General features: G+C 35.5%; 59 protein-coding genes, 1 other RNA gene and 2 other annotated features (1 of these 62 running past the window's edge). Of the genes, 56 read left to right on the forward strand and 4 right to left on the reverse strand.

What is annotated here, in order from left to right:
* Positions 1–145 precede the first annotated feature (145 nt).
* Positions 146–706: a DNA-3-methyladenine glycosylase I gene (locus CD112_RS00005; protein WP_103363644.1), complete on the reverse strand. Its 561-nt coding sequence runs from the start codon at positions 704–706 to the stop codon at positions 146–148.
* Positions 707–768: 62 nt separating this feature from the next.
* Positions 769–982: a binding site (T-box leader), on the forward strand.
* 40 nt (positions 983–1022) lie between these two features.
* On the opposite strand from CD112_RS00005, the gene CD112_RS00010 reads away from it, so the two are divergent.
* The 4 genes from CD112_RS00010 to radC all read left to right on the forward strand — a co-directional run bounded on the left by CD112_RS00010 (position 1023) and on the right by radC (position 6558).
* The gene (locus CD112_RS00010; protein ID WP_060804786.1) at positions 1023–3653 is read left to right on the forward strand and encodes a valine--tRNA ligase; all 2631 of its coding nucleotides are present in this window, start codon (positions 1023–1025) and stop codon (positions 3651–3653) included.
* 11 nt (positions 3654–3664) lie between these two features.
* A complete protein-coding gene (locus CD112_RS00015) occupies positions 3665–4933 on the forward strand; it encodes a bifunctional folylpolyglutamate synthase/dihydrofolate synthase (RefSeq protein WP_103363645.1) in 1269 nt (422 codons plus the stop codon).
* Positions 4934–5185: 252 nt separating this feature from the next.
* A complete protein-coding gene (locus tag CD112_RS13915) occupies positions 5186–5863 on the forward strand; it encodes a prepilin peptidase (RefSeq protein WP_159081709.1) in 678 nt (225 codons plus the stop codon).
* A gap of 14 nt (positions 5864–5877) precedes the next feature.
* Positions 5878–6558, forward strand: a complete 681-nt coding sequence (gene radC, locus CD112_RS00025; RefSeq protein ID WP_002481136.1) for a RadC family protein — start codon at positions 5878–5880, stop codon at positions 6556–6558.
* 55 nt (positions 6559–6613) lie between these two features.
* Here the strand turns inward: radC and CD112_RS13545 are convergent, their stop codons facing one another.
* Positions 6614–6784 (reverse strand): hypothetical protein, encoded by a 171-nt coding sequence (locus tag CD112_RS13545; protein ID WP_002481135.1) that lies wholly within the window; start codon positions 6782–6784, stop codon positions 6614–6616.
* 147 nt (positions 6785–6931) lie between these two features.
* Here CD112_RS13545 and CD112_RS00030 point away from each other — a divergent pair, with 147 nt between their 5' ends.
* From CD112_RS00030 to CD112_RS00140, 24 genes are all read left to right on the forward strand, one after another.
* The gene (locus CD112_RS00030) at positions 6932–7399 is read left to right on the forward strand and encodes a DUF4930 family protein (RefSeq protein ID WP_002481134.1); all 468 of its coding nucleotides are present in this window, start codon (positions 6932–6934) and stop codon (positions 7397–7399) included.
* 94 nt (positions 7400–7493) lie between these two features.
* Entirely contained in the window at positions 7494–7619 is a 126-nt protein-coding gene (locus CD112_RS13710) for a hypothetical protein (RefSeq protein ID WP_002481133.1), read from the forward strand.
* A 216-nt stretch (positions 7620–7835) separates the two neighbouring features.
* Entirely contained in the window at positions 7836–8675 is an 840-nt protein-coding gene (mreC, locus tag CD112_RS00035) for a rod shape-determining protein MreC (RefSeq protein WP_002481132.1), read from the forward strand.
* Positions 8675–9196: a rod shape-determining protein MreD gene (gene mreD / locus CD112_RS00040; protein ID WP_060804784.1), complete on the forward strand. Its 522-nt coding sequence runs from the start codon at positions 8675–8677 to the stop codon at positions 9194–9196. The genes mreC and mreD overlap by 1 nt, the downstream gene beginning before the upstream one ends.
* Positions 9197–9228: 32 nt before the next feature.
* Positions 9229–9305, forward strand: a sequence feature (ribosomal protein L21 leader region).
* A 12-nt stretch (positions 9306–9317) separates the two neighbouring features.
* On the forward strand, positions 9318–9626 hold the full coding sequence (rplU, locus tag CD112_RS00045) for a 50S ribosomal protein L21 (RefSeq protein WP_002481130.1): 309 nt from the start codon (positions 9318–9320) through the stop codon (positions 9624–9626).
* Between the two features lie 2 nt (positions 9627–9628).
* Positions 9629–9949 carry a ribosomal-processing cysteine protease Prp gene (locus CD112_RS00050; protein WP_002481129.1) on the forward strand — a complete coding sequence of 107 codons (321 nt, stop codon included), beginning with the start codon at positions 9629–9631 and terminating at the stop codon, positions 9947–9949.
* A gap of 11 nt (positions 9950–9960) precedes the next feature.
* On the forward strand, positions 9961–10245 hold the full coding sequence (rpmA, locus tag CD112_RS00055; protein ID WP_103363647.1) for a 50S ribosomal protein L27: 285 nt from the start codon (positions 9961–9963) through the stop codon (positions 10243–10245).
* A 131-nt stretch (positions 10246–10376) separates the two neighbouring features.
* A complete protein-coding gene (gene obgE / locus CD112_RS00060) occupies positions 10377–11669 on the forward strand; it encodes a GTPase ObgE (RefSeq protein WP_023016071.1) in 1293 nt (430 codons plus the stop codon).
* 10 nt (positions 11670–11679) lie between these two features.
* Positions 11680–12135 (forward strand): ACT domain-containing protein, encoded by a 456-nt coding sequence (locus tag CD112_RS00065; RefSeq protein WP_002481126.1) that lies wholly within the window; start codon positions 11680–11682, stop codon positions 12133–12135.
* Positions 12136–12147: 12 nt separating this feature from the next.
* Positions 12148–12753 carry a Holliday junction branch migration protein RuvA gene (ruvA, locus tag CD112_RS00070; RefSeq protein ID WP_002481125.1) on the forward strand — a complete coding sequence of 202 codons (606 nt, stop codon included), beginning with the start codon at positions 12148–12150 and terminating at the stop codon, positions 12751–12753.
* 25 nt (positions 12754–12778) lie between these two features.
* Positions 12779–13795 (forward strand): Holliday junction branch migration DNA helicase RuvB, encoded by a 1017-nt coding sequence (gene ruvB / locus CD112_RS00075; RefSeq protein ID WP_023016070.1) that lies wholly within the window; start codon positions 12779–12781, stop codon positions 13793–13795.
* Positions 13785–14810 (forward strand): tRNA preQ1(34) S-adenosylmethionine ribosyltransferase-isomerase QueA, encoded by a 1026-nt coding sequence (queA, locus tag CD112_RS00080; RefSeq protein ID WP_002481123.1) that lies wholly within the window; start codon positions 13785–13787, stop codon positions 14808–14810. The genes ruvB and queA overlap by 11 nt, the downstream gene beginning before the upstream one ends.
* A gap of 18 nt (positions 14811–14828) precedes the next feature.
* Positions 14829–15968, forward strand: coding sequence for a tRNA guanosine(34) transglycosylase Tgt (tgt, locus tag CD112_RS00085; protein WP_002481122.1), 1140 nt, complete (start codon positions 14829–14831; stop codon positions 15966–15968).
* 17 nt (positions 15969–15985) lie between these two features.
* Entirely contained in the window at positions 15986–16246 is a 261-nt protein-coding gene (gene yajC / locus CD112_RS00090) for a preprotein translocase subunit YajC (protein ID WP_002481121.1), read from the forward strand.
* A gap of 432 nt (positions 16247–16678) precedes the next feature.
* Complete coding sequence (gene secDF, locus CD112_RS00095) at positions 16679–18955, forward strand: protein translocase subunit SecDF (protein ID WP_023016068.1); 2277 nt, start codon at positions 16679–16681, stop codon at positions 18953–18955.
* Positions 18956–19093: 138 nt separating this feature from the next.
* Positions 19094–21367, forward strand: a complete 2274-nt coding sequence (gene recJ, locus CD112_RS00100; RefSeq protein WP_103363648.1) for a single-stranded-DNA-specific exonuclease RecJ — start codon at positions 19094–19096, stop codon at positions 21365–21367.
* Between the two features lie 18 nt (positions 21368–21385).
* Positions 21386–21904, forward strand: a complete 519-nt coding sequence (locus tag CD112_RS00105; RefSeq protein WP_103363649.1) for an adenine phosphoribosyltransferase — start codon at positions 21386–21388, stop codon at positions 21902–21904.
* A gap of 350 nt (positions 21905–22254) precedes the next feature.
* Positions 22255–24444, forward strand: coding sequence for a RelA/SpoT family protein (locus CD112_RS00110; protein ID WP_103363650.1), 2190 nt, complete (start codon positions 22255–22257; stop codon positions 24442–24444).
* 15 nt (positions 24445–24459) lie between these two features.
* Positions 24460–24912 carry a D-aminoacyl-tRNA deacylase gene (dtd, locus tag CD112_RS00115; RefSeq protein WP_002481116.1) on the forward strand — a complete coding sequence of 151 codons (453 nt, stop codon included), beginning with the start codon at positions 24460–24462 and terminating at the stop codon, positions 24910–24912.
* Complete coding sequence (locus CD112_RS00120) at positions 24909–25784, forward strand: N-acetylmuramoyl-L-alanine amidase family protein (protein WP_002481115.1); 876 nt, start codon at positions 24909–24911, stop codon at positions 25782–25784. The genes dtd and CD112_RS00120 overlap by 4 nt, the downstream gene beginning before the upstream one ends.
* 325 nt (positions 25785–26109) lie before the next feature.
* Entirely contained in the window at positions 26110–27384 is a 1275-nt protein-coding gene (gene hisS / locus CD112_RS00125; RefSeq protein ID WP_002481114.1) for a histidine--tRNA ligase, read from the forward strand.
* Between the two features lie 15 nt (positions 27385–27399).
* Positions 27400–29166: an aspartate--tRNA ligase gene (gene aspS, locus CD112_RS00130; RefSeq protein WP_103363651.1), complete on the forward strand. Its 1767-nt coding sequence runs from the start codon at positions 27400–27402 to the stop codon at positions 29164–29166.
* A gap of 72 nt (positions 29167–29238) precedes the next feature.
* Positions 29239–29429, forward strand: a non-coding RNA gene (gene ssrS, locus CD112_RS00135) — 6S RNA.
* 134 nt (positions 29430–29563) lie between these two features.
* Complete coding sequence (locus tag CD112_RS00140; protein WP_023016063.1) at positions 29564–30340, forward strand: tRNA threonylcarbamoyladenosine dehydratase; 777 nt, start codon at positions 29564–29566, stop codon at positions 30338–30340.
* Positions 30341–30391: 51 nt separating this feature from the next.
* Here the strand turns inward: CD112_RS00140 and CD112_RS00145 are convergent, their stop codons facing one another.
* A complete protein-coding gene (locus CD112_RS00145; RefSeq protein ID WP_060804777.1) occupies positions 30392–31672 on the reverse strand; it encodes a replication-associated recombination protein A in 1281 nt (426 codons plus the stop codon).
* Positions 31673–31758: 86 nt separating this feature from the next.
* Here CD112_RS00145 and cymR point away from each other — a divergent pair, with 86 nt between their 5' ends.
* Both cymR and CD112_RS00155 read left to right on the forward strand, forming a co-directional pair.
* The gene (gene cymR, locus CD112_RS00150) at positions 31759–32178 is read left to right on the forward strand and encodes a cysteine metabolism transcriptional regulator CymR (protein WP_002481110.1); all 420 of its coding nucleotides are present in this window, start codon (positions 31759–31761) and stop codon (positions 32176–32178) included.
* Between the two features lie 129 nt (positions 32179–32307).
* Complete coding sequence (locus CD112_RS00155; RefSeq protein ID WP_002481109.1) at positions 32308–32514, forward strand: CsbD family protein; 207 nt, start codon at positions 32308–32310, stop codon at positions 32512–32514.
* Positions 32515–32611: 97 nt separating this feature from the next.
* On the opposite strand, the gene CD112_RS00160 is transcribed toward CD112_RS00155, so the two are convergent.
* Positions 32612–33616 carry an LLM class flavin-dependent oxidoreductase gene (locus tag CD112_RS00160; protein WP_002481108.1) on the reverse strand — a complete coding sequence of 335 codons (1005 nt, stop codon included), beginning with the start codon at positions 33614–33616 and terminating at the stop codon, positions 32612–32614.
* Between the two features lie 182 nt (positions 33617–33798).
* On the opposite strand from CD112_RS00160, the gene CD112_RS00165 reads away from it, so the two are divergent.
* The 26 genes from CD112_RS00165 to holA form a co-directional block, all read left to right on the forward strand.
* Positions 33799–34941, forward strand: a complete 1143-nt coding sequence (locus CD112_RS00165) for a cysteine desulfurase family protein (RefSeq protein WP_103363652.1) — start codon at positions 33799–33801, stop codon at positions 34939–34941.
* 2 nt (positions 34942–34943) lie between these two features.
* Positions 34944–36056, forward strand: coding sequence for a tRNA 2-thiouridine(34) synthase MnmA (gene mnmA / locus CD112_RS00170; protein ID WP_002481106.1), 1113 nt, complete (start codon positions 34944–34946; stop codon positions 36054–36056).
* A 101-nt stretch (positions 36057–36157) separates the two neighbouring features.
* Positions 36158–36826 carry a tetratricopeptide repeat protein gene (locus CD112_RS00175; protein ID WP_002481105.1) on the forward strand — a complete coding sequence of 223 codons (669 nt, stop codon included), beginning with the start codon at positions 36158–36160 and terminating at the stop codon, positions 36824–36826.
* Positions 36827–36828: 2 nt separating this feature from the next.
* Positions 36829–39243: an SF1B family DNA helicase RecD2 gene (gene recD2, locus CD112_RS00180; protein WP_103363653.1), complete on the forward strand. Its 2415-nt coding sequence runs from the start codon at positions 36829–36831 to the stop codon at positions 39241–39243.
* A 310-nt stretch (positions 39244–39553) separates the two neighbouring features.
* On the forward strand, positions 39554–42184 hold the full coding sequence (gene alaS, locus CD112_RS00185; protein WP_070626376.1) for an alanine--tRNA ligase: 2631 nt from the start codon (positions 39554–39556) through the stop codon (positions 42182–42184).
* A gap of 68 nt (positions 42185–42252) precedes the next feature.
* Positions 42253–42516: an IreB family regulatory phosphoprotein gene (locus CD112_RS00190; protein ID WP_103363654.1), complete on the forward strand. Its 264-nt coding sequence runs from the start codon at positions 42253–42255 to the stop codon at positions 42514–42516.
* A 3-nt stretch (positions 42517–42519) separates the two neighbouring features.
* Entirely contained in the window at positions 42520–42945 is a 426-nt protein-coding gene (gene ruvX / locus CD112_RS00195; protein WP_002481101.1) for a Holliday junction resolvase RuvX, read from the forward strand.
* Positions 42946–42969: 24 nt separating this feature from the next.
* Positions 42970–43281 carry a DUF1292 domain-containing protein gene (locus CD112_RS00200; protein ID WP_002481100.1) on the forward strand — a complete coding sequence of 104 codons (312 nt, stop codon included), beginning with the start codon at positions 42970–42972 and terminating at the stop codon, positions 43279–43281.
* 242 nt (positions 43282–43523) lie between these two features.
* The gene (locus CD112_RS00205; protein WP_103363655.1) at positions 43524–44165 is read left to right on the forward strand and encodes an O-methyltransferase; all 642 of its coding nucleotides are present in this window, start codon (positions 43524–43526) and stop codon (positions 44163–44165) included.
* Positions 44162–45085, forward strand: a complete 924-nt coding sequence (locus tag CD112_RS00210) for a peptidase U32 family protein (protein ID WP_103363656.1) — start codon at positions 44162–44164, stop codon at positions 45083–45085. Before CD112_RS00205 ends, CD112_RS00210 begins: the two co-directional genes overlap by 4 nt.
* Before the next feature lie 12 nt (positions 45086–45097).
* Positions 45098–46369 (forward strand): peptidase U32 family protein, encoded by a 1272-nt coding sequence (locus CD112_RS00215; RefSeq protein ID WP_103363657.1) that lies wholly within the window; start codon positions 45098–45100, stop codon positions 46367–46369.
* On the forward strand, positions 46369–46995 hold the full coding sequence (gene udk, locus CD112_RS00220; protein WP_002481096.1) for a uridine kinase: 627 nt from the start codon (positions 46369–46371) through the stop codon (positions 46993–46995). The genes CD112_RS00215 and udk overlap by 1 nt, the downstream gene beginning before the upstream one ends.
* Before the next feature lie 25 nt (positions 46996–47020).
* Positions 47021–47503, forward strand: a complete 483-nt coding sequence (gene greA / locus CD112_RS00225; RefSeq protein ID WP_002481095.1) for a transcription elongation factor GreA — start codon at positions 47021–47023, stop codon at positions 47501–47503.
* A 207-nt stretch (positions 47504–47710) separates the two neighbouring features.
* On the forward strand, positions 47711–48397 hold the full coding sequence (locus CD112_RS00230; RefSeq protein WP_023015123.1) for a 5'-methylthioadenosine/adenosylhomocysteine nucleosidase: 687 nt from the start codon (positions 47711–47713) through the stop codon (positions 48395–48397).
* A 20-nt stretch (positions 48398–48417) separates the two neighbouring features.
* On the forward strand, positions 48418–48945 hold the full coding sequence (locus CD112_RS00235) for a YqeG family HAD IIIA-type phosphatase (protein ID WP_002481093.1): 528 nt from the start codon (positions 48418–48420) through the stop codon (positions 48943–48945).
* A complete protein-coding gene (yqeH, locus tag CD112_RS00240; protein ID WP_002481092.1) occupies positions 48946–50043 on the forward strand; it encodes a ribosome biogenesis GTPase YqeH in 1098 nt (365 codons plus the stop codon). It begins immediately after the preceding gene.
* Between the two features lie 12 nt (positions 50044–50055).
* The gene (aroE, locus tag CD112_RS00245; RefSeq protein WP_103363658.1) at positions 50056–50865 is read left to right on the forward strand and encodes a shikimate dehydrogenase; all 810 of its coding nucleotides are present in this window, start codon (positions 50056–50058) and stop codon (positions 50863–50865) included.
* The gene (gene yhbY, locus CD112_RS00250) at positions 50866–51156 is read left to right on the forward strand and encodes a ribosome assembly RNA-binding protein YhbY (protein ID WP_002481090.1); all 291 of its coding nucleotides are present in this window, start codon (positions 50866–50868) and stop codon (positions 51154–51156) included.
* A gap of 3 nt (positions 51157–51159) precedes the next feature.
* On the forward strand, positions 51160–51732 hold the full coding sequence (locus tag CD112_RS00255; RefSeq protein WP_002481089.1) for a nicotinate-nucleotide adenylyltransferase: 573 nt from the start codon (positions 51160–51162) through the stop codon (positions 51730–51732).
* Positions 51722–52306, forward strand: a complete 585-nt coding sequence (yqeK, locus tag CD112_RS00260; protein ID WP_002481088.1) for a bis(5'-nucleosyl)-tetraphosphatase (symmetrical) YqeK — start codon at positions 51722–51724, stop codon at positions 52304–52306. Before CD112_RS00255 ends, yqeK begins: the two co-directional genes overlap by 11 nt.
* Complete coding sequence (gene rsfS, locus CD112_RS00265; RefSeq protein WP_002481087.1) at positions 52307–52657, forward strand: ribosome silencing factor; 351 nt, start codon at positions 52307–52309, stop codon at positions 52655–52657.
* The gene (locus tag CD112_RS00270) at positions 52658–53374 is read left to right on the forward strand and encodes a class I SAM-dependent DNA methyltransferase (protein WP_103363659.1); all 717 of its coding nucleotides are present in this window, start codon (positions 52658–52660) and stop codon (positions 53372–53374) included. It begins immediately after the preceding gene.
* A gap of 53 nt (positions 53375–53427) precedes the next feature.
* Positions 53428–54111: a ComEA family DNA-binding protein gene (locus tag CD112_RS00275; RefSeq protein WP_103363660.1), complete on the forward strand. Its 684-nt coding sequence runs from the start codon at positions 53428–53430 to the stop codon at positions 54109–54111.
* A 70-nt stretch (positions 54112–54181) separates the two neighbouring features.
* Positions 54182–54643 carry a ComE operon protein 2 gene (locus CD112_RS00280; RefSeq protein ID WP_002481084.1) on the forward strand — a complete coding sequence of 154 codons (462 nt, stop codon included), beginning with the start codon at positions 54182–54184 and terminating at the stop codon, positions 54641–54643.
* 7 nt (positions 54644–54650) lie between these two features.
* On the forward strand, positions 54651–56888 hold the full coding sequence (locus tag CD112_RS00285; protein WP_103363661.1) for a DNA internalization-related competence protein ComEC/Rec2: 2238 nt from the start codon (positions 54651–54653) through the stop codon (positions 56886–56888).
* A gap of 69 nt (positions 56889–56957) precedes the next feature.
* Positions 56958–57671, forward strand: partial view of a DNA polymerase III subunit delta gene (holA, locus tag CD112_RS00290; RefSeq protein WP_023015129.1) — the 5' portion only. The gene runs 261 nt beyond the window's last position; only the first 714 of its 975 coding nucleotides appear in the window; it begins with the start codon at positions 56958–56960; its stop codon lies off the right edge, out of view.

Genomic DNA, 57671 nt, shown 5'->3' on the forward strand with positions numbered 1-57671 from the left:
TAATAATAACTAGAATACCTATTAATTTTAACCATTCCATAAAATGCCCCCTTAAAATTTAATATATTTGATATTCTAGCATAAAATAGAGAGAATTTTACGACAATTTTAAATTTTAAAATAAAATAGGAACACAACCGTGCTCCTACTGTTTTGATGGCTTATAAGGACAACCAATCAAGTGGGCGTCATAGAGACCTGCTGCTTCTAAAAATGAAAACATCGTTACAGGACCCATAAACTTAAAGCCATATTTCTTTAAGTCTTTAGACATTTTTTTAGCGCGTTCATCGACGGTGATACGGTCTTTAGATAAACGATATCGCAAATCAATCGGCTGATTATCAACGTATGACCACAGAAAATCACTAAAACTGCCATGTTCTTTTTCAATTTGAATATAGCCTTTTGCTTGGCTGACAATTGCTTCTAACTTCTTTCTATAATGAACGATATTAGGAAATTCCATGAGTTCATCAATATCTTTTTCTGTCATTTGTGCAATTTTATGAGGGTCAAATTGATAGAAAGCATCACGATATGCAGAACGTTTCTTTAAAATCGTTAACCAAGAAAGTCCCGCATGTTGTGATTCTAGAGCCATTAGTTCAAATAATTTTTGACTATCATAAAGCGGCTGACCCCATTCTTTATTATGATATTCAATATAGAGTGGATCAGTTGTGTTGAATGCACATTCATTCATAAAATTTCATTCCTTCGCATTGACTTATTTTAGAGTTCTATTATACTATAAATTAGTAGAGAATATGATTTCGGGAAGAGTAGACAGTTGATTAATTTCAAAGAGAATGTATGGTTGGTGAAAATACATAATTGATGCTGTTGAAGGTAGCCCGCTTAGATCTTTAGCTGAACAGTACAGTAGGTTAAAGCGTGTATTGAGCGTTAATCATTATGAAGTGCAATATAGATGAACTATGTTGAATTTAGGTGGTACCACGGAACATCCGTCCTATGTATAGGAACGGGTGTTTTTTATTTTAAGGAGGAATTGTCCTATGGAAATGAAACCAAAATACAATCCGAATGAGGTTGAAGCTGGACGCTATCAAGAATGGGTAGAGAAAGGCTATTTCAAACCTAACGGAGACACATCAAAAGAAACGTATACGATTGTTATCCCACCTCCGAATGTAACTGGTAAATTACATTTAGGTCATGCTTGGGATACAACGTTACAAGACATTTTAACACGTATGAAACGTATGCAAGGTTACGATACTTTGTATCTGCCTGGTATGGACCATGCGGGTATTGCGACACAAGCAAAAGTTGAAGCAAAATTACAAGAACAAGGTATTTCAAGACATGACTTAGGTCGTGAGAAATTCTTAGAAGAAGTTTGGAGCTGGAAAGAAGAATATGCTTCATTTATTCGTCAACAATGGGCGAAATTAGGTCTTGGACTTGATTATGATAGAGAACGCTTCACATTAGATGAAGGCTTAAGTAAAGCGGTTAAAAAAGTCTTTGTAGATATGTATAACAAAGGTTTAATTTATCGTGGCGAACGTATTATCAACTGGGACCCTGTTGCGAAAACAGCGATTTCTGATATTGAGGTTATTCACGAAGACACACCAGGTAAATTTTATCATTTTAAATATCCTTACGCTGATGGCGAAGGATATATTGAAATTGCTACAACACGTCCTGAAACAATGTTAGGGGATACTGCAATTGTCGTTAACCCTAATGATGAACGTTATAAAGATGTTATTGGCAGAAAAGTTATTTTACCGATTGTCGGTCGCGAGTTGCCAATTTTAGCGGATGAATATGTAGACGTTGAATTTGGTAGTGGTGCTATGAAAGTAACACCAGCACATGACCCTAATGACTTTGAATTAGGTAAAAGACATAACCTTGAATCTATTATCGTCATGGATGAATCAGGTAAAATGAACGACAAAGCTGGTAAATACGAAGGTATGGACCGCTTCGAATGTCGTGACCAATTAGTAGAAGACTTAAAAGCAGAAGACTTAGTGATTAAAATTGAAGATCACACACATGCTGTTGGACATTCTGAAAGAAGCGGTGCCATCGTAGAACCTTACTTATCTACACAATGGTTCGTAAATATGGAACCTCTAGCAAAACGTGCACTTGATAATCAAAAAACAGATAATCGTGTGAATTTTGTACCTGAACGTTTTGAACATACATTTAATCAATGGATGGAAAATATCCGTGACTGGACAATTTCACGTCAATTATGGTGGGGTCATCAAATCCCAGCTTGGTATCATAATGAAACAGGCGAAATTTATGTAGGAGAAGAAGCACCAGAAGATATTGAAAATTGGACACAAGATGAAGATGTACTAGATACATGGTTCTCTAGTGCTTTATGGCCATTCTCAACACTTGGTTGGCCAGATACTGAAGCAAAAGATTTTGAACGCTACTATCCAACTAATGCATTAGTTACAGGTTATGACATTATCTTCTTCTGGGTTGCACGTATGATTTTCCAAGGATTAGAATTTACAGATCAACGTCCTTTCAACGATGTATTATTACATGGTTTAGTTCGTGCGGAAGATGGCCGTAAAATGAGTAAATCATTAGGTAATGGTGTAGATCCTATGGATGTTATCGACCAATATGGTGCAGACAGCTTAAGATATTTCTTAGCTACAGGTTCATCTCCAGGTCACGATTTACGTTACTCAACTGAAAAAGTAGAATCAGTTTGGAACTTCATTAACAAAATTTGGAACGCTGCACGTTTCAGCTTGATGAATATTGGTGAAGACTTCAAATTTGAAGATATCGACTTATCTCAAAACTTATCACTTGCTGATAAATGGATTTTAACGCGATTAAACGAAACAGTTAAAACGGTAACTGACTTAAGTGATAAATATGAATTTGGTGAAGTTGGCCGTGCTTTATATAACTTTATTTGGGATGAATTCTGTGACTGGTATATCGAAATGAGTAAAATTCCAATGAATGGTGAAGACGAAGCGCAAAAACAAGTTACACGTTCAGTCTTATCTTATGTATTAGACCGTACAATGCGTATGTTGCATCCTTATATGCCATTTGTGACAGAAGAAATTTGGCAAAACTTACCGCATGAAGGTGAAACAATTGTGACAAGCGCTTGGCCACAAGTTCAAACTGAATTTATGTATGAAGACAGTAAACAAGCGATGCAATATGTCGTAGAAATTATTAAAGCTGTCCGTCAAGCTCGTTCAGAAGTGAACACACCGCTTTCAAAAGCAATTCCGATTTATATTAAAACGAAAAATGCGGAAATCACTCAAATGCTTGAAGAAAATAAACATTACATTGACCGCTTCGGCCACCCAAGCGAGTTAATCATTTCAACAGATATCGAAACACCTGATAAAGCAATGACTTCTGTAGTCGGTGCAGGTGAAGTGATTTTACCATTAGAAGGTTTAATCGATATGGATAAAGAGATTGCACGTTTAGAAAAAGAATTAGATAAATGGCAAAGCGAACTTGATCGTGTCGATAAAAAATTATCAAACGAAAACTTCGTTAATAAAGCGCCTGAAAAAATTATCAATGAAGAACGTGCCAAAAAAGAAGATTATCAAGAAAAATATGATAGCGTCAAAGCTAGAATTGAACAATTAAAAGCATAGGAGTCCTGATAATGAATTACCTAGACAGCTTATATTGGATACACGAAAGAAATAAGTTTGGTATCAAACCAGGCACAAAACGCATGGAGTGGATGCTAGAACGCCTAGGTCATCCAGAACAAAACATTAAAGGCATCCATGTCGGCGGAACAAATGGCAAAGGTTCTACAGTCGCATATCTACGTGCTGCACTTGTCGAGAATGGTTATGATGTCGGTACATTTACTTCACCCTATATTGAAACGTTCAATGAGAGAATCAGCTTAAACGGGTCGCCAGTCAGCGATGATGTTATCGTTGACCTGGTTGCTCGTGTGAAGCCGGTAAGTGAAGAGATGGAAGCGGAAACTGAATATGGAACAGCGACTGAATTTGAAATTATAACAACGATGATGTTCTTATACTTCGGCGCGATCCGACCTGTAGACTTTGTGATTGTTGAAGCAGGACTTGGTATTAAAAATGATTCGACAAATGTATTTTCACCTATTTTGACAATTCTAACGAGCATTGGTTTAGATCATACAGATTTATTAGGTTCTACTTATTTGGATATTGCTAAAGATAAAGGTGATATCATTAAAGCGGATACGCCGTTTGTTTATTCTGTTAAAGAAGATGATGCTTTAAAATACTTAAGTGAATATGCAGAAAAACAACAAGCGCCTGCTTATGAGTTGGATAAAGATATTTCTGTTGTTTCAGAAGAAGATGAATTTACGTATCGCTTTAAAGATTATGAATTAGAAAACATAGCGTTGCATATGCTTGGCGAACATCAAAAAGAAAATGCAGCTTTAGCGATTACAGCGTTAATTGTGATGTTTGAAGCGGGACAAATTCAGTTAGACTTCAATAAAATGATTAAAGCTATGGAAGAAGTCAGCTGGACAGGGCGTATTGAAGAAGTTAAAGAAAAACCGCTTATGATTATTGATGGCGCTCATAATAATGAAAGCATCGATGCATTAGTGAGTACAATTCAAAATTATTATCATAAAGATAAGGTTGATATTTTGTTCTCAGCTGTAAGCGGCAAACCAATTCATCATATGTTAGAAGATTTAGGACAAATTGCAGATCATGTTTATATCACAAACTTTGATTTCTATCGTGCGAAGCCAAAAGAAGAAATCGCAAATGAAGCAGAACATTTTGATCCAATTTTAATTGATGACTATGTAGACTTTGTAGAGAATTATGAAGGCGATACATTGGTTATTACTGGCAGCTTATACTTCATCAGTGAAGTGAAAGCAAAAGTGAACTTTGAAGCTTAATGGCTTTAATTAAATATTAAATACTAAACTCCTTTTGAGATGACGTTTATTCACGGCCATTTCAGAAGGAGATTTTAATGTTTTCTGCATGTAAAAATGACAATTATATATGGTGTTTGTTCGTAAAAAATTAAAATAAAATATTTTATACATACTATTTGAAAATGACCTTCCTAGCACGTATAATAACGTTGATATTTCAGAAAGTAGGTGAAGCTTCTGCACGTTATTGTAGCTGTCCTAATCACTTCAGTGCTTGAAAGTTTTTTGTATCAACTGTGTTTTGTTAAAACATTAAACTTCAGTTATATGAAACAACGTTCAAAATGTGAAACGTGTCATCATGATTTAAAATGGTATGATTTAGTTCCGATTATTAGTTTTGTGATATTAAAAGGTCAATGCCGGTATTGTAGGCACAAACTCTCTAAATTACATGTTATTGGTGAATTATGTGCGTTATTGCCAATCGGTTTGCTTGTTTTCAATGTAATTTACCCATCTTCTGCATTATTTCTTGCTTTATATTTATTTCTGCTCGTTGCTGCACTGTATGATATGCATACACATACGATTCCCGTCCACTTTGTTTTAATTTTTATTATAGTTGTCATAGCCTTAGCGCCAAAGGTGTTTATAACGCAAATTGGTATTGTAATTTTGCTTCACATTTTATTTATACTTGCACCTCATGCGATAGGGTACGGAGACATTTTAATTTTCACTTTACTCAGTCTCGTCTTTCCTTATTTATTTTTCCTCATGATATTCTGTATGACTTTTATTATTGGTGGTTTATTTATGATAATGTTTCGTTTGTTCACGAAGCGTAGAATATTAGAAGTGCCGCTTATCCCCTTTATTTTTATCAGCTTTTTAACTATTTCTATCATTTATCCTAACTTATTATTTATACTTCACTTTTATTAAACGGAGGTTTCATTTTGAATATAAAACACTTACCTGATTGTGATAAACCTAGAGAGAAGCTTATAGCTAAAGGAGCGCAACACTTATCTGAGTCCGAGTTGCTTGCCATATTGATTAATACTGGCAGAAAAGGGCGGTCTAGTGTCGAAGTTGCGCAAGATTTATTAAATTTAACAACGAAGCTTAAAGATTTAAAACTATTGTCTTTAAATGACTTGATGGATGTGAAAGGTATCGGTATGTATAAAGCGGTGATTTTAAAGGCAGCGTTTGAACTAGGTGAACGTATGAATGCGCCGGATCAAAAAGAGAAAGTAAAAATTAATTCACCCCAAGATGCGGCGGATTATTTTTTATCGAGGATGATGCATTTAACACATGAACAGTTTGAGGTATTATTTTTGAACTCAAAGAATATTGTAATTCGTCATGAAGTCATCTTTGTAGGAACTTTGAATTCTTCTGTGGTGCATCCTAGAGAGGTATTTAAAGCAGCTATTAAGTGGTCGAGCAATGCGATTATTGTGGTACATAATCATCCGTCTGGTGATGTGACACCTTCAAAAGAAGATATTCATACAACAAAACGATTGCAAGAGTGTGGCAGAGTGCTTGGCATTGAATTGCTTGATCATATAATTATTGGAGATGCGAAGTATTTGAGTTTGGTTGAAGCGGGGTATTTTGATGATTAAAAAACCGATAACACGACATGAAGGTGTTATCGGAATGTAGTAAATATGCTTTGATTTAAAATGGATGCATTTGAAAATAGTTCAGAATCCACATAATCCCTTGATAAGCTAAATAAATAATTAAAGCGAAAATCGCAATTTTTATGATAAAACGTAGTAATGAAACACCTACTCTGAAGAGTAGACCAATCAATAATACGAGTAAAATAATTGTTAAAATTGACATGGCTGCAACTCCTTTACATATAGTGTAACTGAAATGTATTGTGGATGCATCGGTCTTGGGATTTAAATCAAGTGTCGTTCTCTAGTCTGATGAAAATTCTCGTAAAAAAGCGTACAATGAAATCATTAAGAATGGGACGGTGTGAGGATGCGTTTTCTATTTAACATCATTAAAAATATTATAGCAGTCGGATGCATCATTGTAATTGTCTTTTTTGCGTTGAAATATGCACCGTTTTTAAAAGAACAAGAATGGAATCCAATCAGCAATAAAACTACCTATTCATCTTATCAAGGCGGTAATGTACCAATTGAAGATTTCAAACCTGGCCAACGTTATGTTGTAGAAAAAAATGATATTTTGAATAATATGCCCGCAAGTCAGACTAAGAACATCTTTAACATGTTGAATAAAGAAGAGTTTATGGATGTCAGCGGATTAAGCAGAATGGGCTATAATGAAAATTATTTAATTGGGCAACGTGGCAATCAGTTTATCATGTACAAATTCGGTTCTGATGAATTACGTATTTATGCAACGGAAATTGAACTGCATCAAGACTTACAAGCGATGCAGCAAAATATACAAATGCACCCTGTAGCTTATTTTAAATAAATCGAGTTGTTTCTATAGTGCATTATCTTGAAAATAATACAGTCTTACGTTACCCTTGTGTTGAATCATTGATAGAGAGGTTTGGTGTTCTTTAATGAGTAAACAAACAAATGGAAAAAACGCTGCTGAACAATCAAAAGCGCAAAAGCTGTTTGAGAACTGGAGAAAAGAAGAAACCCTGTATAAAGAAGATGAAAAAGAAGACAGCAACAAGAAATAATGATTCAGACTTAGACAGTGTATATGAACATTTACAGCTGATTTTTAATTAAAATAAAATGAAGATATTTTTTGGGCATCAGCCGATTTCAAATGAATTGCTGATGCTCTTTTTTTTAAGTATTTTTTGTCAGGTACAGTTGGCACTTTAACTAAGGTGTATAATAATATAAAATATAGTGAGATATGAAAAATTGAGTTAATAGAGGTGTTCAGGTTGTCCAAGTTTTTTAAAAATAACAAATTGATTGTTATTTTCTGTTCCCTGATTCTATTTATATCGTTAATAGGGTTATCGATCAGATCACATCACCAATCGCCTGTGGAACAATATGTCGGTGATACCGTGTCCGTTCCTCAACGCGTACTATCTTATCCATTACATATAGTAACAGGTTCAATTGACGGTTTATTCAATGGAAAAACATCAAAAGAGGATAAAAATAAAATCAAACAATTAGAGGCAGAAAATGAGAGATTGAAAGCGGAAAATGAAGGTTTTCGTAAAGAATTAGATATTAAAGACATCTCTAAATACGAACCTCTCAGCGCAACAGTGATTGCTAGAAATCCAGACCAATGGATGAATAAAGCGATTATTGATAAAGGGAAAAAAGCCGGAATCAAACAAAACCAAGCTGTTATTACAGCAGAAGGTTTAGTCGGCAGAGTTGTCAAAGTCAATCAGTTTTCTGCTCAAGTAGATTTGCTTTCAACTTCATCTCGTAATGGTAAACTTTCAGTTAATATTCAACATGATTCTAAAAAAATCTTCGGGTTGATTAACCATTATGATAGAAAAACAAATGAATTAGTTATCAGTGATATTGATAATAAGGATAAAATCGCAAAAGGCGATAAAGTTGTGACAAGTGGTTTAGCGAATCAAATACCAAGCAACTTATATATCGGTGAAGTTACTAAAGTAGAAAATGATCAATATGGGCTTTCAAAAGAAGTGAGAGTAAAAACAGCGGCAGATTTAAGTGACTTAGATCATGTTTATGTTGCACAACGCGATCCGAAAACACTTCCTGATGAAAGCGGTGATGAATAATGCGTGCGTTTTACTATTTTTTAATTGGGGCTGTATTGTTCTATCTTGATTCATTAATCGCTTTAGTGATACCGATGCAAATCGGTGGAAGAGGGATTATCTTCGTACCGCATTTATTGTTGATGTATTTGTTGATTATTACCATCTATAAAAAACCAAGTATCGCAGTTGTACTTGCGATAATTTTCGGATTAACTACTGATTTATATTATGGAACAATCTATGGTTTAAATACATTTGGTTATTTATTATTTGTGATTTTGATGGATTTCTTTTTCAAAGTATACTATCGAGATCATACGATGGTATTCATTGGTGTTTGGCTGTTTACAATCATCTTTGAAATTTACCAAGCATTAATTTATGGTTTGTTAGGATTAATTAAATTTAATCTTTGGGACTTTTTATTATTCCGATTATTACCAACCGCTTTCGTAAATTTACTGTTATTGGTGATTGTTTTTAGCTTGATTAAAAAATTAATCAAAAAATTAGATTTGCCAATTGACAGGAAAGCCTAGGGATGGTAAGCTTTAGCAGTTGAGTAGTTTATAGCTACATACAACCGCTCAAATATAGGTTTAAGTATATCAAGTGTATCACCTATATATGGCGTGACTTATTTTATAGGAGGTGCAAAGTATGTTTGCTATTATCGAAACAGGCGGTAAACAAATTAAAGTAGAAAAAGGTCAAGAAATTTACGTTGAAAAATTAGATGTAAACGAAGGTGACACTTTCACTTTTGACAAAGTTTTATTTGTAGGTGGAGACGCAGTCAAAGTTGGTGCGCCAACAGTTGAAGGTGCGACAGTAACAGCTACAGTAAACAAACAAGGTCGCGGTAAGAAAATCACTGTATTTACTTACAAACGTCGTAAAGACTATAAACGTAAAAAAGGCCATCGTCAACCATACACTAAATTAACAATCGACGCAATCAACGCTTAATCATGATTAAGATAGACGTTTCGTTTAATGAAGAGGGTCAAGTAACAGATGTCATCATGGATGGTCATGCTGAACATGGCGAGTATGGTCATGATATTGTCTGTGCTGGCGCTTCAGCGGTTTTATTCGGAAGTGTCAATGCTATCCTCGGATTAACATCTGAAAGACCTGACATAGATTATGACGATGATGGAGGCTATTTCCATCTCAGAAGTGTAAACGTAAACGATGAACAAGCGCAATTGATTTTGCAAGCAATGCTCGTATCACTTCAAACTATTGAAGACGAGTACCACGATAATATAAAATTAAATTATAAGTGAGGTGTATCCAGATGTTAAAATTAAACTTACAATTCTTCGCATCGAAAAAAGGGGTAAGTTCTACTAAAAACGGACGTGACTCTGAATCTAAACGTCTTGGCGCTAAACGTGCTGACGGACAATTCGTAACAGGTGGATCAATTTTATTCCGTCAACGCGGAACTAAAATCTACCCTGGTGAAAATGTAGGTCGCGGCGCCGATGACACATTATTCGCTAAAATTGACGGCGTTGTTAAATTCGAACGCAAAGGCCGTAACAAAAAACAAGTTTCAGTATACGCTGCAGCTGAGTAATTTTTGTTGACGCAACACCAGAAGTTTAACTTCTGGTGTTTTATTTTTGTCTTTATTTCTAAGCGTACATAAAGAATGATATAATAATCTAGATATTGCATTAGAAAATATATATAAAAGAGGTGAGAAACATGTTTGTCGATCAAGTTAAAATATTATTAAAAGCAGGCGATGGCGGTAACGGTATCACTGCATATAGAAGAGAGAAATATGTTCCTTTCGGAGGCCCGGCAGGCGGAGACGGCGGTCGCGGTGCATCTATAGTTTTTGAAGTAGACGAAGGGTTACGTACATTACTCGATTTCAGATATCAACGCCAATTCAAAGCCAAACGTGGTGAAGGCGGCCAAAGTAGTAACATGCATGGTAGAAATGCGGAAGATTTAGTATTAAGAGTCCCACCAGGCACAATTATTAAAGCAGTTGAAACGGATGAAGTCATCGCTGACCTAGTAGAAAATGGACAACGTGCCGTTGTCGCTAAAGGTGGACGTGGCGGTCGAGGCAACTCTCGATTTGCAACACCAAGAAACCCAGCACCTGATTTCAGTGAAAATGGTGAACCTGGTGAAGAAATTGAAGTCACATTAGAATTAAAATTAATGGCAGATGTTGGCTTAGTTGGTTTCCCAAGTGTGGGTAAATCTACATTGCTTTCAACAGTCTCAAAAGCAAAGCCTAAAATCGGAGCATACCATTTCACAACGATTAAACCAAATTTAGGTGTTGTTTCAACACCTGACGGTCGTAGCTTTGTTATGGCTGATTTACCTGGATTAATTGAAGGTGCTTCAGAGGGTGTTGGTTTAGGACATCAATTCTTACGTCATGTCGAAAGAACTAAAGTCATTGTACATGTGATTGACATGAGTGGATCAGAAGGCAGAGATCCTTATGAAGATTACCAAACTATTAACAATGAATTAAAATCTTACGGTCAACGTTTAGAAGATCGTCCACAAATCATCGTCGCAAATAAAATGGACTTGCCAGACGCACAAGATAATTTAGAACTCTTTAAGTCTGAAGTTGGTGACGATGTAGAGATTATTCCAATTTCTGCTTATACACGAGAAAATCTTGATCAATTACTTTATGCGATTGCTGATAAACTAGAAGAGTATAAAGATGTTGATTTCTCTAAAGAAGATGATGAAGCATTAGGTGTGAACCGTGTATTATACAAACACACACCATCACAAGATGCATTCACAATTACACGTGATGATGATGCAGCATTTGTGGTCAGCGGTAAAGCAATTGAAAGAATGTTCCATATGACTGATTTCAATAGTGACCCGGCAGTTAGACGTTTTGCGCGTCAAATGCGTTCAATGGGTATTGATGATGCATTAAGAGAACGTGGTGCGAAAAATGGAGATATCGTAAGAATTTTAGGCGGAGAATTTGAATTCGTTGAATAGAGGTGTCTAAGTGAACGATAAACAAGTGAAAAAGTTCTATCTGATACGAGAAGATGTACTTCCAGAGTCTGTCATTAAAACATTGCAAATTAAAGATGCATTAAAAGAAAATCCGCATTTGTCTATTTATGAAGCAGTCAGACAATACGGTTTATCTCGTAGTGCCTTTTACAAGTATAAAGATACTATCTTTCCAATTGATGAAAAGGTAGAAGATACAAGAGAATTCACTATCATTCTTTATGTACATGATAAGGTTGGTATGCTTGCACAAGTTCTTAATACGATTTCTCAAATTCACATGTCTGTTTTAACGATTCATCAAAGTATTCCGATGGAAGATAAAGCAACAATCACATTGTCTTTAAATACTGCAGGCAGTCAGACTTCGATTGAAGATGTGATTTTTGCATTACGAAACATTGAAAATGTTTATAAAGTAGAAATAATCAGTATGTCAATGTAAGGAAGTGACGGCGTGTACGCATATATTAAAGGTCAATTAACACAATTGTTCCCAACACACGTGGTGGTGGAAACGAATGGTGTCGGTTATGAAATCCAAACACCGAACTCTTATCGTTTTCAATCTTCATTTCAACAAGAAGTAGTAATTTACACGTCTTTAGTTGTTAGAGAAGATGCACAGTTGTTGTATGGTTTTATATCAGAAGAAGAAAAAGAAATGTTTTTAAGCTTGAATAAAGTGACAGGTATTGGTCCAAAATCGGCATTGGCAATTTTAGCTGCAAGTACGCCTAATGAAGTAAAAATCGGTATAGAAAATGAAAATGAAGCGTATTTAACAAAATTCCCAGGCATCGGTAAGAAGACTGCACGTCAAATCATCTTAGATTTAAAAGGTAAAGTTCAAATCACAGATGAAAGTGCAGATACTTTATTACAGCAACCTGATACAACTGTATCCGGCAATTCACCAGTCCTAGAAGAAGCCTTGCTTGCATTAGAAGCATTAGGTTATTCTAAGCGTGAATTGAAAAAAGTTGAAAAGAAATTGAGTACAGAGCAGTTTGAATCAGTGGATGAAGCGGTTAAAGCAGGTTTGAAAATATTAGTTTCTTAAAAATAAGTCAAAAGGAGGGGACACAATGGATGACAGAATGGTAGATCAAACGGTCCATGATGATGAATATTCTTTTGAATTATCATTGAGACCACATTTACTAAGACAATATATCGGTCAAGCATCAATTAAAGCTAATTTAGAAGTCTTTATAAAAGCAGCAAAGATGCGTGAGGAGCCATTAGATCATGTTTTATTATTCGGCCCCCCTGGACTTGGTAAAACAACCTTGTCAAACATCATTGCGAATGAAATGGGTGTAAACATCAGAACAGTCACTGGACCAGCAATAGAACGACCTGGTGATTTAGCAGCAATCCTTTCAGGTTTGCAACCAGGTGATGTTTTGTTTATTGATGAAATTCATCGTTTAAGCAGTGTAGTTGAAGAGGTTTTATATCCTGCAATGGAAGATTTCTATTTAGATATCGTGATCGGCAAAGGAGAAGAAGCGCGCAGTATTCGTATTGATTTGCCTCCATTTACATTAGTAGGTGCAACGACAAGAGCCGGCAGCTTAACGGGCCCTTTACGTGATCGCTTTGGTGTTCATTTACGTTTGGAGTTTTATAATGAGGATGAACTAGAAGATATTATTAAGCGAACTGCAGAAGTACTAGGTACAGAAATTGATGAAGAGAGTGCTGCAGAACTTGCGAAACGTAGTAGAGGTACACCACGTATTGCCAACCGTCTTCTTAAACGCGTTCGAGATTTCCAACAAGTCAATGAAGACGACAAAATATATATTGAAACAACAAAACGTGCATTACAACTTCTACAAGTTGATGATTATGGTTTAGATTATATCGACCATAAAATGATGCGCTGTATTATTAATCAATATAATGGGGGACCTGTCGGTTTAGACACAATCGCTGTTTCTATCGGTGAAGAACGCATTACAATCGAAGATGTCTATGAGCCTTTCTTAATTCAAAAAGGCTTTTTAGAACGCACACCGAGAGGAAGAAAAGCGACACCCCTAGCTTATGAACACTTTGGCACTGAACATGGAAAGAGGGACAATTTTGAATATTGAAGAGTTTGATTATCATTTACCGGAAGAACTAATCGCACAAACGCCGTTAAAAGATAGAGATACAAGTCGTTTATTAGTATTAAATAGAAAGAATGGCGACATTGAACATCGTCATTTTAAAGACATTATCGAATATTTTAATCCAGGTGACACGCTTGTCTTAAACGATACTAAAGTCATGCCTGCGCGCTTATTTGGTTTAAAAGAAGATACAAAAGCTAAAGTAGAAATGTTGATGCTGACACAAATCGAAGGTAATGATTGGGAAGTATTATTGAAGCCTGCGAAACGTATCAAAGTGGGTCAAAAATTATCATTTGGTGAAGGGAAAATCATCGCAGAATGTATTAAGGAATTAGAACAAGGCGGACGCATTATGCGTTTATATTACGAAGGTATTTTACAAGAACGTTTAGATGAATTAGGTGAAATGCCATTACCGCCTTACATCAAAGAACGTTTAGATGATCCAGATCGCTATCAAACAGTCTATGCGAAGGAAACAGGTTCTGCCGCTGCACCAACAGCCGGCTTACACTTTACAGATGAGCTGTTAGAACAATTAAAAGCGAAACAAGTGAACCTTGCATTTGTAACACTGCATGTCGGTTTAGGTACCTTCAGACCTGTCAGCGTTGATAATATAGATGATCATAAAATGCATAGCGAATATTATCAGATGTCTCAAGCTACAGCTGATTTGTTAAATGAAACAAAACAAAAAGGACATCGTATTATTTCAGTTGGTACCACATCAACAAGAACATTAGAAACGATTCGCAGAGACCATGACCAATTTACAGCACAAAGCGGATGGACGGATATCTTTATTTATCCAGGCTTTGAGTTTAAAGCTATTGATGCTTTAATTACGAACTTCCATCTGCCGAAGTCCACACTTGTCATGTTAGTTTCAGCATTCAGTTCAAAACAATATATTTTAAATGCATACCAAACAGCTGTCGAAATGAAATATCGATTCTTCAGCTTTGGTGATGCAATGTTAATTATTTAAGGGAGTCGTGAAAAAGTTATGCCTGCAGTAACTTATGAACATATCAAAACATGTAAACAATCCGGTGCAAGGTTAGGAATCGTGCATACACCGCACGGTTCGTTTGAAACACCTATGTTTATGCCAGTAGGAACTCAAGCTACCGTTAAAACTATGAGTCCTGAAGAACTAAGGGAAATTAATGCACAAATCATTTTAGGCAACACATACCATTTATGGTTGCAACCCGGCAATGACATTATTAAACGCGCGGGTGGTTTGCATAAATTTATGAATTGGAATGGCCCGATTCTGACTGATTCTGGTGGTTTCCAAGTATTCAGTTTAAGTAATTTACGTAAAATCACAGAAGAAGGTGTTCATTTCAGACATCATAAAAATGGTTCTAAATTATTCTTGAGTCCTGAGAAAGCGACAGAGATTCAAAATGATTTAGGTTCAGATATTATGATGGCATTTGATGAATGTCCGCCAATGCCTGCTGAATATAAATATGTCAAAGACTCTATCGAAAGAACAACAAGATGGGCAGAGCGTTGTCTGAAAGCACATAAACGACCAGAAGACCAAGCTTTATTCGGAATTATCCAAGGTGGAGAATATAAAGATTTACGTCAGCAAAGCGCTGAAGAATTAGTGAAGTTAGATTTTCCTGGCTATGCGATTGGCGGATTATCTGTGGGTGAACCTAAACCAGTCATGTATGACATGGTTGAATTTACTGAACAATTCATGCCTAAGGATAAACCACGTTATTTAATGGGTGTCGGCTCACCAGATGCTTTAATCGAATGTAGTATTCGTGGTATGGATATGTTTGATTGCGTATTACCAACACGTATAGCACGAAATGGTACATGTATGACTTCTAATGGTCGTGTGGTTATTAAAAATGCAAAATATGCAGACGATTTAAGTCCGCTTGATGAAAATTGTGATTGTTATACATGCCGTAACTATACAAAAGCTTACTTACGTCATTTAATAAAAGCAGAAGAAACTTTTGGTATACGCCTAACTACTTATCATAACTTATATTTTCTGTTAAAATTAATGGAGGATATCAGACAGGCCATTCGGGAGGATCGTCTTTTAGATTTTAAAGAGGAATTCTTTGAACAATATGGATTGAATGAAGAAAATCCTAAAAACTTTTAATTAAAGGAGTAATGTTTGTGAATTTAACCGGTCTTATTTTACCTATTGCATTATTAGCTTTAATGTGGTTCTTCATGATCAGACCACAACAAAAGCGTCAAAAGGAACACCGTGAAATGGTGAACCGTTTGGAATCAGGACAACACGTTACAACAATCGGCGGCATCAAAGGTGTCGTACGTGCAGTTGATGAAACAACAGTTGTCATTTCAGTTAACGACAAAGGCACTCAAATCACATTTGAAAAAGGTGCTGTAAAACAAGTTAATCCAGACTAATTAATGTTAGTATGACATAGTATAGGCAAGCGTAAGCGAATTACCTGTACATAGATTAACCCAATAAACATCCTAAAGCGATCCGATATAGATTGTTTTAGGATGTTTTAATTTTGTTTGAATTACTTTAAATGCATGAAAAGTTGTTTTAAATTAGTGTAGGAGCGTGTATAATTCAATATTGGAATACGATTTTATAAGGTTTTGCATAGTATTAACGTGATTTAATGTTGGTTTTAATTAATTGTACACGCTATGCATCACACAAAGTATTGTTCGAATTTTTGAAAGCTGAGTAAGGATGTAGTAAGCTATATAGGTTCATTCAATTGAAATGCAGTGTAAGAACAAACCGAAACGTTTGGTTTTAGCTTGCAGTTCATTTGAAAAATCAAGTATGCTATTTACATAAGTAAATAATGAGGTGTTCATGTGAAGAAAAACAGTAGAATAATTGCATTCTTGTTACTTGTTGTGTTGCTTTTTGCTGGCATGGCAGCAACTTACAAGAATGTAATTAAAGACGTTCGTTTAGGCTTGGACCTTCAAGGTGGATTTGAGGTACTTTACCAAGTTAATCCATTACAAAAGGGTGATAAGATAGACGATAAGGCTGTTCAAGCCACAGCCAAAACGTTAGAAAACAGGGTCAACGTCTTAGGGGTATCTGAACCTAAGATTACTGTTGAAGATAATAACCGTATTCGAGTACAACTTGCTGGTGTTAAAAACCAAAATGAAGCTCGAGACATTTTATCTTCACAAGCGAATTTAACGATTCGCGACTCAGACGATAACGTTAAATTAACAGGTAAGGATTTAGTTCAAGGTTCTGCAAAACAAGAGTTTAAGCAGAATACCAACCAACCGGCTGTTACTTTCAAATTGAAAGATAGTAAAAAATTCAAGAAAGTCACAGAAGAGATTTCAAAACGTAAAGAAAACGTGATGGTTGTTTGGTTAGACTACGAAAAAGGCGATAGTTACCAAAAAGAAAAAGAGAAAAAAGACCCGAAATATGTTTCAGCAGCGTCAGTTGATCAACCTATCAACTCTGACAGTGTAGAAATTTCTGGTGGATTTAATGGCGAAGAAGGCGTTCAAAAAGCAAAACAAATTGCTGACTTATTGAACTCTGGTTCTTTACCAGTACATCTTAAAGAAATTTACTCTAACTCTGTAGGTGCACAGTTCGGTCAAGATGCATTAGATAAAACAATCTTCGGTTCATTATTAGGTGTCGGAGTCATTTACTTATTTATGGTAGGATTCTACAGATTACCTGGTATTATTGCCGTAATTACATTAACAACATATATCTACTTAACTTTAGTAGCCTTCAACTTCATTCATGGTGTACTTACATTGCCAGGTTTAGCGGCACTGGTACTTGGTGTCGGTATGGCGGTTGATGCGAACATCATCATGTATGAACGGATTAAAGATGAGTTGAGAATCGGACGAACATTGAAACAAGCTTTCCACAAAGCGAATAAGAGTTCCTTTATTACGATTTTAGATGCGAACTTAACAACTGTCTTAGCGGCAGCTGTGTTATTCTTCTTTGGTGAAAGTGCGGTTAAAGGTTTCGCTACGATGTTATTACTCGCAATCTTAATGAGTTTCGTGACAGCAGTATTCTTAACACGTATCTTATTATCATTGTTAGTACAATCAAATTACTTCAAGAAAAGTTTCTGGTTATTTGGTATTAAGAAGAAAGACAGACATGATATCAATGAAGGTATTGATGTGTATCAATTAAAAACACCTTATGATCATTGGAACTTCATGAAACTTGCGAAACCATTATTCTGGTTCAGTGGTATTGTGATTGCTGCTGGTGTAGTGATTCTGTTTATATTCAAATTAAACTTAGGTATCGACTTTACAAGTGGTACACGTGTTGATATGAAAGCAGATCATAAGATTACACAAGAAGACGTTACAAAACAATTAGACAAAGCGCATATGAAGCCTGACCGTATTTCATTATCTGGTAATAACGATAGCGCTTCTGTTCAATTTAAAAATGATTTGAGCAAAGACGAAGTTGCTAAAGTTAAAAATGTGATGAAAAAAGAATTCGGTAATGAACCTACTGTTAACACAGTTTCACCGGTGATTGGTCAAGAAATTGCGAAAAACGCATTACTTTCATTGATTTACGCATCCATCGGTATGATTATATACATTTCATTACGATTCGAATGGCGAATGGGCTTATCATCTATCATCGCATTACTGCATGATGCCTTTATGATTGTTGCGGTATTCAGCTTGTTCAGAATTGAAGTAGATGTAACATTTATCGCAGCAGTTCTAACAATTATCGGTTACTCTATTAACGATACAATCGTTACATTTGACCGTGTACGTGAGAACTTGCATAAAATCAGGGTGATTACTAAACCAGAACAGATTGACAAAATTGTAAACCGTTCAATCAGACAAACACTGACACGTTCAATCAACACTGTATTAACAGTTGTGATTGTTGTAGTCGCATTATTAATGTTCGGTGCATCAAGTATCTTCAACTTTGCACTTGCATTATTAATTGGTTTAGTTTCTGGTGTATTCTCATCTGTGTTCATCGCTGTACCTTTATGGGGCATGATGAAAAAACAACAGCTTAAAAAAGCACCAAATCATAAACTTGTCGTTTATCGTGAAAAACGTAAAAACGAAGATAAAATTCTGGTTTAATAGAACGAGAGTATTAACTCCTGGACTTTTTAGTCTGGGAGTTTTTTTATGATGTAAAACGCTATGTTTGGTAGAAGTTGCTTTTTATTTTATGAGTTCTTCTGTATAATGACATATGGAAAAGAGGGAAGTCGTTATATGATTAAAGCTAAGTATAAATGGGATTTACAATCGAATATATCAGAAATCACATCAGATGACGCTAAAGCATTAAAGCTTACACCTATCGTACAAAAAATATTACAAAGCAAAGGTGTAATAGCGTCTTCTGAAATCAAACAATTACTAGAACCATCTCAAATTCAGCATGACCCTTATGCGTTAAGTGATATGAAGAAAACTATTGAACGTATCAATCAAGCACTTGATAAAAAAGAACGTATTTTAGTTTATGGAGATTATGATGCTGATGGGGTAACATCTACATCTATATTAGTCAGTGCATTAAGAGAACTTGGTGCAGAAGTCGGATGGTATATTCCAAATCGATTTACTGAAGGATATGGACCAAATGAAGCAGCCTTTAGAAATGCAGCGGATGAAGGTATCGATTTGATTATTACAGTTGATAATGGTATCCAAGGTCATCATGAAATGCTAGTGGCTAAAGAATTAGACATAGATGTGATTATTACAGATCACCATGAAATTGGTGAAACGTTACCGGAAGCTTATGCGATTGTGCATCCGATGCATCCAGATTTTGACTATCCATTTAAATACTTAAGCGGTGCAGGGGTCGCATTAAAAATTGCTCAAGCATTACTTGATCATCCTGCACACGAATTTACAGCTTTGGCAGCCATAGGTACAGTTGCTGATTTGGTCTCATTAACAGATGAAAACCGAGCTATTGTACAACAAGGTATAAAGGTGATGAACAATCATCCATCAGTTGCCATCGAAGCGCTGCTAAGTCAAGCAGGGTATAACGACGCGATAAACGAAGAAACGATTGGTTTTATAATAGGACCGCGTTTGAATGCAGTAGGCCGTCTAGATGATGCAAGTTTAGCAGCGGAATTGTTAATGTGTGAAAGTGCGGAAGAAGCGGAATTCTTAGCTGAGCAAGTTGAACATTTTAATCAAGAACGAAAAGATATTGTTCAAGAGATTGCAGACGAAGCACTTGAAATGGCACAAGCGGAAGTAGAAGCTGGAAACCGCTTCTTAATCCTTGCCCAAGAAAATTGGCATGAAGGTGTTCTTGGCATCGTTGCCTCACGAATTGTTGAAACATATGGCTTGCCGACGATCATTCTAAACATTGATACTGCACAAGATTTTGCGAAAGGTTCTGCTCGCAGTATTGAACAAGTTTCAATGTATGAGATGCTAGATAAAGAAAGACCATTGATTTCAAAATTCGGTGGGCATCATATGGCAGCAGGAATGACTTTACCAATTGAAAATATAGAAAAGCTTAAAACAGCGTTAAATGCTCATATGGCAGAACTCGCAAAATACGAAGATTTAACACCTAGGAAAAAAGTAGATTTAGTATTAAGCGAATCTGATATTACGGTTAAAAATATTTCAGATATTGAAAAGTTACGACCATTCGGTACAGACTTTACTAGTCCTGTGTTTGAATTAGATGGGATTCAAGTCAAACAATCTAAAGGGATTGGTCAAGAAGGCAAACATTTAAAAATGACACTAGGTGATTCTAAGTTACAAGCCCTTTATTGGCAAAATGGTGCATATGCACACCAACTAGAACCGAACGAGCCCTTAAATTTAATCGGGACCTTACAAATAAATGAATGGAATGGTAATCAATCACCTCAATTCATGGTACAAGATATGGCTTCAGAACAGCTGCAAATTTTAGACTTCAGAGGCAAAGCACGTCAACATGAGATGCATGATAATGCATCGACTGCAGAAATTATCAATGCACAGGCTGAAAAAGCACATGAACATCAATATTTCTATGGAGATATAATTGAACAAGTTTATGACAGATATATCTTTAAAGAGTTACCATTGGATTTAGAAACCATGGCACAAACATTAAAGTCAATTCAAGCCAGTCAAATTATTTTAGAGTTGAACCATCAACACTCTATTTATTTTGACGGCATGCCGCAAATGAACCATTTTAAGGCGTGCTATAAAGCCTTATTTATGAAAGATGAAATCAACTTAGAACAAGATGGAATGCAGTTATGCAACTATTTAAAAATCAAACCGCCTTTATTGATATTTATGCTCAAAGTCTTTAATGAATTAGATTTTATTGAGAATAATCATGGTATAATTAAAGTGAATAAAAATGTAGATAAAAAGGACATTACTTCTAGTAAGCTTTATCAAGCAAGACTTAAACGGATAGATGTTGAGAAATTCTTGTTATATGATGACTTTTCAAAGGTGAAACTTTGGATTAAAGAACAGCTAGCTAAGTAATTAGGAGGAAATAAATAAATGGATTTAAAACAATATGTTTCAGAAGTACAAGATTGGCCTAAAGAAGGCGTCAATTTCAAAGATATCACAACGATTATGGATAATGGGGAAGCTTATGGTTATGCGACAGATCAAATCGTTGAATTTGCTAGAGAAAAAGAAGTAGATATCGTTGTAGGTCCTGAAGCACGTGGCTTTATCATCGGTTGTCCTGTAGCGTATTCAATGGGAATCGGATTTGCACCAGTACGTAAAGAAGGCAAACTTCCTAGAGAAGTCATCAAATATGAGTACAACTTGGAATATGGTACTAACGTTTTAACTATGCATAAGGATGCTATTAAACCAGGACAACGCGTCTTAATTACTGATGATTTGCTAGCGACAGGCGGCACGATTGAAGCTACAATCAAACTCGTTGAAGAACTAGGAGGTGTTGTAGCTGGTATTGCCTTTATCATCGAATTAAAATATTTACATGGTTATGAAAAGATTAAAGACTACGAAGTATTAAGCTTAATTTCATATGATGAGTAAAATAATGTATCGCTTACTAGTGAAGGGTAAGCGATACATTTATTTATTTGCAAAATTTGTTTTTTGTTTTTAAATAAAAGTTAATTCTACAAGGTGAGCTTGTAAACGACACTGACAAGATAATTGCGAAAGTTCACACAATACGTCGAAGTATAGTGGTTCAATTATCTGTCAATGTATAGTAGAATAGATATATTATTTAATATAAATGTAAGTTGTGATAAAAGGAACGAGTTGAAAATAGGCTGGTAACCTATATAACTATTGTTGAAATACGAAATATTCAAACAAACTGACAAGCAGTTTATAAAATAAAATGTACTTAAAAAGAAGATGTGGGGGTGTCTAATGTGAATAATGAATATCCATACAGCGCAGATGAAGTCTTATATAAAGCAAAATCCTACTTATCCAAAGAGGAGTATGAACATGTCTTGAAAAGCTATCATATCGCATATGAAGCGCATCAAGGCCAATTCAGAAAAAATGGTTTGCCTTATATTATGCACCCGATTCAAGTAGCTGGTATTTTAACTGAGATGCATCTTGACGGACCGACTATTGTTGCAGGCTTCTTACATGATGTAATTGAGGATACTCCTTACACATTTGATGACGTAAAAGCGATGTTTAACGATGAAGTAGCCATGATTGTTGAAGGGGTTACGAAATTAAAGAAAGTCAAATATCGTTCTAAAGAAGAACAACAAGCTGAGAACCATAGAAAGTTATTTATTGCGATTGCCAAAGATGTACGTGTTATCTTAGTTAAATTAGCAGATAGACTGCATAATATGCGTACTTTAAAAGCGATGCCGAGAGAAAAACAAATTAGAATTTCTAAAGAAACATTAGAGATTTACGCACCTCTTGCACACCGTTTAGGGATTAATACAATCAAATGGGAACTTGAAGATATAGCGCTTCGTTATATCGATGGTGTACAGTACTTCCGTATCGTCAATCTCATGAAGAAAAAACGTAGTGAGCGTGAAGCTTATATTGCAAACGCGATAGACAATATACGTGCTGAAATGGATAAAATGCATATTTCAGGTGAGATTAACGGCCGTCCTAAACATATTTACAGTATCTATCGTAAAATGATGAAACAAAAGAAACAATTCGATCAAATCTTTGATTTATTAGCAGTGCGTATTATTGTTGATTCAATTAAAGATTGTTATGCGGTATTAGGTTTAGTACATACTTTATGGAAACCGATGCCTGGCAGATTCAAAGACTATATTGCGATGCCTAAACAAAACATGTATCAATCGTTGCATACCACTGTTGTAGGTCCTAATGGCGATCCTTTAGAAATTCAAATCAGAACACATGAAATGCATGAAATTGCTGAACACGGGGTTGCGGCGCATTGGGCTTATAAAGAAGGCAAGAAAGTCACTGATGATAATTCAAGTTATGCTAAGAAACTATCATGGTTGAAAGACTTGGCAGAAGCGGATAAAACAGCGAATGATGCACAAGAATTTATGGAATCATTGAAGTTCGATTTACAAAGTGATAAAGTATATGCCTTCACACCACAAAGTGATGTGATTGAATTACCTTATGGTGCAGTTCCGATTGACTTCGCCTATGCCGTACACAGTGAAGTCGGCAACAAAATGATCGGTGCAAAGGTCAATGGTAAAATCGAACCGATTGATTACGTATTGCAAACTGGAGATATTGTTGAAATACGAACAAGCAAACATTCCTATGGACCAAGCAGAGACTGGTTGAAAATTGTTCGTTCTTCCAGTGCAAAAAGCAAAATTAAAAGCTTCTTCAAAAAACAAGACCGTTCTTCAAACATTGAAAAAGGTAAGTTTATGGTAGAAGCGGAAATTAAGGAACAAGGCTTTAAAGTTGATGAAGTATTGACAGAAGCGAATATAGATATCGTCAATCAAAAATATAATTTCTCAAGTGAAGATGATTTATTTGCGGCAGTAGGTTTTGGCGGTGTGACATCATCACAAATCGTTAACAAGTTAACGGAAAAACAACGTATTCTTGACAAGCAACGTGCATTGAATGAAGCGCAAGAAGTCACAAAATCTGTACCGATTAAAGACAATATCACCACAGACAGCGGTGTTTATGTTGAAGGTATTGAAAACGTATTGATCAAATTATCTAAATGCTGTAATCCGATTCCAGGTGACGATATTGTAGGTTATATTACTAAAGGACATGGTATTAAAGTACACCGTACAGATTGTCCGAATATCCGAAATGAAAAAGAACGTTTGATCAGCGTAGAGTGGGTGAAATCTAAAGACTCTACACAACGTTATCAAGTTGATTTAGAAGTCACTGCCTATGACCGCAACGGATTACTTAATGAAGTACTACAAGCGGTTAACGCAACTGACAGTAATTTAGTTAAAGTATCAGGTAAATCTGATGTTGAAAAAAATGCTATTATTAATTTAAGTGTGATGGTTAAAAACGTCAACGAAGTATTTAAAGTCGTAGAACGTATTAAACAACTAGGAGACGTCTATACAGTAACAAGAGTTTGGAACTAACTGAGGTGTATATAAATGAGAGTAGTAGTACAACGTGTCAAACAAGCATCTGTAACAAATGAAACGTTAAATAATCAAATTGGAAAAGGTTTATGTTTGTTAGTTGGTGTCGGTAAAGATTCGACTGAAGCAGATGTGCAAGCAGTGGCAAAAAAGATAGCCAATGCAAGAATCTTTGAAGATGAAGAAGGAAAAATGAATTTGAATGTTCAGCAAATCGGGGGTGAGATATTATCTATATCTCAATTCACGTTATATGCTGATGTTAAAAAAGGCAATAGACCTGGCTTTTCAAATTCTAAATCTCCAGATGAAGCAAATCGCTTATACGAAGCATTGAACGATACATTACGTACTTATGACTTAGAAGTTAAGACAGGTGAATTCGGTACTGATATGTTAGTGGATATCGCAAATGACGGTCCTGTGACGATTATTTATGAAAGTCAGGACGGCAAAGTGATATGAACCGAATAGAACGGTGGTTTAAAAAGCATAGACTTAAACCGATTCCCGTACTCATTGCTGCACTCTTAATTATTATTGTTGTATTTACGATAATTCTCGTTGCCAATTATCAAGATAAACATGATGATAGTGTAACAATGAAAGAAGATGCAGAATTAAGAACGGGTCCTAACGCCGTCTATCCTGAGATTTTTCCTGCTGAAAAAGGTGAAACATTCCATAAACTTGATAAAAAAGGTAAATGGATTTATGTTGAAACGAGTAATGGCAAGCAAAAAGGATGGGTGGCTGGATGGCATACGGATTTAGATATTCCGCCAGATAATGATCCGAATGCTAAGCCGTTAAAAGGCAAAGTGATTGTACTGGACCCTGGTCATGGCGGTGGTGACCAGGGAGCAGCCAGTGGCACTAAGTATAAATCTTTAGAAAAAGTTTATACTTTAAAAACTGGATTGGAGTTAAAAAAGAAACTTGAGCAAGAAGGCGCAACTGTTAAAATGACGCGTGACAATGATAATTACGTCAAACTGAAAGATAGAAATCTTAAAGGTGATGCGTTTATCAGCTTACATAATGACGCTTTGGAGTCTCCTGAAGCAAATGGCGCAACAGTATATTGGTACAAGAAAAAACAAGAAGATTTAGCACAAGTTTTAAGTATGAGTATACAGAAAAAAGGTTTGCTGTCACCAAAAGGTGCAAGACAGGAAAATTATCAAGTATTGCGTCAATCTAAAATACCAGCTGTGTTAATTGAACTAGGGTATATCAGTAATCCAACAGATGAGATGATGATACGAGATAAATTGCATCGTCAAATATTAGAACAGTCTATTGTTGATGGTTTGCGTATGTATTTTTCAGCTTAAATAGTTGCAATCAATGCTTAAAATCGTTATGATAGTATCTGAATAAAATAATTAAAACCGTTACGATTCTTGAATAGACATTACGAAATGATACAAGAGAAATAATCCTAGGCTGAAAGATTATTCAGAGTAATTTTGTCATTATTGAACACAAGAAGAGGTGAAGGTAAATAGTTACTGTTTATCTTCCGTACAACATACGTTAAATGTTTAAAGTGGAACTGTGCTATACAGTTCAATTAGGGTGGCAACACGGAAAATTCGTCCCTTGTGTGATAGTGATATCATACAAGGGGCTTTTTTATTTCTAAAAGGAAGTGACGATATGATTAAAATCCCACGTGGTACACAAGATATTCTGCCTGATCAAAGCAGAAAATGGAGATATATTGAAACAAAATTAGATGAATTAATGGAACTTTATAATTATAAAGAAATTCGCACACCTATTTTTGAAAGCACTGACTTATTCGCAAGAGGTGTCGGCGATTCAACAGATGTTGTACAAAAAGAAATGTATACATTCAAAGATAAAGGTGATCGCAGTATTACATTAAGACCAGAAGGTACTGCAGCAGTAGTTCGTTCATACATTGAAAATAAAATGCAAGGTGATCCGAACCAACCGATTAAACTTTACTATAATGGTCCGATGTTCAGATATGAACGTAAACAAAAAGGGCGTTATCGTCAATTTAATCAATTCGGTGTAGAAGCAATCGGTGCCGAAGATCCAAGTATTGATGCTGAAGTTTTAGCAATGGTAATGCATATCTATGAATCATTCGGCTTAAAACACTTGAAACTTGTGATTAATAGTGTGGGTGACTTTGATTCTCGTAAGGAATATAACGAAGCGTTAATTAAGCACTTTGAACCTGTCATTGATACGTTCTGTAGTGACTGCCAATCTCGCTTGTATACGAATCCAATGCGTATTTTGGATTGTAAGGTGGATAGAGATAAAGAAGCGGTTAAAACTGCACCACGCATCACTGAATATTTAAACGAAGAATCAAAAGCTTATTATGAACAAGTTAAAAGTTATTTAGATGAATTAGGTATTCCTTATGTGGAAGATCCAAACTTAGTTCGTGGTCTGGATTATTATACACACACTGCTTTTGAATTAATGATTGACAGTCCAGATTATGATGGTGCCATCACAACACTATGCGGCGGCGGACGTTACAATGGTTTATTAGAATTACTAGATGGACCAAAACAAACAGGTATTGGTTTCGCATTAAGTATTGAACGTTTACTACTTGCGTTAGAAGAAGAAGGTATCGAAATCGAAGATGAAGATCATTTAGATTTATTTATTGTAACGATGGGTGAAAAAGCGGACCGTTACGCAGTTAAATTATTAAATGATTTACGCCATCACGGTATTAAAGCAGATAAAGATTACTTGAAACGTAAAATTAAAGGTCAAATGAAGCAAGCGAACCGTGTAGGAGCTGAATATACGATTGTAATCGGCGACCAAGAACTTGAAGATGGAAATATCAATATCAAACATATGGAGAGCGGAGAATCAGAAGCGATTCAACTCACGGATTTAGTTTCATATTTTGAAGAGAAGAAAGCGAAATAAGAGGAGAGAGTAATTATGAGTAAAAAAACAACTTATTGTGGTCTTGTAACGGAAGACCTTTTAGGACAACACGTCACTTTAAAAGGATGGGTACACAATCGTCGTGACTTAGGTGGATTAATCTTTGTTGATTTACGTGACCGTGAAGGCTATGTACAAATCGTCTTCAACCCAGACTTTTCTAAAGAGGCATTAGAAGTTGCGGAATCTATCCGCTCTGAATACGTGATTGAAGTTGAAGGTACAGTAACAAAACGTGATACTGAAACTGTAAACCCTAAAATTAAAACAGGTAATGTTGAAGTACAAGTTGATAAAATTAATATCATCAACAAAGCACAAACTCCGCCATTTTCAATAAATGATGATTCACAACAAGTGGATGAAAATATCCGTTTAAAATATCGTTATTTAGATTTAAGAAGACAAGAACTTGCGCAAACAATCAAAATGCGTCACCACATTACACGCGCAATTCATGAATATTTAGATAAAGAAGGTTTCTTAGATATCGAAACACCTTTCTTAACTAAATCAACACCAGAAGGTGCACGTGACTATTTAGTACCATCTCGTGTGCATGAAGGTAAATTCTATGCGCTACCGCAATCACCACAATTGTTCAAACAATTATTGATGATCAGCGGCTTCGATAAATATTACCAAATCGTAAAATGTTTCCGTGACGAAGACTTACGTGCAGATAGACAACCTGAATTCACGCAAGTCGATATTGAAATGAGTTTCGTAGACCAAGAAGATGTTATGGAACTTGGTGAAGACATGCTGAAAAGTGTTGTAAAAGATGTTAAAGGTGTTGAATTGACTGAACAATTCCCACGTATGACATACGCAGAAGCTATGTCACGTTATGGTTCTGATAAACCAGATACACGTTTTGACATGGAGTTATTGGATGTTTCAAAACTAGGAGAAACAATGGACTTCAAAGTCTTTAAAGATACAGTAGAAAAAGGCGGAGAAGTAAAAGCATTAGTTGCGAAAGGTGCTTCAGACAAATATACACGTAAAGATATTGATAAATTAACTGAGTTTGTGAATATCTATGGCGCAAAAGGATTAGCTTGGGTCAAAGTTGTTGAAGATGGCTTAAGCGGACCAATCGCAAGATTCTTTGAAGATGAAAATGTTGAAACATTAAAATCTTTAACAGATGCAGAAGCAGGAGATTTAGTATTATTTGTTGCAGATAAACCAAGTGTTGTCGCACAAAGTTTAGGTGCATTACGTGTAAAATTAGCGCATGAGTTAGGCTTAATTGATGAAGATAAATTAAACTTCTTATGGGTAACAGATTGGCCGTTACTTGAATATGATGAAGATGAAAAACGCTATGTAGCAGCGCACCATCCTTTCACATCACCTAAAGATGAAGATTTAGACAAATTAGATTCTGAACCAGAAAAAGCACAAGCGAAAGCGTACGATATCGTATTAAACGGTTATGAATTAGGCGGCGGTTCAATCAGAATCCACAATGGTGATATTCAAGAAAAAATGTTTGAAGTCTTAGGCTTTACAAAAGAAGAAGCACAAGATCAATTCGGCTTCTTACTTGATGCATTCAAATATGGTGCACCACCACATGGCGGTATTGCATTAGGTCTTGACCGCTTCGTCATGTTATTAACAGGACGTACAAACTTACGTGATACAATCGCATTCCCTAAAACTGCGTCAGCTGTATCATTAATGACACAAGCACCAAGTGAAGTTTCTAATAAACAATTAGAAGAATTAGCATTGCGCATTCGTCATTAATAGAAAAATTACACTTTGAGAGTGTTTATATTTGCAATTACCATTTTATGTGGTAATATCTAAGTATAAGATAGTCGTCTGAAATACTCGTAGTTTGCTGTATGTATTTTGACCTAACACTCTTTGATCAGGGAGCCCAATAGGTTTTCTTGCAGCGCACACGCCTCTTAAGGAGGACTTGCAAAACAAGAAACAGGGCACCCACCTGTAATTAGCAGGCCAAAATGATCAAGCTCTAATAACTACGGTACAACGGATTCTATCGTACGTAGGACTTCGGTCCTACGTATTTTTTTTATTTTCTTTTCAAAGTTTGGCTTTTTTCACGAAATAATATTATCTAAATTTGTTATAATGGTATATGGTAGTAAAGTTAGATTAAAGGAGTATAGATTTGATGAAACATCAATTTTCACGTAATGAATTGGCATACGGTAAAGAGGGACTTGATTTATTAAAACAACAAACAGTTGCAGTACTTGGCGTTGGGGGCGTTGGGTCTTTTGCAGCAGAAGCTTTAGCTAGAACAAATATCGGCCATATCATTTTAATTGATAAAGATGATGTGGACATTACTAATGTGAACCGTCAATTACACGCACTTACAACGACTATCGGTCAAAGTAAAGTGACATTGATGGAAGAACGTATCAAATTAATCAATCCAGATTGTAAAGTAACTTCTTTACATATGTTCTATACCGAAGAAACGTATGAACAACTGTTCAATGATTATGATATTGATTACATTATTGATGCGAGCGACACAATTATTTATAAAGTGCATTTGATGAAAGAATGTTTGAAACGCGGCATTAAAATCATTTCTAGTATGGGTGCTGCAAATAAAACAGATCCAACACGTTTCCAAATTGCCGATATTTCTAAAACGAATACAGATCCTATCGCAAAAATAATTAGACAAAAATTGAAAAAAGAAGGTATTAAAAAAGGGATTCCAGTTGTTTTTTCAGATGAAAGTCCAATCGTCATCAGAGAAGATGTTAAAGAAACAGTCGGCGATAAAAATGCGGCAACGCGTAAAGGTCAAATGCCACCATCTTCAAATGCATTTGTGCCAAGTGTAGTAGGCTTAATTTGTGCAAGTTATGTCATCAACGATGTCTTAAAAGATATACCTGTGACTAGAATCAAAGATAAAAACCAAAAATAAAAAGGCTGATGTAGAATCGTAGACTGACTACGATTCTTCTATCAACCTTAATTAACGCTTGTTTTGCTGCTTAGTAATATTGTCATAGATTTGTTTAAGTTGCTGTTCAGTTTTAGATGTTGTTTTAGGATGGTAATAATGTCTGTTTTTAAGTTTATCCGGCAGATATTGCTGTGGTATAAAGCCATTCTCAGAATCATGCGGATATTGATAACCAATTGCATGACCTAATTCTTTAGCGCCTTTATAATGACCATCTTTAAGATGATTAGGCACTTGGCCGACATGACCTTTTCTAATATCAGATAAAGCAGCGTCAATGGCTTTGATACCTGAATTTGATTTAGGTGATAAGCATAATTCAATAACTGCTTGACTGAGCGGAATGCGTGCTTCTGGAAATCCTAAACGTTCTGCAGATTCAATGGCAGCGAGTGTACGTTGCCCGGCACCAGGGGATGCTAAACCGATATCTTCATAGCTGATCACTAGTAATCTTCTCGCGATGGTTGGGAGATCTCCTGCTTCAATCAGTCGTGCAAGATAATGTAATGCGGCATCAGTATCACTGCCTCGAATTGATTTTTGGAAAGCACTCATGACATCATAGTGCATGTCACCATCTTTATCACTGACAAAGCTGCCTTTTTGCATACAATCTTTGGCATCTTCTAAAGAAACGTGAATTTTGTCATTCTCATCAGGTTTAGCACTTAGTACTGAAAGTTCTAAGGCGTTTAAAGCACTGCGCACATCACCGTGACTTTGAGTGGAGAAGTATTGCATTGCATCATGATCAACTGTTGCATGATAGGAAGCAAGACCGCGTTCTTCATCAGCTAAAGCGCGTTCTAATGCTACAGCAACATCTTCTTCTGTCAGAGGATAGAGTTCAAATATCTGTGCTCGTGAACGAATAGCAGGATTAATCGCATGATACGGATTGGATGTTGTCGCACCAATAAGTACTATTTTTCCGTTCTCTAAGTGAGGTAACAGGAAATCTTGTTTAGCTTTATCTAAACGATGGATTTCATCAAGCAGTAAAATGACTTGACCAGACATTTTCGCTTCTTCAACCACCATTTGCATGTCTTTTTTGGTATTTGTCACAGCGTTTAATTGTCTGAACTTAAACTGTGTAGAACCTGCGATGGCTTTCGCAATACTGGTTTTTCCAATACCAGGAGGTCCATAAAAAATCATTGAAGTCAGTCGTTTGGATTCAACCATTCTTCTAATGATACCTTTTGGACCAACTAAGTGTTGTTGTGATATGATTTCATCTAGGTTTTGCGGACGCATTCTAGATGCTAAAGGTTCGTTAGTCAAGATAGAGTCACACCTTTCTATTACTATATTAACGTAAAAAATGCTAGAATTGAATAAAATAAAATCGGATTAAGCGAGGTAATAAAATGAAAATTTCAACAAAAGGGAGATATGGCTTAACCTTAATGATTTCTCTTGCTAAGAGGGAAGGTCAAGGTTGCGTATCGTTAAAAACTATTGCAGAAGAAAATAAATTAAGTGATCTATACCTAGAACAATTAGTAGGACCTTTAAGAAATGCCGGATTGATTCGTAGTGTACGCGGTGCTAAAGGTGGATACCAACTCCGTGTCCCAGCTGATGAAATTAAAGCCGGAGATATTATTCGCCTGCTTGAAGGTCCGATTTCATTCGTTGAAAGTATAGATTCAGAGCCGCCAGCACAACAAGAACTTTGGTTGCGCATGAGAGACGCAGTCAGAGAAGTATTAGATGGCACAACGTTAAAATATTTAGCAGACTTTAACGATACTGATAAACGCGATAATTACATGTTCTATATTTAATAAGTATTGCAGTTCAACTACAGGTTGTTGGACTGCATTTTTTAATGCGTAATATGGATATGTTTGTTCAAATTCACATGTGGTATTCATATAATGTAACTAGATTTGAAATATTTGGAGGAATCGATTATGGCAAATAAAGGCGAAGACAAATTAGAACAAGCAAAAGGCAACGTTAAAGAAACAGTAGGTAATGCTACTGATAATAAGAAATTAGAAAATGAAGGTAAAGCAGATAAAGCTTCAGGTAAAGTTGATGAAAAAATCAATGATGCTGCAGACAAAGCAAAAGATGCAGCTGGCAAATTAAAAGATAAATTCAATAAAGATAAATAATTATCAATCAACAAATAGAAATAACGGGCAGAATCTTAAATGGTTCTGCCCGTTATTTGTGTTTTAATCAAAATAACTAATCAACGTATATATATATTTATTTACGAACTTGTTTCATAACACGTTGCAAGCGTTCGAATGACTCTTTTTGTTTTTCTTGATCATAGATATAACTGATTGCCATCAATTCATCAAACTCGCCGTAGATATCCATGAATTTTTCGATTTGTTGTTTAACAGTTTCTTCTGAACCTACTAATGAAACACCTAAGCGACCTTTTGCCATTTGTAATTCTGCAGGAGTAAGCACATCTGCTAAATTATCAATTGGTGGTTGCAGCGGTTCCATTCTGCCGCGTGTAATGCTCACTGTAACTTGTGCTAATGTTGTTGCTAATTTTTCAGCTTCTTCATCTGTTTCAGCAACAATCGCATTCAAGCATACAATCATATATGGTTTGTCTAATACTTCAGATGGTTCGAATAATTCTTTATAAATGGACATAGCTTCTCTCATTTGTTGCGGTGCAAAGTGACCAGCAAATACATAAGGTAAGCCCATTCTTGCAGCGAGATGTGCAGAGTCTGTAGAAGAACCTAAAATATATAACGGAACGTTTTTATCAACAGCAGGATATGCACGTACGTAGCCTTGTTGGTTTTCTGGTCCGAAGTATTTTTGTAGTTGTGCAACTTCTTCAGGGAACGCATAAACACCATTATGTTGATCTCTGCGTAATGCGCTCGCTGTCATCATATCTGTACCCGGTGCACGGCCTAAGCCTAAATCGACTCGGTTTTTAAACATTGTTTCTAATGTACCGAATTGTTCAGCTACGACTAATGGTGCATGGTTTGGCAACATAATACCGCCTGAACCGACCCGGATGTTTTTCGTATGCTCTAATGTGTGTTGAATCAATAACGCTGTCGCAGAACTCACTAAATTCGGAGCGTTATGATGTTCTGCAATCCAATATCGTTCATATCCTAATTCATCTAGATGTTGAGCTAAGTCCACCATATTATCGATGGCTTGCTTCTCATCTTCACCTGATTTAACAGGTACTAAATTGAGTGCAGAAACTTTAATTTCACTCACATAAAGACCTCCTCGTTTTGAATGATATATTAATTATAACAAGAACAAATATTAGAAAGAATTTTATTGCTTAAAGCATGTGCTTTGCATGTTATAATATTTGTGGAACAGAGTACTAGAAAAATTGTAGTGTTGGTGCTAGAATTGGAACATTGATAAAATTGTGAGGAAGTGTCTGACAAATGGAAGTATATGCAGATTATGCAGCAACAACTCCAGTAAAAGAAGAAGTAATTGATAAGATGATGGAATTGTATGCGAAGCATTATGGCAATCCTTCATCCATTCATCGTGTAGGTAGAGATGCCAGACAATATTTAGATGCATCACGTAGAGAAATTGCGTCATTATTAAGCGCAACGCCTAATGAAGTGATTTTCACTAGTGGGGCAACTGAATCTAATAATACTGCGATTAAAGGGTTAGCATATGCTAATCAACATAAAGGAAAGCATTTAATTACATCAAAAATTGAACATCATTCTGTCTTGCATGTATTTGAACAACTAGAGCGTGAAGGCTTTCACGTTACGTATTTAGATGTTGATCGTGAAGGTATCATCGATTTAGAACAATTAAAGGCAGCTATGAGTGATGAAACTATTCTTGTTTCTATCATGTTTGTGAACAATGAAGTAGGTACCGTACAGCCGATGTATGATATAGAAGACATCGTTAAAGCACATGATGCTTATTTACATGTGGATGCTGTACAAGCAGTTGAACATCTGCCGATTGAATTTGATGATTTTAAATTCGATACAATGAGTATAACAGCACATAAATTCGGTGGCCCTAAAGGTGTCGGTGCATTGTTAGTTAAACCGAAGACACCTATTCAATTTTCACAACTTGGCGGTGAACAAGAAACAAAACGTCGTGCAGGAACAGAAAATGTACCGCAAATTGCGGGAATGGCTGAAGCATTAAAGTTAGCTACAGAACATCGTGATGAAAACAACATTCATTTAATGAATCTTAAAGAAACATTTTTAGTCAACTTACAAGAACGCAGTATTCCATTTGAAGTGAACGGTTCAATGACCGATACAACAGGACATATCTTGAACTTGTACTTCCCATTCATCGATGTGGAAACGATGTTAACTTTGCTTGATTTAGCGAATATTGCAGTCTCATCAGGCTCTGCATGTACTGCAGGTTTAACTACACCATCACATGTCTTAGCAGCCATGTATGGTGATGACGACCCTAGAACAAAACAATCTATCCGCTTCAGTTTTAACGAATTAACAACTGAACGTGACATTAAATATATCGTAGCAGAAATACAGAAAATTTATTTGAAATTTAAGGAGGAATAAGCGTGAGCAACCAAGATACTCGTGTTGTAGTAGGAATGTCTGGCGGCGTAGACAGCTCAGTTACTGCCTATCTTTTAAAAGAACAAGGCTATGACGTCATCGGTATTTTCATGAAAAACTGGGATGACACTGATGAAAATGGCGTTTGTACCGCGACAGAAGATTACAATGACGTGATTGCTGTTTGTAACCAAATCGGTATACCGTATTATGCGGTAAACTTCGAAAAAGAATACTGGGATAAAGTCTTTACTTACTTCCTAGATGAATATAAAAAAGGACGCACACCAAATCCTGATGTGATGTGTAATAAAGAAATTAAGTTCAAAGCATTTTTAAACCATGCTATGAAACTCGGTGCAGATTATGTGGCGACAGGCCATTATGCACAAGTAAGACGCAATGAAGATGGCACAGTAGAAATGCTGCGTGGTGTGGATAATAATAAAGACCAAACATATTTCTTAAATCAACTGACACATGAACAACTATCTAAAGTAATGTTTCCACTTGGCGGCATGGAGAAATCAGAAGTCAGAGAAATCGCGTTAGCACAAGATTTAGCAACTGCGAAGAAAAAAGATTCGACAGGAATCTGCTTTATCGGCGAACGAAACTTCAAAGATTTCTTATCTAATTATTTACCAGCACAATCTGGTGATATGCGCACATTAAACGGTAAAAAAATGGGAACACACGGCGGTTTAATGTATTACACAATCGGTCAACGTCATGGTCTAGGTATCGGCGGCGATGGCGATCCATGGTTTGTTGTAGGTAAAAACCTTGAAGATAATGTGTTATATGTAGAACAAGGTTTCCATCATGATGCATTGTACAGTGATTATTTGATCGCTTCTGACGTTTCACTTGTGAATGATATCGACTTATCACAAGGTTATCGTTGTACCGCAAAATTCAGATATCGTCAAAAAGATACAGGGGTGACAGTGACACAAATCGGTGATGATCAAATCCGTGTTGATTTTGATGAACCAGTACGTGCAATCACACCTGGACAAGCCGTTGTATTATATGATGGCGACGTTTGCTTAGGTGGCGCAACAATTGATGATGTTTATAAAAATGAAGGTCAACTCACATATGTTGTCTAAATTTTAATCAGGGACTAGGACTTTCCTAGTCTCTTTTTTACATAGTTTCAAGTTTTTCTGATAAAATAAAGAGTTGAATAAGAAAGAAATGAGGACTAAGCATGAAACAAGAAGAAATTTATCAGTTAATTAAAGAAGGTCAATTTGAAACAGCGTTAAAAGCACTGTTTGAAAATATTGATGCACATCCTGAAGACATTGAAAACTACATTAATTCAGGTATTCTGCTTGCGGAAGCAGGTGAAATTGAAAAAGCTGAGAAATTTTTCCAAAAAGCTTTAACTATCGATCCGAACAACGGTGCGATTTATTATAATTTAGCTAATGTTTATTATAATGCAGAAAGTTTTAATGATGCGATTAAACTTTATCAACAAGCACTCAAAACAGGTGTCGATGAAGCGGATACCAATTATATGATAGGGATGTCATTTAATAACTTAGGTGACTATAAATCTGCATTACCTTTCCTTATGCGTGCTGCAGAATTAGATCAAAATAAAGATGAAGAAATTCAATTCCAATACGGTTTAGTCCTATGTCATTTGGAATTGTTTGACCAAGCTGTCAAACAGTTAGATACCGTGTTAAATATAAATCCCAAACATACAGACGCATTATATAACCGTGGTTTAGCGGGTTATATGTTTACTGAAGAAATCTATGAAGCAATACCATACTTTGAAAAAGCAATAGAGATTGATCCAGAACATTTATTAAGTCAGCATGCACTTAAAACATTCACCCAATTTGATGCAGAGGAGGAATAAATTTGGAGAACCCTACATTGTTTGACTATTCGATGGTCAAAGGAACAGTAGAAGCAATCTTATTTCAAAATAAAGATAATTTCTATACCGTATTAAAAGTAGATCCGATTGAAACCAATGAAGATTTTGATAATATGCCTACAATTGTGGGGTTCTTTCCTGAAATTGCTGAAGGCGATGTTTATACCTTCAAAGGTCAAGCTGTGACACACCCTAGATACGGCAAACAATTAAAAGCTGAAACTTTCGAAAAAGAAGTACCGCAAACAAAAGATGCGATTATCAGTTACTTATCAAGTGATTTGTTTAAAGGTGTCGGTAAGAAAACGGCTGAAAATATCGTAAATACACTTGGTGAAAATACCATCAATAAAATTTTAGATGATCGTTCAGTCCTAGAAGAAGTACCGAATTTATCTAAAAAGAAACAAAGCCAAATCGCAGATCAAATCTACAGTAATCAAGAAGTAGAAAAAATTATGATCAGACTTCATGATTTAGGCTTCGGTCCGAAATTAGCGATGAGCATCTATCAAGTTTATCAAAGTGACACCTTACAAACGATAGAGAAAAATCCATATGATCTTGTCTATGATGTACGCGGTGTCGGTTTCCACAAAGCAGATACTTTAGCTAAGAATTTAGGCATAGAATATAACGCCCCTGAACGCTTAAAAGCAGGTCTGCTTTATACGATAGAAGAAGAATGTATTAAACAAGGTCATACATTTTTACCTAAAGATTATGTATTAGAAACTTCGTTAGAGATGTTAAGCAAGGGATATGACCAAACGATAGATGCCAGTATGTTAGAAAAAGTGATACTTGAATTGACAGAAGAAAGTAAGTTGGTGGAAGCGGATGAAACACTTTCTATCCCAAGCTTATATTATTCAGAAGTCAAAAGTGTGCAGAACCTGTATCGTATTGCGTCACATCAAGCTAAATTAGAGAATATTGAACAATCTGACTTACAAATCAATATTGGTGAAATCGAGGAAATGAATGGAGTCAACTACGCATCTTCTCAAAAAGAAGCACTTGAAACAGCGATTAATTCAAAAGTCATGCTGCTGACAGGTGGTCCAGGTACCGGTAAAACAACGGTTATCAAAGGCATCGTTGAACTCTATGCGGAAACGCATGGTTTATCCTTATCCTATGACGATTACCAAGAAGATGATTATCCGATAGCGCTTGCTGCACCTACAGGACGTGCAGCCAAACGTTTACAAGAATCAACTGGACTTGAAGCAATGACCATCCATCGTTTAATCGGCTGGAGTCAAGATACCAAGCCTGAAGATGTCTTAGAAAATGAAATTACTGCTAAGCTCATCATTATTGATGAAATGTCAATGGTAGATACATGGTTGTTTCATCAGTTCTTGAATGCAGTACCGATTGATGCACAAATCATTTTAGTCGGAGATGAAGACCAATTACCATCAGTCGGCCCAGGACAAGTGTTTAAAGATTTAATTGATGCGAAAGTCATTCCACGTGTTAATTTAACTGAAGTCTACCGTCAACAAGATGGTTCTAGTATCATTGAACTCGCACATAAAATGAAATTAGGTCAGCCGATAGACATTACTGAGCGATTCCACGATCGCAGCTTTATTCCTTGTACAGCTGAACAAATACCAGATGTAGTCAATAAAGTGGTGAGTTCTGCTGTTAAAAAAGGCTACGATATGAGCGATATTCAAGTCTTGGCTCCGATGTATCGCGGCAGTGCCGGCATTAAGCGTTTAAATAAAGTATTACAAGATATCTTGAATCCTAAAGCTGAAGATGCAAGAGAGATTGAGTTCGGAGAAGCGGTCTTTAGAAAGGGCGACAAAGTCTTACAACTTGTGAATCGTCCTAATGATAATATTTTCAATGGTGATATCGGTGTGATTGTCGGTATCTTCTGGGCACGTGAAAACGAATTAAATAAAGATATACTTGTCGTCGATTTTGAAGGTAATGAAATTACATTTACCAAACAAGATATGATGGAGTTAACACATGCTTATTGTACTTCCATTCATAAAGCACAAGGTTCAGAGTTTCCAATTGTTATTATGCCGATTGTAAAACAATATTATCGCATGTTGCAGCGTCCGATTATCTATACAGGACTTACACGTGCCAAACAATCTTTAGTTTTTCTTGGTGATAGCCAAGCCTTTGACATCGGTATGAAGACCCATGGGCAAGTACGTATGACGAGACTCGCACAATTGCTCAGAGATTACTTCGGTCATGAGAGTGAAACAAATGAAGAACAAGCAGATGAACAAATAAATGATCAAACAACCTCAGCACCTGCACAACAACTCGTAGAATTAACAGAAGCAACGATTTATGAAATTGACCCGATGATTGGTATGGGTAAGGTCACACCTTATACTTTTAATCATGAATAAAGTGTTGTGTGAAGTATGATATATGTTGACTTTTAAAGTCTGTCAGACTAAAATAAAATTAATTCGCATAAAGCCGAGTAAGCAAATCGTTATGCCTAAGAGAGGTACCGGGTGGTGTAAGGTATCGCATCATTTGCTGAACGCTACTTTATGTCAGTCCGTATAAGAACAAGAGTGATGCAGGATAATTTGCTGCATAACTAGGGTGGTACCGCGATGCATTCGTCCCTTTGAGGATGAATGCATTTTTATTTTGTGAAAGAACCTATACGGCAATGTTTTAAATATGTATATTAGGAGTGAGTTATTTATGAAGCGATTAAAAGCAAGTGAAATCAGACAAAATTTCATTGATTACTTTAAAGAAAATGGACATATGGTCGAACCTTCTGCACCTTTAGTACCGATTGATGACGATTCATTATTATGGATCAACTCAGGTGTTGCGACATTAAAAAAATACTTTGATGGACGAGAAATTCCAAAAAAACCACGTATCGTGAACGCGCAAAAAGCGATTCGTACAAACGATATTGAAAACGTTGGTTTTACTGCACGTCACCATACTTTCTTTGAAATGTTAGGGAACTTTTCTATTGGTGATTATTTCAAACGTGAAGCGATTGAATTTGCTTGGGAATTCTTAACTAGTGATCGTTGGATGGGTATGGAACCTGAAAAATTATACGTGACCATTCACCCTGAAGATATGGAAGCTTTCGATTTATGGCACGATGTCATCGGTTTAGATGAAAGCCGTATTATTCGTATTGAAGGCAACTTCTGGGATATCGGTGAAGGTCCATCAGGTCCGAACACAGAAATCTTCTATGACCGTGGTCCAGACTATGGTCAAGATGATCCGGCTGAAGAAATGTATCCAGGTGGCGAAAACGAACGTTACTTAGAAGTATGGAACTTAGTCTTTAGTGAATTCAACCATAATCCTGATCATACGTATACACCACTTCCAAATAAAAACATTGATACCGGCATGGGTCTAGAACGTATGGCATCGATTGCGCAAAATGTACGTACTAACTATGAAACTGACCTATTTATCCCAATCATTGAAGAAGTTGAACAAATTTCAGGTAAGAAATATCAACAAGATGCTACGCAAGATGTTGCATTCAAAGTCATTGCGGATCATATCAGAACCATCGCATTCGCAATCGGTGATGGCGCTTTACCAGCAAATGAAGGCCGCGGTTATGTCTTACGCCGTTTATTACGTCGTGCAGTTCGTTTCAGTCAATCTTTAGATATCAACAAACCATTTATGTATGAACTTGTCGATACAGTGGCAGACATTATGGAACCTTACTATCCAGAAGTAAAACAAAAAGCAGATTTCATTAAACGTGTCATTAAATCTGAAGAAGAACGTTTCCACGAAACATTAGAAGAAGGCTTAGCAATTTTAAATCAATTTATCAAAACAGCTAAAAACGGCGATAAAATGATTAAAGGTGAAGATGCGTTCAAATTATATGATACGTATGGTTTCCCAGTTGAATTGACTGAAGAAATCGCTGGTAACGAAGGTTTAAGTGTCGATATGGCGACATTCGAAACAGAAATGCAGCAACAAAGAGATCGTGCACGTCAAGCACGTCAAAATTCACAATCAATGCAGATTCAAAGTGAAGTGTTGAAAAATATCACGACAGATAGTGAATTTGTCGGTTATACACATACAGATTATCAAACGGAGTTAACAGACTTAATTTATAATGGCGAAGCGGTAGAACAAGCAGATGCGGGTGAAACAGTTTACTTTATTTTAAGACAAACACCATTCTACGCTGTTTCAGGTGGTCAAGTGGCTGACCAAGGTACAGTCGGCAATGACAACTTCGAAATTGAAGTGACTGAAGTAACGAAAGCACCAAATGGTCAAAACTTGCATAAAGGTATCGTGCAATTCGGTCAAGTCACAAAAGGCGCACAAGTCGACGCTTCAGTTAACCAAGAAGAACGCCGTGCTATTACGAAAAACCATAGTGCAACCCACTTATTACATGCTGCGTTGAAAGAAGTGTTAGGTGACCATGTCAATCAAGCAGGTTCACTCGTTGAAGGCGAACGTTTACGTTTTGACTTCTCGCATTTCGGTCCTGTGACTAAAGAAGAATTAGAACAAATTGAACGTCGTGTCAATGAACAAATCTGGAACGGCATTAATGTTTCAATCAAAGAAATGCCGATTGAAGAAGCCAAAGCTTCAGGTGCAATGGCATTATTCGGTGAAAAATATGGCGATATTGTCCGTGTTGTAGATATGAAACCATTCTCAATTGAATTATGCGGCGGTATTCATGTTCAAAACACATCAGAAATCGGTTTATTTAAAATTGTCAGCGAATCAGGTACAGGTGCTGGTGTCAGACGTATTGAAGCCTTAACAGGTAAAGCAGCATTCTTATACCTTGAAGGTATCCAAGATAAATTCAATGAAGTGAAACACTTAGTGAAAGCTAAAGACGATACACAAGTGGCTGAAAAAGTAACACACGTGATTGACAGCGAAAAACAATTACACAAACAATTAGAACAACGTAACCAAGAAATCACTGCACTAAAAATGGGCAGCTTAGATGATCAAGTTGAAGACATTAACGGGTTGAAAGTATTAGCGTTACAAGTAGAAGCAGACAATGCGAAAGCCTTAAGACAAACTATGGATGATTTCAAATCTAAATTACAAGATGCGGTCATTATCTTAGCAAGTGATGTCGGTGGTAAAGTTGCTTTAGTTGCGACGGTACCGAAATCAGAGACAAATAAAGTCAAAGCAGGCGACATTATTAAAGAAATGGCACCTGTTGTCGGCGGTAAAGGCGGCGGTCGTCCAGATATGGCACAAGGCGGCGGCAGCGAGCCAGGTAAGATAACAGATGCATTACAATTCATTAAAAACTACATTAAATCACTATAATCTCCTTGCACTCTCATGTAGAATAGAGGATGTATCAGCCTACTATAGTAGAAGGAGTGTGTAGTAAAATGAACAATTTTGATAAAACAATGCGTTTCAATATTGAAGAAGTACCAAAAGATGATGTTAAATCCGTGCTGACTAATGTGTATCATACCCTTGAAGAACGTGGTTACAATCCAGTAAACCAAATTGTAGGATATTTACTTTCAGGAGATCCTGCGTATATCCCACGTCATAACGAAGCAAGAAATCAAATCAGACGTATCGATCGTGATGATATCATGGAAGAACTTGTTTCTAATTATTTGAAGGTATCAGATAAAGAATAATCAATGTTATCACATAAAATTATCGGATTAGATGTTGGCAGCAAAACAGTCGGCGTTGCTGTGAGCGACTTAATGGGTTGGACTGCTCAAGGCTTAGATACACTCCGAATCAATGAAGAAGAAAATGAATTAGGTATAGACCGCTTGGCAGCTATCATCAAACAAGAGGATGCAGATACTGTCGTGATAGGATTACCGAAGAACATGAATAATTCTATTGGATTTAGAGGCGAAGCTTCGTTAAAATACAAAGAAGCACTCCTTGAAGCATTACCAGATCTTAAAGTGGTAATGTGGGATGAGCGCCTAAGTACAATGGCAGCTGAAAGGTCATTGTTAGAAGCAGATGTTTCTAGAAAAAAACGCAGCAAGGTCATCGATAAAATGGCAGCTGTGTTTATCTTACAAGGCTATTTAGATTCACTTTAATTTACCGTAAAAGGAGCGTTATTTATGTCAGAGAAAAATCAAAATCAAGAAGCGGAATTACAAATCAATAACGATGAGGAATTATTAACTTTATTCGATGAAGAAGGCAATGAAGTCCTTTATCGTAAAGTATTAGAATTTTATCATCCTGAATTTGACAAAGAATATGTCATTTTAGCTGAAGAAGGCGAAGCGTCAGACGACGATGATATGATTGAATTAATTCCGATGATCAATGTCCCAGATGAGTCTGGTGACGGCGGTAAATTCTTACCAGTTGAAACTGAAGAAGAGTGGGACATGATTGAAGAAATCGTTAACACTGAAATGGAATAAATGAGCAGTTATGAAGCGGAGGTTATCCTCCGCTTTTTTCGTGCCTCGAAATACAATTTGCACTTGACTCATAACAAAGTATTTTGCAGATATTCATTCTGAGTACTTAATATTCAATAGGTTTTATGGTAAAATATGTAAAGTTAAATAATGATATGTGCAACAGCGATATAAGAATCAGTCAAACTGCGACTGATTTATTTTTATTCTTTTGTACATTGTATGGATAAAGGAAGAGAAATATGAGCAAAAATGAAAGTTATTTAGTTGCGTTATCACAAAAGCATTCCCATCCATTAGAAAGATTAAGACCTTATGCGATAGAACATGAGGTACCGATTATTCATCCTTTATCATTAGATATGATCAAACAGTTGATACGCATCCATCAGCCAAAGCGTATTTTAGAAATCGGTACTGCTATTGGCTATAGCGCTATGCATTTTGCGTCTGTTGATCCTTCTGTGCATATATGGACGATTGAACGTGATAAAAACATGTATCAACAAGCTGAACAAAACATTGAAGACTTTGGATATCAAACGCAAATTCATATGATTTATGGAGATGCGAGAGAAACATTTGACCAAGTCTCTGATACACAGTTCGATATGATATTTATCGATGCGGCAAAAGCACAAACAAAGAAATTCTTTGAACTGTATACCCCCATGCTTAGAGAAGGCGGTTTAGTCGTCATTGATAACATTTTATATCATGATTTTGTTGCTGATATTGATGTGGTTCGCAGCAGGAATATTAAACAAATGGTGAAGAAGATTCAAAAGTTCAACGCATGGTTAAATGATAACGAAGCATATCAAACAAACTTTTTAGATATAGAAGACGGTTTAGCAATAGCCGTAAAAGGAGACTCGAAATGACAGAATTACTCGTGACACCTAAATCAGTCGCACATATTGAGACTTTAATTGAAAAAGGTGCTGATGCTTTTGTGATAGGCGAACAAAAGTTCGGTTTACGCTTAGCAGGTGAATTTGACCGTACTGCGATGAGAGAAGCGGTCGATATCATTCATGCACATGGCAAAAAAGCATATGCGGCTGTTAACGGTATTTTTCATAACTATCACTTAAACGCTGTAGAAGATTATATTGATTTCTTACACGAAATCAGAGTAGATCGCATTATCTTCGGTGACCCGGCAGTCGTGATGTATGTTAAAGCACAACAAAACCCAATTGCTTTGAACTGGGACGCTGAAGCATTAGTCACAAACTACTTCCAGTGCAATTACTGGGGTAAACGTGGTGCGAAACGTGCTATACTTGCGCGCGAATTGAATTTAGAAGAAATCTTGAACATTAAAGCACATGCGGATGTTGAAATTGAAGTACAAGTCCATGGTATGACATGTATGTTCCAATCAAAACGTATGCTGCTCGGCAATTATTATACATTCCAAGACAGACAAATGAAGATAAAACGTAATGAAACAGACAAGGATTTATTGTTATACGATGAAGAACGCGAAAATCAATATCCTGTGTTTGAAGATTATAACGGCACACATATTATGTCACCGAATGATATCTGTTTGATTGAAGAGTTAGAGCCGTTGCTTGAAGCGGGCATCGACAGCTTGAAAATTGATGGTGTATTACATACAGAAGAATATATTAACGTATGTACAGAACAATATAGAGAAGCCATTGATTTATATCATGAAGACCCTGAAGCTTATGAAGATGAAAAATTCATGCTCGTTGATCCGATTGAAGCCATTCAACCAGACCATCGACCATTCGATGAAGGATTCTTATTCAAACATACCGTTTATTAAGGAGGAAAAATCTTGGTTACTCAAGTTAAAGAAGTAAAAACACAACCTAAATGCCAAGTGAAAAAGCCAGAGTTGCTTGCACCTGCAGGTAACTTGGAAAAACTGAAAATTGCTGTACATTATGGGGCAGACGCAGTCTTTTTAGGCGGACAAGAGTATGGACTCCGCTCTAATGCTGATAACTTCACAATGGAAGAAATCAAAGAAGGCGTTGAATTCGCATCACAATACGGTGCAAAAATTTATGTCACAACAAATATCATCGCGCATGATGAAAATATGGATGGTTTAGAAGATTATTTAAGAAATCTAGAAGCCACAGGCGCAACAGGAATTATTGTTGCGGACCCATTGATTATTGAAACATGTAAACGTGTCGCACCTAAACTTGAAATTCATTTATCAACACAACAATCACTAAGTAACTATAAAACAGTAGAGTATTGGAAAGAAGAAGGTTTAGATCGTGTTGTACTTGCACGTGAAACAGGCGCAATGGAAATGAAAGAGATGAAAGAAAAAGTAGATATCGAAATCGAAGCTTTTATCCATGGCGCAATGTGTATCGCATATTCCGGTCGCTGTACTTTAAGTAATCATATGACAGCACGTGACTCTAACCGCGGCGGATGCTGCCAAAGCTGTCGTTGGGATTATGACTTATTAGAAGTCGATGAAGATGGCGACTTAGACTTGTTTTATAAAGAAGAAGAAGTCGTTCCATTTGCGATGAGTCCTAAAGACTTGAAGTTAATCGAATCTATTCCAAACATGATGGATATCGGTATTGATTCACTTAAAATTGAAGGACGTATGAAATCAATTCACTATATTGCGACTGTTGTTTCTGTCTATCGTAAAGTGATTGATGCGTATGCAGCAGACCCTGACAACTTTAAAATTAAACCAGAGTGGTTAATAGAATTAGATAAATGTGCTAACAGAGACACTGCTTCTTCATTCTTTGAAGGCACACCAGGTTACCAACAACAAATGTTCGGTAATGAATCTAATAAGAAAACACCATATGATTTCTGCGGTTTAGTGTTAGACTATGACAAAGAAACAAAAATGGCGACAATTCAGCAGCGTAATCACTTTAAACCTGGACAAGAAATTGAATTCTTCGGTCCTGAAATCGATAACTTTACACAAGTCGTCGAAGCGATTTATGACGAAGAAGGCAATGCATTAGATGCTGCACGTCACCCACTTCAAATTGTTCAATTTAAAGTGGATCATGATATTTATCCAAACAACATGATGCGAAAGGAAATAGGATAATGAAAGCCACTACCATTATAGGCATTGCAGGCGGTTCTGGATCAGGTAAAACATCAGTCACAAACGAAATTCTGCATAATTTAGAAGGTCATAGTGTTGCATTAATTGCACAAGACTACTATTATAAAGACCAATCACATTTAACATTTGAAGAACGCTTACAAACGAATTATGACCATCCGTTTGCGTTCGATAATGATTTATTGATTCAAAATCTAATTGATTTACGCAATGGTATACCTGTAGAGGTACCGACGTATGATTATGTCAATCACACGAGAAGCCCTGAAACCATTGCATTTCAACCGAAAGATGTTATTATCGTAGAAGGAATATTTGCACTAGAAAACAAAACATTACGTGATTTAATGGATGTTAAGATTTATGTCGATACCGATGCAGATTTACGTATCTTAAGACGCTTGATGCGTGATACGAAAGAGCGAGGTCGCTCTATGGAATCTGTCATTGATCAATATATGTCTGTCGTACGTCCGATGCATAATCAATTCATCGAACCGACTAAACGTTATGCGGATATTATTATCCCTGAAGGCGGCAGTAATAAAGTTGCTATCGATATAATGACGACAAAAATCCAATCATTAATACAAAATCAACAGTAACACTTGAGTAAAGGAAGATGAAAATATGGAAAACCAAAAACAATATCCAATGACCCAAGAAGGTTTTGAAAAGCTAGAACAAGAACTTGAAGAATTAAAAACTGTCAAACGACCTGAAGTCGTAGAAAAAATCAAAGTTGCACGTTCTTTCGGGGACTTATCTGAGAACTCTGAGTATGATGCAGCGAAAGATGAACAAGGTTTCATTGAACAAGATATCCAACGTATTGAACACATGATTCGCAATGCATTGATTATTGAAGATACAGGCGATAACAATGTGGTACAAATCGGGAAAACTGTGACATTTGTTGAACTGCCTGATGGCGATGAAGAAGTGTATCAAATTGTTGGGTCTGCAGAAGCAGATGCATTCAATGGCAAAATTTCAAACGAATCACCGATTGCAAAAAGTTTAATCGGTAAACACCTAGAAGACGAAGTTCGTGTACCACTTCCAAACGGTGCAGAAATGAAAGTGAAAATTACTAATATTCAATCACAATAATCATTTATCACAAAGGCTGATATCGCTTTATGATAAATAGATAACAAAGGGTTGGTGATACTTTTGTTTGAAGCTTGCTTCAAATGGACAAAAGTAAAGCGCCAACCTTTTTTATGTGATGATTGTGGTGAACATGGTCTTTGGTCGTTGCACTAGACAAATTATGATAAAATATCACTGATAGTTCATTTGAAAGGGGAAATGGCAATGATAGGAATCATTGGCGCAATGGAAGAAGAAATAATGATATTAAAAGAACATATTGAGGATTTAGAAGAAGTTACCATTGCTCATGTAAAATTTTATAAAGGTAAAATTAATGATAAAGCAGTCGTCTTGACGTTAAGCGGTATCGGTAAAGTTAACGCAAGTATCTCCACTGCTTTACTTATTCAACAATTCTCCCCAGAGGCAATTTTGAATACAGGTTCTGCAGGGGCGCTAGATCACTCGTTGAATGTGGGTGATGTCTTGATTGGGACAGAAGCGATGTATCATGATGCGGATGCGACGGCATTCGGTTATGAATTGGGACAAATTCCGAATATGCCGATTGCGTATGAAGCGGATGATAACTTAGCAGAATTAGCACAAGCTGTTATTGAGAAGCAAAACTTAACAGGTCGCTTAGGTATGATTGTCAGCGGCGACAGTTTTATCGGTGAAGTTAAACAACGTGAATACATTAAAGAACATTTCCCTAAAGCTATGGCTGTAGAGATGGAATCTGCAGCAATTGCACAAACATGTTATCAATTTAACACACCGTTTATTATTACAAGAGCAGTATCAGATTTAGCGAATGGCGAAGCAAATATTACGTTTGATGAATTCATTGGAGAAGCAGCGAAAACATCAAGTGAAACTGTACTCCAAATGTTAAAATCATTATAAAGATAAGGTGGATTAATGTAATGGGAATTTTAAGTAGGAATTTTATGCCGAATGCTTATGTTAAATCAATCCATGAAATAGACTTTGATCAGTTAGCAGAAAATGGAATCAAAGGCGTTATTACGGATTTGGACAATACATTAGTAGGTTGGGACGAAGCTGATCCGACACCGGCAGTCATTCATTGGTTTAATATGTTGAATGAAAAAGGTATCAAAGTGACTGTGGTTTCAAATAACCATCAAGGCAGAGTATCTAGTTTCTGCCAACCACTCAAAGTCAACTATATCTTTGAAGCTAAAAAACCGATGGGGAAAGCCTTTAAACATGCATCAGAACGTATGGGATTAAAGCCTGAAGAGACTGTTGTTATTGGTGATCAAATGATGACAGATGTCTTTGGCGGTAATAGACGTGGCATGTATACTGTTATGGTTGTTCCTGTAAAAAAAACTGATGGATTTATCACGAAATTCAATCGAATTATTGAAAGACGTTTATTACACAGATACAAAAGAAAAGGCTATATTAAATGGGAGGAAAATTGATTGACAGAAACGAAATGTATTGGATGCGGTGCGACTTTACAAGCCGATGATCCAAAGAAACCAGGTTATGTGCCAGCGCACAATCTGCATAAAGAAGATGTGATATGTCAACGCTGTTTCAGATTAAAAAATTATAATGAGATTCAAGATGTGGGTATGGATAGCCAAGATTTCTTGGACTTATTAAATCATCTTGCAGATAAAAAAGGACTTGTAGTCAATGTTGTAGATATCTTTGATTTTGAAGGTTCCTTCATAAATGCTTTAAAGCGTATTGTAGGGAATAAAAAAGTGATTCTTGCAGCGAATAAAATTGATTTATTACCTAAACAAATTAATAAACGCCGTGTTAAAGATTGGTTGAAAAAATCCGCGCGAAAATATGGGCTGGAAGCGGAAGATGTTGTTTTAATTTCTGCAGAAAAAGGATACGGGATTCAAGATTTATTAGAAGCTATCCAACAACACCGAAAACAAGAAGATGTTTATATCGTAGGCACAACCAACGTTGGCAAATCTACATTAATCAATAAGCTGATTGAACAAAGTGTAGGTGAAAAGAATGTAGTAACAACTTCACGATTCCCAGGAACAACTTTAGATTTAATAGATATTCCATTAGACGATCATTCATTTATGTACGATACACCTGGTGTTATACAAGATCATCAAATGACGCATTATGTTTCTGAAAAAGAACTTAAACAAATTATGCCTAATAAAGAAGTGAAGCAACGTGTTTATCAATTAAACGAAGAACAAACACTCTTCTTTGGAGGATTAGCAAGAATCGATTACGTTTCTGGAGGTAAACGCCCACTGGTTTGTTATTTTTCTAATAATTTGCCGATTCATCGGACTAAAACTGAAAAAGCCAATGAGTTATGGCGTACTCAGCTCGGTAAATTATTAGCACCACCAAGTAATAAAGATGATTTTAATTTAGACGAAATGAAAGCAGTACGCTTGGAAACGGGTAAAGAGAAGAGAGACGTAATGATTGCAGGGTTAGGTTTTATAACAATTGGACCTGGAGCAAAAGTTATTGTCAGAGTTCCGAAATCAGTTGATGTTGTATTGAGAAATTCAATCATGTAGCAGGTGATAGTTATGAAATTTACAGTAATCGGTCATCCTATAGACCACTCGTTATCTCCAATTATGCACGACGCAAACTTTAAAGCGTTAAAGCGAGATGACACTTATGAAGCATTAAACATTCCACCAAAACATTTTCATTTAATCAAAGAAATTATAAATGAAAAACAATTGGATGGTTTTAATATTACTATTCCGCATAAGGAAAACATTATACCTTACCTTGATGAAATAGATTCACATGCCGAAACAATTGGCGCTATTAATACAGTGAAGATTGAAAATGGTCGTTGGTTAGGTTATAACACTGATGGCATTGGTTATGTTAAAGGGTTGCAAGAAGTATATCCAAAACTAGAAAATGCAAAAATATTGCTAATAGGAGCAGGTGGCGCTAGTAAAGGTTTAGCAGCCGCATTGAATGAGATTGTTACAACACCTTTAGCTGTTGCGAATCGTACAATGAGCAGATTCGATACTTGGGATTTATCTGTAGAACAATTAACGCTAAGTGATGCTGAGAAAATGTTGGATCGTTTTGATATTGTCATAAATACTACACCTGCTGGAATGAATAAAAATAAAGATGTAGTGATATCATTAGACAACCTAGCACCTCACACACTTGTTAGTGATATCGTCTATATTCCATCCAAAACGCCGATATTAGCACTCGCTGAAGAAAAAGGTAATCCTATATATAATGGCTTGGATATGTTTGTTAATCAGGGTGCTGAAAGTTTTAAAATTTGGACAGGTCAAACAGCTGATACTGAGGCGATGAAAACGGCAGTAATCGAACAATTAAAAAGGAGAAATTAAATGCTTACAGGAAAACAAAAGAGATTTTTAAGAAGTAAAGCGCATCATGTGAACCCTACTTTTCAAATTGGAAAAGCTGGTTTAAATGAAAATATGATTGAGCAACTAGATGAAATTTTAGAAAATAGAGAGTTAATAAAAATTCATATCTTACAAAATAATATGGATGATAAAAGTGAACTTGCACGAGCTGTAAGTGAAGCAACAAATAGTGAATTGGTACAAGTAATTGGGTCTATGATTGTTCTATATAAAGAATCAAAAGAAAATAAGCAAATTGAATTACCTTAATTAATGACGCAATCAATAGTATTATACGGGGGCCAATTCAATCCAATTCATACAGCACATTTAGCTGTAGCAAGTGAAGTGTATCATCAATTAAAACCAGATCGTTTTTTATTTTTACCCAGTTACATGTCACCACTTAAAAGCCATAATTCTGAATTAAACACAACACATCGTCTAAAGATGTTAGAGATCGCTACAGAAGAATTAGGATTTGGTGAGGTATGCTTGGATGAAATAGAACGACAAGGTCAAAGTTATACTTACGACACACTAAATGCAATTAAATCTGAACATCCTGATTCAAGACTTTTCTTTATTATCGGCACAGACCAATACGAACAATTAGAACGTTGGTATCGTATTGATGAACTTAAACAAATTGTTACATTTGTTGTTGTCAATCGAGGAAAAGAAGTACAGGAAGTATCAGAAGACATGATAGCTGTAAGGATACCTAGAATTGATATCAGTTCATCATTGATTCGTCACCGTGTACAATCAGGTGAATCAATACAAATTCTAGTTCCTAAACAGGTTGAATCATATATCAGAAGGGAGCGATTATATGAAAATTGAAGAAGCTATCAAACTAGTTGAAGAAAAACTGCCAAAGAAAAGATATAAACATTCATTAAGAGTAGCTGAGACAGCAAAACATTTAGCTGAAATCCATAAAGGGGACGTGGAAAAAGCTGAACTTGCTGGTGTTTTACATGACTTTTCAAAATATGATGATTTAGGATATATGTATCAAATTGTAGGTCAGCATAATTTAGACCCGGATTTATTAAGTTATGGTTCAGAAATTTTACATGGCCCAGTCTGTGCAGTTATTATGAAAGAGAAGTATGGTATTACTGATGAAGAAGTATTAGCTGCTATTCACTATCATACGACTGGTCGTGCACAAATGACAAAAACAGAAAAATTGGTTTTTATTGCGGACTATATTGAACCAAAAAGAGAAATACCAGGCGTTGAAGAAATTAGAGGAATGGCAGAACAACCAGGCAACTTAGATCAAACAATTTATGAAATCTCTAAAAGAACAGTGCTATTTTTAATTGGTAAAGATATCAGTGTGTACAAAGCGACGATTGATTGTTTAAACTACTATAATTTCAGTGATGAAAGAATAAAGGATGATTAAATGCAAGTAGAACAAATTTTAGATATAGCGATTAAAGCAGTTGAAAGTAAAAAAGCAGAAGAAGTTATTTCACTTAATTTAGAAGGTATTCATGATATGGCAGACTACTTTGTTATTTGTCATGGTAATAATGAACGTCAAGTACAAGCAATCGGTAGAGCGGTAAAAGAAGCTGCAGATAAAGAAGGTATTAATGTTTCAGTGTTTGAAGGTTTAAACGAAGCAAGATGGATTTTATTAGATTTATCTGGTGTTATCGTACACATCTTCCATAAAGATGAACGCGGCTATTATAACATTGAAAAACTTTATAGAGATGCACCGATGAAAACATATGAGGAAGCTTATTAAATGAGCCAGTATGAAGGCTTTAGCCAATATTATGATGAGCTTACACAAGATCAACCATACAATCAATGGCTAGAAATTATACGACAAGCAACTTCTAAGCGAACTAGTATATTGGATATTGGCTGTGGTACTGGTAGTTTGACGACGTTATTAACTGATTTTAAAAGTGTAACAGGAATGGATTTAAGTAGTGATATGCTCGCAGTTGCTTCCCAAAAGTCTGATTCAGTTAGATGGATTGAGGGTGACATGACAGATTTTGAATTAGGTCAAAATTTTGATGTCATTACTATATTGTGTGATTCATTAAATTATATTACTGATCAACATGATGTTATTGAAACATTTAAGCATGTATATCGTCATTTAAATACTGATGGAACATTTATCTTTGATGTCCACTCAAAGTTTAAAATGAATACGCTATTTGCAAATCAAACATATATTGATGAAACTGAACATATCTTTTTAGCATGGGAAGCAATTCAAGGTGATTTACCTGACAGTGTATGGCATTATATGACTTTCTTTGAACAACAAGACGATGGAAGTTATCGACGTTTTGATGAAGAGCATTTTCAAAAAACATTCAGCGAACAAGCATATATTGAAATGCTTAATGAAGTTGGTTTTAGCCACATTCATACATTTTATGACTTTGATATTAAAAATCATGATGAACAAAGCGATCGCTTATTCTTCATAGTTAAAAAATAAAAGAAGAAAAATCACTCCTTTAAACGTTTAAAAGATAAAGGAGTGAATTTTTTATGTTAGAACAGTTAAAAAACTACTATAACCAATATAAGCATTTCTCATGGTTATTGGTTATTGCAGTTATTGTGCTTGCTTTTATTTTAATGAAACTACACTCTGATAGTAGTAACCAAGAAATAGAATCAACTGCTCAAAATGTGAGCAACTCTCATTTAGATAATGACAAACAAAATTTTTCAAAAAAGAGAGAATCAAACAAAGAGGCCGACACAGAAACTGAAGCAAATAGAAAAACTCAAGTAGTAGTGGTAGATGTTAAAGGGGCTGTTGAACACCCTGATATTTATGAAATGAAAGATAATCAACGTATAAAAGATGTGTTAAATAAAGCAAAGCTAACGAGCAAGGCTGATTTAACAACTATCAATCTTTCGGAGAAATTAACTGACCAAAAAATGATTTTCATACCAGAGAAAGGTCAAAATCTAACAACAAGTAGTAGCATAAGCACCTCTAGTACACAAAGCACTAATAAATCACCACAAACGAAAGTTAACCTTAACAGTGCCAAAGAAAATGAATTAACTACTGTGAACGGCTTAGGACCTTCTAAAGCAAAGGCGATCATTGAATTTAGAGAAACAAAAGGACCTTTTAATAGTGTGGATCAATTGAAAAATGTTAAAGGTATCGGAGAAAAATCGTTCGAGAAGTTAAAAGAATATTTTACAGTTTAACAATATTGATTTATTACTGTGCAGATTTGTAATAAAATAGTATTGTTATAAGACAAAGGAGGTTCAAAGTGTGGAAAGAATTAAATGGGAAGAATACTTTATGGCTCAAAGCCATTTGTTATCTCTTCGCTCAACATGTACAAGATTATCTGTAGGGGCTACTATAGTGAAAGATAATAGAATCATAGCTGGTGGCTATAATGGTTCAGTTGCAGGTGAAGTACATTGTATTGACGAAGGTTGTTTAATGGAAGATGGACATTGTATAAGAACAATACATGCAGAAATGAACGCGATTCTTCAGTGTGCAAAACAGGGTGTTTCAACTGAAGGAGCAACGATATATGTCACACATTTCCCATGTTTGAACTGTACGAAATCTATTATTCAAGCAGGTATTAAGAAAATCTACTATGCTAAAGATTACCATAACCATGATTATGCTTTAAAATTACTGAAACAATCAGGGATTGAATATAAAAAAATACCATTTGATGCCGATCAAGTTGCAGAATTCTTAACGAAGAAGTGATTCATATTTGATATATATCGCACTTGCATTTTTAGAAGGCATCTTATTGATATATAATAAGCCGCTTGCATACATTTTTGCCGGCTTATTATTTTTAATGTTATACAAAAGAAAGTTACCAATATTATTAACCATATTGATATTATGTCAACCTATAATAAGTTATGAAATATTTTCTAGCCATATAAAGTCTAATATTCAAGATTTAAAGTGGTTTAAGATTCATAGTCATTTGAATAATCGCATTGAAATTACTCAATTAAAGGTTAAAAACGAAAAATATGTAGAAGGGATAGCAAAATTACAAAATCATTCAGTCAAACTTTTCTATTTTCCAAAGCAAAAAAGTCATTTAATTGAATTGAAAAAGTTACCCTCAAACTTAAATTGTATTGTAGAAGGGCAGCTAAAAGTTGATTCGGATTTTAACGACACGATTTCACTTATGGTAAATAAATTCAATACGAAATCGTGCACTGCTATCGAGTCAAATTCCGTTCATTCAATAATTGAAAAACACAAGGCTTTTTCATTAACTCGCTTAAAATCAAATTCTCCATACTGGCAAAATACTTATGCAATGATTACAGGGGATGTCAGTTATATTGATAAAGGTGCAATTGAACTTGATAAAGAAATCGGCATTTATCATCTATTGGCCGTAAGTAGTTCACATGTCGTTGTAATAGCATCCATATTTTACTTTGTATTTAATCGTTTCTCTATTCCTCTTTTTATTACAAAGACTTTTATTATCTTCGTATTGTTTTTATTTGCTTATTATACTAATTTTGCACCGAGCGCTTTAAGAGCAATACTTTGTATGTCCTTAGTCATGATTATTCCAAAAAGATTCTATCAATCATTATTAGACATACTAGCAACAGTCTTCCTTTTTTTATGTGTTACCAATCCTGATATCGTTTTTGATATTGGATTTCAATTCTCATTCTTAATCACTTTTTTCATTATGTTATGCGCTCCAATTTTAAAAACATTAACAACTATACAATCTATGTATGCAATGACATTCATAGCACAAATCGGATCATTTTTAGTGAGTGCGTTTCATTTTAATCAGATTCAGTGGATTGGTTTTGTTGCTAACTTCATCTTTATACCATTTTATTCATTCATTCTATTTCCCATTGCTATCTTCACTTTTTTCTATTATCAATTTTTTGGTTCAAATCTGTTATTAAATCAAATAATCTCGTTTAGTTATTGGTTACATGACACGCTCTTAATTCCGATTTTCAAGCATTTAACATGCTATAGATGGTTTATAGGGGAAATGAACAGCTTACTTTTAGCTGGTACCCTTATTTGGCTCGTAATGATGCTTACGTTAACTACAAATGGCAAAATAAAAAAATCTACTGTTATTTTTATACTTGGAAGTATCATTATTACTTATTCAGCATCATTACCACATTTAAGATTTACAGCACTTAATGTTGGACAAGGAGATTTTTTTTTATTTGAAACAGGAGCTAGACAACGCATATTAATAGACACAGGAGGTAAGGCACAAAACGAAAATGAGCTCTTTGATTTTAGTACCAAGAATGCAAATGCTTCTCATTCTATCAGCAAGTTTCATGTGCTGCCAACCCTCTGTAAAAGGGGTATTTCTTCGTTAGATTATGTCATTATTACACATCCACATGCTGATCATATCGGTGAATTAGATTATATAATTAGCCATGTTCACATTAAACGCTTAATCATTAATTTTAAAAGTTATCCCACTCACACATTAATGCAATTAAAAGACTTGTGTCATAAATATAAAACCACTCTATTAGATGTTAATAGTATTTCTTCGATTAAACTAGGAGATAATAAAATAAAATTTTATAATACGGCAATCACTCAAAGTAAGGATTTAAACGATCATTCAATAATAGCTTTGATACAAACTAAGACATATAACATATTAACAACTGGAGACGCGACAATAAAAAATGAACAGAAGTTGCTATCGAATTATAAACTTCCGAAAATAGATATATTGAAAGTAGGACATCATGGCAGTAAAACAAGTAATAGTGAAGTATATTTAAATACTATTCATCCTACTTATAGTATTATATCGAGCGGTCAAAACAACGTATATAAATTACCTAATAAATCTGTAGTAGATAGATTAAAAAAAGTAGGTACTAAGTTATACAATACGCAAAACAATGGTGAAGTGACTTTCAAATTAAATAAGGAAATTGAGGTGGAAACTGAAAAATAATTATAAATGGTCTGACTATCGGACAAATGATATAATACTTAAGTATGCTAATTTTGAGAGGTGCAAGTTGTGGAAAATAATATTATTACTATTTATGGTGAAGTTCCAGAGCTTATAGAAAAGAAAACGCAAGAACTTACGCAACAGTATTTGCAAGGTGAAAAAGATGAATTCAATTATGCAAGTTTTAATTTAAATGAAACTGAAATCAGTGTATGTATTGAAGAAGCTTTAACTTTACCGTTCTTCTCTGACTTGAAGGCTGTTATTGTGAAAAACGCTTATATCTTTACAGGTGATAGAGGTAATAAAGATTTAAATCATAATATAGAGCAACTGCAGGAATTTATTGAAAAATATGATGGTCCTTCATTGGTTATATTTGAAGTTTATAATCCTAAGCTAGACGAGCGTAAAAAGCTTGTTAAAAGCTTAAAAAAATATACAAAACTGGTTAAAATCGAGCAAATGTCTGAAGATGAGCTTAAAAATTGGATTAAGCATACCTTAAATGAACAATATAAGGATATTAAACAAGATGCTTTGAACTTATTTATTGATTTAACAGGTATAAATTTTAACTTAGTTAAACAAGAGTTAGAAAAAATTATCTTATATTTAGGAGATCGTCCAACTATAACTAAACAAGATGTTGAGACAATTGTAAATAGAAGCCTAGAGCAGAACGTTTTCTTATTAACAGATTATATTCAACAAGGAAAAAAAACTGAAGCAGTGCATTTAGTGAATGATTTAATTACTCTAAAAGAAGAACCAATTAAG

It is taken from the genome of Staphylococcus simulans (assembly GCF_002902285.1).
GTDB classification, from domain to species: domain Bacteria; phylum Bacillota; class Bacilli; order Staphylococcales; family Staphylococcaceae; genus Staphylococcus; species Staphylococcus simulans.

Coding starts and splice junctions, on each gene's coding strand:
- CD112_RS00005 (WP_103363644.1), bottom strand. CDS start 706: ATGAATGAATGTGCATTCAACACAACTGATCCACTCTATATTGAATAT.
- CD112_RS00010 (WP_060804786.1), top strand. CDS start 1,023: ATGGAAATGAAACCAAAATACAATCCGAATGAGGTTGAAGCTGGACGC.
- CD112_RS00015 (WP_103363645.1), top strand. CDS start 3,665: ATGAATTACCTAGACAGCTTATATTGGATACACGAAAGAAATAAGTTT.
- CD112_RS13545 (WP_002481135.1), bottom strand. CDS start 6,784: ATGTCAATTTTAACAATTATTTTACTCGTATTATTGATTGGTCTACTC.
- CD112_RS00030 (WP_002481134.1), top strand. CDS start 6,932: ATGCGTTTTCTATTTAACATCATTAAAAATATTATAGCAGTCGGATGC.
- CD112_RS13710 (WP_002481133.1), top strand. CDS start 7,494: ATGAGTAAACAAACAAATGGAAAAAACGCTGCTGAACAATCAAAAGCG.
- mreD (WP_060804784.1), top strand. CDS start 8,675: ATGCGTGCGTTTTACTATTTTTTAATTGGGGCTGTATTGTTCTATCTT.
- rplU (WP_002481130.1), top strand. CDS start 9,318: ATGTTTGCTATTATCGAAACAGGCGGTAAACAAATTAAAGTAGAAAAA.
- CD112_RS00050 (WP_002481129.1), top strand. CDS start 9,629: ATGATTAAGATAGACGTTTCGTTTAATGAAGAGGGTCAAGTAACAGAT.
- rpmA (WP_103363647.1), top strand. CDS start 9,961: ATGTTAAAATTAAACTTACAATTCTTCGCATCGAAAAAAGGGGTAAGT.
- obgE (WP_023016071.1), top strand. CDS start 10,377: ATGTTTGTCGATCAAGTTAAAATATTATTAAAAGCAGGCGATGGCGGT.
- ruvB (WP_023016070.1), top strand. CDS start 12,779: ATGGATGACAGAATGGTAGATCAAACGGTCCATGATGATGAATATTCT.
- tgt (WP_002481122.1), top strand. CDS start 14,829: ATGCCTGCAGTAACTTATGAACATATCAAAACATGTAAACAATCCGGT.
- recJ (WP_103363648.1), top strand. CDS start 19,094: ATGATTAAAGCTAAGTATAAATGGGATTTACAATCGAATATATCAGAA.
- CD112_RS00105 (WP_103363649.1), top strand. CDS start 21,386: ATGGATTTAAAACAATATGTTTCAGAAGTACAAGATTGGCCTAAAGAA.
- dtd (WP_002481116.1), top strand. CDS start 24,460: ATGAGAGTAGTAGTACAACGTGTCAAACAAGCATCTGTAACAAATGAA.
- CD112_RS00120 (WP_002481115.1), top strand. CDS start 24,909: ATGAACCGAATAGAACGGTGGTTTAAAAAGCATAGACTTAAACCGATT.
- hisS (WP_002481114.1), top strand. CDS start 26,110: ATGATTAAAATCCCACGTGGTACACAAGATATTCTGCCTGATCAAAGC.
- aspS (WP_103363651.1), top strand. CDS start 27,400: ATGAGTAAAAAAACAACTTATTGTGGTCTTGTAACGGAAGACCTTTTA.
- CD112_RS00140 (WP_023016063.1), top strand. CDS start 29,564: ATGAAACATCAATTTTCACGTAATGAATTGGCATACGGTAAAGAGGGA.
- cymR (WP_002481110.1), top strand. CDS start 31,759: ATGAAAATTTCAACAAAAGGGAGATATGGCTTAACCTTAATGATTTCT.
- CD112_RS00155 (WP_002481109.1), top strand. CDS start 32,308: ATGGCAAATAAAGGCGAAGACAAATTAGAACAAGCAAAAGGCAACGTT.
- CD112_RS00165 (WP_103363652.1), top strand. CDS start 33,799: ATGGAAGTATATGCAGATTATGCAGCAACAACTCCAGTAAAAGAAGAA.
- CD112_RS00175 (WP_002481105.1), top strand. CDS start 36,158: ATGAAACAAGAAGAAATTTATCAGTTAATTAAAGAAGGTCAATTTGAA.
- alaS (WP_070626376.1), top strand. CDS start 39,554: ATGAAGCGATTAAAAGCAAGTGAAATCAGACAAAATTTCATTGATTAC.
- CD112_RS00190 (WP_103363654.1), top strand. CDS start 42,253: ATGAACAATTTTGATAAAACAATGCGTTTCAATATTGAAGAAGTACCA.
- ruvX (WP_002481101.1), top strand. CDS start 42,520: ATGTTATCACATAAAATTATCGGATTAGATGTTGGCAGCAAAACAGTC.
- CD112_RS00200 (WP_002481100.1), top strand. CDS start 42,970: ATGTCAGAGAAAAATCAAAATCAAGAAGCGGAATTACAAATCAATAAC.
- CD112_RS00205 (WP_103363655.1), top strand. CDS start 43,524: ATGAGCAAAAATGAAAGTTATTTAGTTGCGTTATCACAAAAGCATTCC.
- CD112_RS00210 (WP_103363656.1), top strand. CDS start 44,162: ATGACAGAATTACTCGTGACACCTAAATCAGTCGCACATATTGAGACT.
- udk (WP_002481096.1), top strand. CDS start 46,369: ATGAAAGCCACTACCATTATAGGCATTGCAGGCGGTTCTGGATCAGGT.
- greA (WP_002481095.1), top strand. CDS start 47,021: ATGGAAAACCAAAAACAATATCCAATGACCCAAGAAGGTTTTGAAAAG.
- CD112_RS00230 (WP_023015123.1), top strand. CDS start 47,711: ATGATAGGAATCATTGGCGCAATGGAAGAAGAAATAATGATATTAAAA.
- CD112_RS00235 (WP_002481093.1), top strand. CDS start 48,418: ATGGGAATTTTAAGTAGGAATTTTATGCCGAATGCTTATGTTAAATCA.
- aroE (WP_103363658.1), top strand. CDS start 50,056: ATGAAATTTACAGTAATCGGTCATCCTATAGACCACTCGTTATCTCCA.
- yhbY (WP_002481090.1), top strand. CDS start 50,866: ATGCTTACAGGAAAACAAAAGAGATTTTTAAGAAGTAAAGCGCATCAT.
- CD112_RS00255 (WP_002481089.1), top strand. CDS start 51,160: ATGACGCAATCAATAGTATTATACGGGGGCCAATTCAATCCAATTCAT.
- yqeK (WP_002481088.1), top strand. CDS start 51,722: ATGAAAATTGAAGAAGCTATCAAACTAGTTGAAGAAAAACTGCCAAAG.
- rsfS (WP_002481087.1), top strand. CDS start 52,307: ATGCAAGTAGAACAAATTTTAGATATAGCGATTAAAGCAGTTGAAAGT.
- CD112_RS00270 (WP_103363659.1), top strand. CDS start 52,658: ATGAGCCAGTATGAAGGCTTTAGCCAATATTATGATGAGCTTACACAA.
- CD112_RS00275 (WP_103363660.1), top strand. CDS start 53,428: ATGTTAGAACAGTTAAAAAACTACTATAACCAATATAAGCATTTCTCA.